Below are 57,671 nucleotides of genomic sequence, written 5' to 3'. Positions count from 1 at the left end.
CGAGGCCTTGATCTGTGGCATGAAGTGGTCGAGCACCTCACGCATGTGCGATCCAGTCTTGATGATCGTCTCCGGACGGATGCCCTCGGCAATCAGGTAACGGCGCGCGTGTTCCGTCAGCACCATATTGATGTCCGAGAGATGATCGATCACCTTGCGGTTCAGCTCTTCGGGCACGCGCTGATCGAAACAACGATTGCCGGCCTCCATATGGAAAACGGGAATCTTGTGGCGTTTGGCCGGAATGACCGCGATGCCCGAATTCGTGTCACCATAAATGAGGATCGCGTCAGGCTTCTCGGCAATCATCACTTCTTCGGACTTGGCAATGACCTGCGCGATCGTCTGCGAGGCGGTCGCACCAGCAGCGCCAAGGAAATAATCCGGCTTCCGGATACCCAGTTCGTCGAAGAATACCTGGTTCAGCTCGAAATCGTAGTTCTGTCCCGTATGCACAATGACATGATTGAACTGCCGGTCGAACTCATCGATTACGCGGCACATCTTGATGAGTTCGGGGCGGGTGCCCACGATTGTCATGACCTTACGCATGAAGCTGCTCTCTGATGAAATTCAGTTCGGTCAGCAAGTCCTTGACCTGCCCGACGTTCAGACGCCTCGTGTTATGCGACGTGTAGTCGTCGAGGTTGGAGACGCGGCTTTCACCCTCGACAAAAAACTTGTTGTAGTTGAGATCGCGGTCGTCCATCGGGACACGAAAGTAGTCGCCCATGTCTTCGGCCTTGCCGATTTCCTCGCGCGACAGCAGCGTCTCGTATAGCTTCTCGCCGTGTCGCGTGCCGATGACCTTGACGGCACTTTCCGCGCTGAAAAGTTGCTGAAGTGCGGTCGCAAGATCCCCAACGGTCGAAGCCGGAGCCTTCTGCACGAAGATGTCGCCATGCCGACCATGCTTGAAGGCGTGAAGCACCAGATCGACCGAGTCCTCAAGCGACATCAGAAAACGAGTCATGTTCGGATCGGTCACGGTCAGCTGCTGGCCGGCCTTGATCTGCTGAACGAAAAGCGGGATGACAGAACCGCGCGACGCCATGACATTGCCATAACGCGTGGCGCAGAGCACCGTCTCACCCTCACCGAGCAGGCGTGACTTCGCGACCATGAGCTTCTCGGCCATGGCCTTTGAAATGCCCATCGCATTGATCGGGTAGACCGCCTTGTCGGTGCTCAACACAACGACGTTCTTAACGCGGTTGGCAATCGCGGCATTCAGCACATTCTCCGTGCCGTAAACATTCGTGCGTACCGCTTCCATCGGATAAAATTCGCAGGACGGGACCTGCTTCAGCGCTGCGGCGTGGAAGACGAAGTCAACATTCGTCATCGCCTGGTTGACACTGCCGGGATCGCGCACATCGCCGATGTAGAACTTCAGCTTGGGGTTGTTCAGCGCGATACGCATATCTTCCTGCTTCTTCTCGTCGCGACTGAAGATGCGAACCTCGCTGATTTCCGTCGGCAGGATGCGCTGCAGGAGGGCGTTGCCGAAGGAGCCGGTACCGCCGGTTATGAGGACCGTCTTGTCTTTGAACATCCTCTCGGTCTTACCTGTTGTCATGCATAGCCTCGATAAGTTCCGGCCACGCTGGCGCGACATAGCCGGTCGATTCCCTGAATTTCGTTCCGTCGAGCGACCGATCTATCCGCACACTATCGTCAGGCGCGATCTCGATTGCCTTGCCGTAGGCTTTCGCCACAAGTTTGAGCAGGTCATACTTGCTAATGGGCGAAGACGCCACATGATAAATTCCAAAAAGTTCCGGACGTGGCAGAACGACATCGCGCACAATACCGGACAGAACGACAGTCGGTAGCCCGGTATAGATTGCATCAGTGAAGCCCTTGATGGCGCCCTCCTGCTTGAGGAACCATTCAATCAGCTCGTGCGATGTTTCCAGTTCGTGCCCGATAAAGGAAGTCCGCAGGGTCAGCGTATGAGGATATGCTACCTCGCCAAGGAACTTCGACTGACCGTAAAGATCCGTCGCGTCCAACGGATCAGTTTCGACATAGTTGCCGCGCGCACCGCTAAACACGCAATCGGTGCTGAAATGGATGAGGCGCGCACTCGAAAGGGCGCAGATGTGCGCCAACCGGTGTGGCAGCATGGCGTTTACCGGGAGGACCAACAACGGATCGTTAGCGAAGGCGAGTTGCTTGACAAGACCGATGCAGTTGATGACCACATCCGGCTTGATCTCCGCAACCACGCGTGAAATGACATCGAGATTTTCGGCATCTATTCCAGCGCGGATCTTCGACGCGATGGCCGGCGCGAAATGGCGGGCCAGCGACGGAGCACGCACGGTACCCCAGACATCGAGCTCTTCGCCTTCCGAGAGCACCTTCAGCATCATGTGCCCGATCGTACCGCTCGCGCCCAATACCAGAACCCGCGTCATTGACGTTTCCCCACGTGTTTCTCGAATACAGCCTCAAGCTTGTCCAGCAGTAGCTCCCGCTCGAACTCGCCGTTGAAATAGTCCAAACCGCTTTCGCCCATCTGACGAAGCTCGTCCGGAGATTTGCGTGACATCGCGAGAACGGCATCCGCGAGCGCACGCGCGTTCTCCGCGGGTACGCCGACCCCTGCTCCCGCTTCCTCGACGATCCGGGCGCCCTCTCCATCGAGGGCGGCAATGATCGGCTTGGCGCATGCAAGATAGGACTGGATCTTTGCAGGGATCGTCATCGCGAATATCGGATCGCGGCTCAACGAGGCGAGCATGACATCTGCCTGTGCGAACCATGAAGGCATGGTGTGGACCGGATGGCGGCCCATGAGATGAATGGCCTCTTGGAGGCCACGCCGCACCACCTCGTTTTGCACCCATTCGCGCTGTCGCCCATCGCCGACAATGATCCATTTGATTGTCTTCTCGTTGCGGAGAATATCCGCCGCTTCGACGATGGTGTCGAGCGATTGAGCAGCCCCCATGTTGCCGGCAAACATCACGCGAAATCCGTCGGGCAGCGCTTGTCCGCTCCACGACGTTCCCCGGGGTACCGGTTTGTAGAATGCCTCGGCGCTGTTTGGAAAATAGACTATGCGTTCGTCAGGAACCTGCATGGTCATAAGCGGCTTGCGGAAGCCTTCCGACTGCGCCAGCACGACCTTGCAGCCCCGGTAGACCCAACGCACGAGCGCCCCTACTGCACCTAGCACCTTTTCATTCTTTACGGCACCCGTGGCGCTCAGGCTCTCAGGCCAGAGATCCTGCACCCAGAAAAAGACAGGCGTCCGCTTGAACCATGACATCACGCGCGCAGGAACGCCCACGGTAATGGGAGAAGGCTCGTAGACGAAGATCGCATCATAGTCCTCTCTGCAGCGCAGCAACCCCACCAGCGATGCCGAGATGGCAAACGAGATGTAGTTCAGCAGCAGCCTTGCGCCTTTGCTGGCTCCCCGTGTGACCAGCGGAGCACGCACAACTTTCACGCCTTCGTAATTCTCGGCATAGGGGCCGTGCCAGCGATATCCGGGGGCAAGCTGCCCCTTCGGATAATTGGGAAGGCCGGTCAGAACCGTTATCTTATGACCGCGTTCAGACAACCCTCTGACAAGATCGTTAATCCGAAAATCCTCAGGCCAGAAATACTGAGAAATTACAAGTATACGCATGCTCAGGGCTTTTCCTCGCAGACCTGCTTGAGGAAATCGCCTGCGGTGACGCTTACGTTCAAGTCGGGTGGGAGCTTCATAAAGCGGCAAACCGCGCGTGCGATTGACCTTGGCGAGCGGGGATCGAAGGTTTCAGCTGGCACAACAAGATCGCGAACATAATCAAGCTCGCTTGCCAATATCGGCATGCCTCTTTCGGCCGCTTCAACGAGTGGAAGGCCGAAGGACTCTCCAAGCGAAGGAAAAATAAGCGCGCCGGAGTTGTTATAGGCCGAGTCGACCTCCGAAGCCGACAGCTGGCCTAGATTAACAATCCTGGTGTGTTTCTGCGAGTTCGTTTTCTCGACTAAAGCGAGAAGATTGGCGTTGTCACTTGTTGAAAGCGTCAATGAGAGACTCGGAGTAACACCGCCCTCTGAAAGGAGCGACCATGCCTCAATAAGTGTCCGATGGTTTTTGTGCGGCTCGCCTGATGAGATGTAGGTGAAATCGTGGAGCTTCTTACTCGCCGCGTAGTCGTTGAGCAGGCTCTCAGGCTGCCTGGAATCGAAACCAGCAACCTCTGCCTTCCTGCCAAATCTTTGTTCGAAAAGGGCAGCCATCGTCTGCGTCTGTACGATTACGCGATCTGCATTGCGAAGACGTCTCTTGAGCCAGACGCGCTCTGCTGACAGGCGTATCCTGGCGCCCGGACGGAATCCGCTTAGCGGCATGGCGGCATCAACTAGGTAACGGTTTTGCAGAAACAGCGCTGTCGCCGCCTTTAGACGATATATGGGCGGTAAGTTACCGAACGATAATACCAAGTCGCTCTCAGTCGCAATATTTCGGATTTCGCGTTCTGCAGCGAGACGACCAAAAACTGTCGGAGCGAAACGACGAGTGATTAAAAAGCTCTGCGCTTCTGGATCGACTTTCATGCGTTGATCGCAGATCAATACGACTTCGCGCGATCCAGCACTGGCGCGTAAAATGGCATTCAACAACACGGCCCCGCCGCCAGAATGAACATTGGGCGCGTGAATAATGAGCCGTCTGGAAGACTCGGCTTCGCCAAAAGCTAACTCAGGGTCAGGGCCCATGCGATAAATCCCGTAAGCAATTGGCCTTTGCCAAAGCGCAGCCGCCCGACGCTTCGGGCAAAAGGCCTTTAGCTTCTCAACTCGCTTATTCCAACCGTTTTCCGCGCCGGACGTCAATTTTGCGTACGCGCGAGGTGATAAGTAGTCAGAGATTGGTCGGTTTGAGGGACCAGTTGATAAGTGGCGGATTCACTCAGTAATGCTTCATAGGGATTAAACTACTGACAGCCTTCTTCTCGATGCTGGAGCACAATTTCTTGCGGCGAACAGGCTGGAAACACCGGGCTATGAAAGCCGATGTCAGTCGCAAATCTTCAGGTAAAGGCTTTGAACTATCCTCAAGCATGGATTCAATTTTAGCGCCAACCATATGAAAGCGAATCGTGACCGGCGGCCCTCTACAAACCTCACTGCCCTCACGCCTCGGAGCTTGACCTAGGGTCGGTGTCAAGCAACGTCGCCCATAGGATGACGTTGGGGTGGGAGTGCCAGTTCACGCACCACTCCGCTATACCCCAGGTGACTGACCAGACTCGACGCCTTGATGCCCATAACCCAATAAGTTTGGCAAGCAGTCACGTTGGTCCATTGGCTTGCGTTGTAATTGTAGATAATGGGACGCAGTGGGATTAGTTCGGATCGGCGCACATTCGCGCGATCAGGATGTGCACGTATGCGCGCGGCCTCACGACGCTTTACGCTGGTTAGATGGCGTCGCTCGCCGCGACCAAATACTAGGTAGCCTCGACCGCATTCTTGATCGTATGGGAGAGCGCACGCTCGGCAACATCGCGGGGATATCCGTTCTCGGATGCCCCGTCTCTAAAGCTTAAGCGGAAGCCATAAGCGGTGGCGATGCGCCCAAGCGTATCGCTTAAGACCTCATTGTATCGCAGAAACTTGGCGAGTGTCATGTCGCTGATCGGGGTACTTTTTCGCGACGGGAATAGCAACCCTTCGTAAGCCCACGGCGAAGGCCGCCTTGTGAGGTGCCGCTGAACGTCGGAAGTCCTAGTGGTAACACTAGGGATAGTCCTATGACGAAGCATCCGATCGAAGTCATCACATCTGTGGAGCGCCGCCGTCGTTGGTCTCGCGAAGAGAAAGAGGGGCTTGTCGCCGCCTGCCTTGAGCCTGAGGTGATCTCGGAGATTGCCCGCACGGCTGGTATCCATGTCAGCCAGTTGTTCCGTTGGCGCAACGAACTGTGCCGGATCGAGGAGCCGCAGACCAAGACGGGAACCACGTTGGTGCCGGTGATCGTGTCAGAGACCGCGCCGGCAGTCTCTCCAGTTCAACCGGAACCGCCCACCACATCCCATCCTCGTCGGAAGCGCAGCGATGTAACGATCGAGCTCGGCCGGGGCCGTCGGGTCCGCGTGGATAGTGATATTGACACGGACGGGCTTGGCCGGATTCTCGATTGCGTATTGGGTCTGCGGTGATCCCGGTTCCTTTTGGGGCGTGAAGGTCTGGCTGGCCACAGGCTATACGGACATGCGCAAGGGCTTCGCCGGTCTGTCGCTGATGGTGCAGGAGGCGCTGAAGCGCGATCCGATGTGTGGGCACCTGTTCGTATTCCGTGGCCGCGGTGGTGGCCTGATCAAGGTGATCTGGCATGACGGCCAGGGAGCTTGCCTGTTTACGAAGAAGCTTGAGCGAGGACGCTTCATCTGGCCATCAGCGGCCGATGGCACGGTGGTGATCACGCCTGCGCAGCTTGGCTATCTGTTGGAAGGTATCGCTTGGCGGATGCCCCAAAAGACCTGGCGGCCGACGTCGGCCGGATGAGCAAAAACACTGGAATGATGGGGTCGAATATGATTCCATCCTGTCATGAGCAATGCGGCTGATGAGCTTCCGGACGACCTTGCCAGTGCCCTTGCACTGCTGGCACAGGAACGCGCTCGACGTGTTGCAGCCGAGGCAGAAGCCGCGACCGCCAAGGCAGAAGCCGCCAGTGTAAAGGCACTCGTATCGCATTCTGAAGCACTGATCGCGCGGCTAAAGCTGGAGATCGACAAGGTTCGCCGTGAACTCTACGGCAGCCGGTGCGAGCGTAAGGCGCGGCTTCTTGAGCAGATGGAGCTGCAACTCGAGGAGTTGGAAGCGGACGCCGGTGAAGATGAACTGGCCGCGGAGATTGCAGCCACAATCTCAGCCGTTAAAGCCTTTCGAGCGCAAGCGTCCTTCACGCAAGCCCTTTCCGGAGCACCTGCCGCGTGAGCGCGTCATCATCGCTGCTCCCGCGAATTGCGCCTGCTGCGCCTCCACCAAACTGTCGAAGCTTGGTGAGGACATCACCGAGACCCTGGAGGTCGTCCCGCGTCAGTGGAAAGTCATCCAGACGGTGCGGGAGAAGTTCACCTGCCGCGAGTGTGAGAAGATCACGCAGCCACCGGCTCCCTTCCATGTGACGCCACGCGGCTTTGCCGGGCCGAACCTGCTGCCGATGATCCTGTTTGAGAAGTTCGCCCAGCACCAGCCGCTTAATCGCGAGAGCGAACGCTATGCCCGCGAGGGCGTCGACCTCAGCTTATCGACATTGGCCGACCAGGTCGGAGCATGCGCCGCTGCGCTGAAGCCCATCAATTCACTGATCGAAGCACATGTTCTGGCCGCTGAGCGACTTCATGGCGACGACACGACAGTGCCGATTCTGGCAAAGGGAAAGACCGATACCGGTCGCATATGGACCTATGTCCGGGACGACCGACCATTCGGCGGGCTCTCACCGCCGGCTGCGCTGTACTACGCATCGCGGGACCGGCGAAAGGAGCATCCGGAACGCCACCTGAAGACCTTCACCGGTATTCTGCAGGCGGACGCCTATGGCGGCTATAATCCGCTGTTCAAGGCTGATCGCGATCCGAATCCGCTAAGGCAGGCGTTTTGTGGGCACACTCGCGGCGCAAGTTCTTCATGCTCGCCGACATTGCCGCAAACGCCAAGCGTGGAAAGAATGCTGCGCCGATCTCGCCTATGGCGCTTGAAGCCGTCAAACGGATCGACGGCCTGTTTGATATATCGAGCGGGAGATCAACGGGCTTGACGCCAATCAACGCCTGGATCGTCGCCGCAAGGGCCTACCGCTCGTCGATGAGTTGCAGGCCTGGCTTCAAACCGAGCGCGCAAAACTCTCGCGCAGTTCCCCGGTCGCCGAGGCGATTGATTACATGCTCAAGCGATGGGACGGCTTCACGTCATTCTTAGACGACGGCCGGATTTGCCTGACGAACAACGCCGCCGAGCGAGCGCTCAGAGGCTGTGCACTCGGCAGAAAATCGTGGCTCTTCGCCGGATCAGACCGCGGTGCAGATCGTGCAGCCTTCATGGCCACATTGATCATGACGGCAAAGCTCAATGACATCGATCCCCAGGCGTGGCTTGCCGACGTTCTTGCCCGCATCGCGGACACGCCGATTACCAGGCTGGAGCAACTGCTTCCGTGGAATAGGATACCGCCGACCGTCAACGCTCAAGCGGCCTGATCTGCGGTCCTCACCTTAGGCTTACAACCCTTCGCCGGTCTCCGATTTCTCAAGCCGGCCCCCAGGATCTGGATGCTCTTTTGTGAGAGCGGCACGCGGTCAATGATCTTCGCTCTCATTCGTGCTGCAGGCACCGTCCAGATCGAGCTGGAAAATCGATCTCGGCAGGCCCTGAGGAACAGCACTTCGGTTTTGGCGGAGTCAGTGGCAATCAACAATCGTGTTTTCTGCGCAAGTGGATGAAACCTCACCTACTCAAACAGAACCCCTCCCACGCCGCCATCATCGCGCGTCGTTGCTCAAGCAGGTCCGTCCGATGATATGCTGCCTCGACGGCATTCTGAACTGTATGAGAAAGCGCACGTTCCGCAAGATCGCGAGCATATCCATTCTCTGACGCCCAGCACCTGAAGCTTGACCGGAAACCGTGAGCTGTGGCCGTGCGGCCAAGTGTGTCGCTCATGATCTTGTTGTCCCGCATGACCTGCGTAAGGACCATGTCGGTGAACGGCTTGTCGCTACGTGAGCGAAAGATCAGTCCCCTTCCGGTCTCCGACTTTGCGAGCTCGGCTTTCAGTATCTCGATGCATCGCGCTGAAAGCGGCACACGGTGAATAACTTTAGTCTTCATACGTGTCGCCGGCACCGTCCATACCGCATTGGTAAAATCGATCTCTTCCCATTCTACGTGGCGCAATTCACCTGAGCGGGCGGCAGTCAGGATGAGCAGCTCCAGCATCTTGCGCCCGGCGCTCGGAGAGGCGGCATGAAGCATGCCGGAGAAGAAGCCCGGCAATTCACGCCAAGGAAGGGCTGGGTGATGCTCCGTGCGTTCTCGTTTGCCAGGCTGTTTCGGAAGGATCTTGTCAACAACGCTGACGGGGCTCGCCATGATGTACCCGTTGGCGGCGGCCCAGTTCATGATGGCATCGCAACGTTGCTTCACGCGTGACGCGGTATCCGGCTTTTTCAGCCAGATCGGTTTTAGGCAAGCGGCGAAGTCCGCGGGCGTAAGCGTGTTGACGGGCAGCCTTCCGATTTTGGGGAAGATGAACCGTTCAAGCGTATTGATCCATTGGTGGATATGTTTTCGGTTGCGGAAGCCCTCGACCTTGTCTGCATAATGTTCGCGCGCGGCTTTCTCAAATGTCGGAATTGCCGCGAGTTGAGTGATCTTCCGTTGGCGCTCTCTGCGAACGTCGAGGGGATCACCTCCATCCTCGATCATGCCACGCGCTTCGGAAGCTCTGTTTCTGGCATCTCGTATGGATGTGCTTGGGTAACTGCCCAAGCCCATTTCGCGACGCTTTCCGTTCGTCGGCGACATGAAGCGTAGGATCCACTTACCACTGCCACCGGTGGCGTTTGGGACGAGATACAAGCCGACGACGCTGCCATCCGCGACAGGTTTTCCGTTCGGCTTGAGTTTTCTGGCCTCTGCATCGCTGAGCATTTTCACCGTCCCGTGGCAGTTGGACGTGCCATTGCTAGCCCGCCACCTGGCCCGCCGCAAGAGCTGAAATTCCGTGTTATTGGATGATGGTGATCGAGCTGTGGACCGCGCTTGTCGTCCCGCGCGCACACAGAACCTCGTCATCTTCGTCAAAACTGCCGGGAGTGAAAAGGCAGCCTACAACTATGATTTCCTTGCGTTACCTGAACTACAGGTCGATAGTTTCGACAGGGCGCACGGCCTGGATCGGCAGGTCCTAGAGTCCGAACTCGCGGTCGAAGTACGTGGTCTTGCCAAGTGATTCGATCAATAGGAGGGGTTTTCACGTATCCAAAGGCACATCGCGAGAATGCGAGACCACGGCGGATAACCGAGAATTCCCATGGCCGAGCGCCTTGGTCGCATCACTGCCGACGGCGATCTGATCGGCATGAAGCGAGCACGATGTCTAACACTACACGAGGCCGTTTTCGGAACGGCGGTTCCCGTGCTGCCATTGACAACCAGCCACGCACTCAGCGTCTACATTGCCGCCTCTTTGGCCCCGCCATCAATCACCGCGCCCCTGTGGCGACGCTCAACCGCAGACTGGAACCGTGGGCGGGCCGGCAAAGCGTAAGTGTCCTCAGTTCGTATGTCCATGGCGACCGATCATCGAGTCAGCGAGGCCGCCGATCGGCGTGCCAGCACGCTCCGCACGATTACTGCAAGCCTTCCAATCTCCTGGCGCAACAAGCACGCCGAACTGCTCACGTATCGCGCACTAAGACGCTGCGCTGTCTCCTCTACGCGTCTATTGGCGCCAACACTCCTCATCCTCACCCGGAAAACCCATCATATGCAAACCTCAACCCTTCTAACGACATCATCCGGCGTTCGGCACAGTGCAAAGAACGTGGCTTGATAGCCAGCGATTTGGTGGAAAGATGGTGGAATTGTCGCTACCTTCCCTCCTCAGCAATATATTTTATGGCATTAAAACAACGGGTTGATCGAGTAAAATCGACCCGTTCGAGTCCCTCCGGGCCCACCAAGTTTCTCAGGAATTCTGAGCCACTTTGTTGCCCCGAGCGCTCAACGAGACGATCTCGGGGCAACATTTCAGTTAACGTCGTGCTTCTTTCACTGACTGATCGGCGCGTCCGTACCAACCGGACGCGGAAACGCAACCGCCCCGATCCTCACTCATTTCTTTTTCTGCTTCCGAAGAAAAGCGGCATGGTATTCATCCGCCATCTTGCGAAGCGAGCGACCGATCGCAGCGTATTCGAACTCGTTCAGGTTCGCGAGCGATGCACGACCGGAGGGGTGCTGGGTTCCAAAACCCCTGCCCGGCAGTAGGACGATCCCCGTCTCGTCGGCGATGCGAAAGAGCAGTTCGTTGGCCGAAAATTCCTTCTTCACCCAGGCCGCGAAGTCCGCGCAGTAAAGCTTCAATGAAATCTTCTCGAGGTCGAGAAGGGTATAGTAGTCGACCGAATTCTCGTTGTCGGGCATCTCGATGCCAAGTTCGGTGTAAAGCGCCGCCTGTCTGCGGCGGATCACGCTTTTCAGCGTGGCCTTGTAACTGTCGTGTTCGTCCATCAGTGCGAACAGCGAAAACAGCACCATCTGAACCTGCTGCGGCGTGGAGACACCGGCGGTGTGGTTCAGAGCGACGGTACGGCTGTCGGCGATGAGGCGATCAATAAACTTGAGAGCGGATACATCCGTGACGATGGACGAATAGCGCTTGTCGAGGGCAGCCGTCGCATCGCTCGGAAGTTTTGATATCGCCTTGTCGATAACGTTGTCGTGGTGGAGCGCGATGGTTCCAAGCCTCCATCCCGTCGCACCGAAATATTTCGAATAGGAATAGACCAGAATGGTGTTGTTCGGGCATGTGGCGAAGAGCGACTTAAAGTCATCCGCGAACGTTCCGTAGACATCGTCCGTGAGGATCATCAAGTCGGGACGGTCGTTTTTCACGATGTCGGCGATCTTCTTGAGGCTTCTTTCATCCAGTTTGACGGACGGCGGGTTGCTAGGGTTGATGCAGAAAAAAATCTTGATTGCCGGGTCCTTGAGCTTGTCGAGTTCGGAGTCCGGGTACTGCCAGCCCGCTTCGGGATCGGCGTTGATAGCCACTTCCTCAAGCGCGTAGGCATCAAGCTCGGGGATTTCGATGTACGGCGTGAAGACCGGCATGCCGATGGCGACCTTGTCACCTTTCTTTACAAGGCGGTTTTTCTTCAAGCTGTCGAACACGTAGGTCATCGCCGCAGTCCCACCCTCGGTCGCGAAGACGTCCACGTCCTTTGCGGAGATATGTCCGCCAACCATCTCCTTCATCAGGTACTGGCGAACGATGTGCTCGCTCAGTCGTAGCATCCGTGGCGGTACGGGATAGTTGCAGCCGAGAATGCCCTCCACCATTTCGTGGAGGAAATCGGATGCCGAGAGCCCGAGCTGGTCGCGGACGTAACTGATGGCGCGGCGCAGGAAGTCCACGCCCTCCTGGTCGCGGTTGTCCGCGATGAAGCGCTCGAACCGCGCTTCGATACCCTCGATGCGCGGCAGGCCGCCTACCCCCTGCTGCATGTATGAAAACGACAGTTCGGACTCGGTCGCGGCGAAGAGCCCAAGCCTGAAGAAGCCCCGACGCGGCAGGGTTGCAAGGAAGTTTGGATTGCCACGCCCAGCGTTCAACATGACCATCTCTGTCTTGGTCGACGCTAGCTTGATGAGTTCGTCCTTCAATTCGAACGGGCTGAGTTTTGCGAACTGGCTGTAATCAGTCATTGCTTTTCTCCACTCTGTTTATACGAACGCGACGATAAGCGGGCCCAGCAGTGTCAGGAACACGTTAGCCAGGGCATAGGTGATGGCGAATGAAGTGGTCGGGACGGAATTTCCCGCTTGGTCGAGGATCTCGCCAAATGCGGGGTTGGCGCTGCGGGAGCCACTTAGCGCGCCGGCGAAGACCGCGACATTCTCATACCGCAGGAAATAGCGGCCAACGAGCATCGTGATAATCAGCGGAAGGATCGTCACGATCACGCCTGCAAAGAAGATCGACAGTCCACTCTGCATGACTGTCGAAACGGCTTGTTGCCCGGATTGAAGACCGACCACGGCGACGAATCCCGCCAGTCCGAGATCGCGAAGCAAGGTGGATGCAGCCGTTGGCATATTTCCAAGTGTCATGTTGCGGCTTCGATACCAGCCGAACACCAGGCCAGCCATCAGGGCGCCGCCTCCCGATCCAAGCGTCAGCGGAATGGAGCCGACCCGCACGACAGCGAGCCCGACGAGCAAGCCAACCGCGACACCAAGGCCGTGAAATACGAAGTCTGTCTTGTCGCTTGGAACAATGGCTGGACCGACACGCGATGCCAGGCGTTGCAGGTCTTCCTGGACGCCGTGGACCGTTACGATATCTCCGGCCCTGATAACGGTGTCGTCGGCTAGCTCCAGCTTGCTGCCGCCCCGTGTGACGCCCAGAACGTAGATCCCATGACGAAGGTCACCGCTGACCGCGAGTATCTGGGCGACCGTCTTACCCACAAACTCCTTTTCGCGCACGGCGATGTCGCGTGTGGTAACGACGAGCTCGAGACCCTCCGCTCCTGATACCTCAGGGCCAATACGGCCTTCCAGTCCGACGATAGCGGATCGGCGTCCCACGACCAGGATGAGATCGCCCGCTTGGAGTGGTGTCCCGGCTTCGATGCCGATGATCTTGCCACCGCGCTTGATGCGCTCGATCGTCACCGCCCCACTCGCAGCGATCGCTTCGACCTCGCTGACCGTCATTCCGGCACTCTCGCCGATCCGGTACACACGCCCGACCAACTCGGGCAAAGCGGGCGCTTCGCCGACGCCGTAGACGCGCGCGCCCTTGAGCATCTCGGCCTCGGCCTTGACGGCGTCGTCACGGATGCTTCGTTTCATGAACCACGGCAGTATGTTGACGCAAACGATGATCGCTCCAAACGATCCGAAAATGTAAGTGACGGCATATCCGATGGCGACGTTGGCTTGCAGATGTTGTGTCTCGTCGGCCGCCAGCCCCAGCTTTTCAATCGCTGAGCCAGCCGTTCCGATGATCGCCGATTGCGTGAGGCCGCCAGCCGCGATCCCTGCGGCAATGCCCTTGTCGAGGCCCATGACCTTCGCGAGAACGACAACGGTAACCAACCCGCTGATCGCAAGCACAACGGCCATGACGATCTCGCGTATCGATTGTCTTCCGAGTGATCGGAAAAACTGGGGACCGCTTTCGAAACCTACGGCATAGATGAAAAGTGCAAACAGGACGGCTTTGATCCCGTTGTCGATCTGAATCCCGACCTGGCTGAACAGCACTGCTGCCAGCAGGGATCCGGCAACGCCGCCAAGTTGAAATTTGCCGAACTGGAACTTACCAACCCAATACCCAAGGGCCAAGGAGAGAAAAAGCGCGATTTCAGGTGACTGGCGAAATACATCAGCTAGGAGGGCCATCCGGGTTACCTTTTGGAAGAAGCATCGCGCAAGGTGCCATTAACGACACCGCTACGACTGTTCAAAGCGCCACGTACGCGAGAAACATGACGGTTTCACCTTTTCGAAATCGCCCGGCTTCCAGCTTCCGTCGAAAGCTGGATTGTCGGGCCTATTGATGCGGAGATACGCGAATGAGCCATGCCGGTTACCACGACGGGGCAACGCTGTCGGCAATAGCAAGCTTGCGTTTCGCCACCCTGTTTCCTCCCTTGGCCTAGCCCGCTCCACCGAGCGCAGTCACCAAGACTGCACCCCACAGCGCAAGAAGCACATTGCCTACGGCATATCCAAGTCCGTATCCCAAAGCCGGCACGCTGCTTTTGGCGACGTCCTGGACCGCAGCCAGTGCAGGGGCCGACGTACCCGCTCCGCAGCAGGTCCCCAACAACACTCCTTCGTTCATCTTGAAAATCCGGGTACCGACGAGGAAGGCAATCCCATGCGATGCAACTACCACCACGATGGTGATCAGCACCAGCACAGGACCCGAAGCGAGTAGGCCACTGACAAAGCTCGGGCCGGCTGAAATGCCGACACATGCGATGAAGGCCGAAAGCCCCACGGAATCGAATAACCAGAGCGTGGCAGCGGGAACGAAGCCGAAGGTCCGTCTGCGGGCACGGAGCCAACCGGCTACCAGCCCACCAAGCAGCGTCCCCACAGCCACGCCAAGCCCTAGTTCCAGAGCGCCGATCCGCAGCGCAGGAATACCGATCACTCCGCCGAAAAATATGAACATGGCAACATACACCATGTCGGTCGCTGTAGTGGGCCGGTCAGCATACCCAACGGCGGCGGCAGCCTCCTCCACATGCTTGCGGCTACCGACGATGGTCATCACGTCACCCCTCTCGATCTTCAAGCCGCCATATGCCGGAAGTTCCTCGCCCAACCTGGTGATCTTGCGTAGAAAGATCGTGCGTGCTTCGGGCTCCTGCCTGAGTTCAAGCAGGGTCCTGCCGATGACCGACTTCTTCGTGACGACGACATCGAGAGTTTCCGTCGGTATGTCGAGCAGTTCCGCATCATCAATTTCAGTCCCGATGCTTGCCCCTTTCTCGACCAGCAAGCCACGCAGTCCGGCCACGGCAGCAACGTCGCCGTCCGAAAATCTGAAATCGGGACGAGCGACGATAATTTCGCTGCCGCGTCGAATTTGCTCGACATAAGCCTTGGCGCCAGAAGGCACTTGCGCTTCTGCTTCGGAAACAGTCACGCCAAACCATCGCGGATCGACGACGAACGCTCGAGCCTCGATCGCGCGTCGAGCTGTTTCCCCGGCTGTTTGACCATTTGATGGTGCGTTGAGTTTTGCCTCCATCTCAGCGCAGACTTCCTGCAATGGCCGTGCCAGCAGCCGCGGCAGAAGTTGCGACAGGACAAGGATCGTTGCGATTACTCCTACGAGGTAGGAAACGGCGAACGCGGTCGCGACGTCTGTTTCAAAAGCCCGCTGCACCGCCTCCTGGGCACCGGTCTTTCGGAAGGTGTCGATTGCCACGCCAACCGTTGCGGACTCGGTCATCGCGCCCGCAAGCAGACCTGCGGCACTTCCAACCTTCAGGCCCAGCAGCCCAGCCAAAGCCCAAACAACACCAAGTCCAACGACACAGACCAGCACGGTGATAGCGATCTGTGGCAGCGCGTCCCGATTGAGGCTCCGAAAGAATTGCGGCCCAGTGCGGTAACCGATCGCAAAGAGAAAAAGCAGGAAGAAGGCCTGCTTCACGTCGTTGGCGACCTCAACGCCGGTCTGACCGACCAGCACGCCAGCGATCAGGCAACCAGCCACCGATCCCAGTGTGAAACTGCCAACCTTGAACTTTCCAACCAAATAGCCGATCGCGAGGGTCAGGAAGAGCGCGAGCTCGGGATGGCTCGTCAGTATCGCGGATAAGGTTTGCATCTTTACCACCGAGGTTTCGTTGCTGGTCAGGCAGGCGAGGCAACAGATGTCGGGCTCAAATCACAACTCCTCCCGGCCCCGCGGGCGAGTTTCACCGGACACGAGTGAACCTATTTCCGCAGGAGCCGCCCGTCCCCCGCGGTGTCCGAGAGGACCTACGGCTTGCTGAATACTCTTGCGCGTTGGAGAAATGGGAAAGTACGTTACGGTAAATGCCCACGTTACAGACACAACCTCGTTGGCGTGAAAACCCATGTTCGAGCCGGGTAGGAGATCGCAAGGCTAGCTCCAACGAGCCTTATCGTGGTTATCTGTATGCAATGCTCGATACCGAGGCCGCCAATAGAAAGCGGCCCGCCAAGCTGGCGTAAATCAACAGATTTCGGTTTGAGCGCGCTTCGGCCTGCCTGGGAAAGCAAGCTCGCGTTCCTCCAGAACGGCATCGAACTACCGAGGGGCAGCGCTTCTCGATGAAATCTATGGCGCGCCGGAGGCGGCCATCTCGCCGACCGGGGGGCAGCCAAAGGCACTGATCGAAGAACTGCGCGAGACGTTTCAGTCGCTTCGCTGAAACATGGGATCGACGTCCGTTCGGACTGATCGAGATCGGCAATAAGAAAAGGCCGGCGCAAAATCGCACGCCGAACTTCCACATCTTCGGAGGGTACGGATCTTATCTTGCTCACACGGCGAAACTGTAGGTTCCACCCTTCGCTAGCGCGCGTTTATAAGCCGGCCGGGCGTGGATGCGTTCGAGCCAAGCGATTGTCGCTGGACGCGACTTGTCGAGGCCAGCCCTCGTCCGGACAGCTTCCATTGGGAAACTCATCATGATGTCTGCGGCAGAAAGGACGTCGCCGGCAAACCACGGCCGCGATGCAAGTTCCGCCTCTATGTAGTCGAGATGAACGTCCAACATCGGGCGGATCTTTTTCGCAGCGAGGCGGCCAAGCAACGGTACTCGTGACACTACGAGCAACGCGAACAGAACCGGCATCACGGAGCCTTCGGCGTAATGTAAAAACTGCTGGTATCGTCGGATTCCGTCAGCACCACCGGGCGGTCCGAGACGACCGCCTGCTCTGTCGACCAGATACTCACATATCGCGCCAGTCTCCACGAAAACGGTCTGGCACCCGTCAACGTCCTCCTCGATCACTGGCGATTTGCCTAGCGGATGAACCTTTTTAAGTTCCGGTGGCGCGCTCATATCGGCCCGGCGCTGATAGCGGCGGAGTTCGTATTCAATGTCCAGTTCTTCGAGCATCCATAGGACACGCTGCGAGCGACTGTTGTTCAGGTGATGAACTGTAAGCACAAACTGCTCCGTGTGATAAACTCTTCAGCTGTTTACGAATCCTGGATCATCGACAACCGGGATACGTCGGCGCCACAAGTCGATCGCGTCTATAGGATTGCCAATCGCGCGACCCGGCCCTGTTCGGGAAGCGAGCAACAAAGTGTGTTGAGGTTAGAATGGTTTTCGATGATCTAAACCATGCCTGTCACGGTCTTCTGATGACCACAACCCAGATTCTGAATGCCGCCAAACTTGACTACGTCATCGCAGGCGGTTGGGTTCCGTTGCTGAGCGCGCAGGACCATCCGAGCCTTGAGCATCCAGGCACGCGTGACGTCGACGTTCTCCTCATGGACGAAAACGCCGCGATACAGCAGGCGGTTCGGGCGTTGCTGAACGCGCAGTTCCGCTGCTCCGCCAAGCACGAATTCCAGTTGCTTCGCGACGCCAAGGTTGGCTCCACCGAATTTGTATTCAATGTCGATCTGATGTTCCCCAAGGAGTCCGAAAAGCATCCAGAGATGTTTAGCGACATATTCGATTTGGGCGTGACCGATTCATATGACCCGCGCGGGACACGATTCATGAAGTCGATCGCATTCAAGTCAGCTGCAATCGTGTACGAACAGCAGCTTTTCTCCGTGGTTTCCGTTCATGGAAAATGTCTCGATGGCCGCGACACTTCCGTTGAAGTACCGATATTGTCCCCCGCTGCGGCGATATTGTCGAAGTGCGAAAGCGTCAGCATCGCCAAGAGAACACGCGATGCGTTTGATATTTACCACATTCTGTCCGGTGCGAACGGTGCCAGTGTTGCGGGTGAGTTGAAGAAGCTGTCGGCCAAATTTCAGGAGGTTGCCGACCAGCTAAAGCATCTCAAGACGTTTCTTTCAAAGAAGTCGGATTGCGATGACGCGAACGTCTCCCGGCACGCCAAGAGAAATATCAATACAGCCGCTAAAGAGAGCCTGAAACTGCTGTCCTGATCGGAAGCAGAGCAGACGGTCGGGGAAGTTTCGTCCGTCCTTGACGGTTATGACGGCGTCTCGACCGGCCGTGGGGTTCACAGTTATGTGATTGTGGCCCGCGAACGACCCTGATTGCCACTCGCGCCTCCCCAAGTTTGCAATCGTTGCGAGAACGCACTATCCAACCGGGCTTCTTCTCCAATATGGAGAATTCGAGTCATATTTCTTTCCGGCCGCTGCAGGCCGCGCCGCATCATCTCGAGTGTCTGAATGCTACGTCGTTTCTTCTCCTACTATCGGCCCTATCGCGGGCTCTTCATCCTTGATTTCAGCTGCGCGATCGTCTCCGGCCTGCTTGAACTCGGCTTTCCGATGGCGGTGAAACTGTTTATCGACCGGCTGCTTCTCAGTCAGGAATGGCTGCTCATCCTTTTCGCCTCTGCGGCGCTGTTCGTGGTCTATGTGGTCAATACCGGGTTGATGGCCGTTGTCACCTACTGGGGGCACATGCTCGGCATCAACATCGAGACCGACATGCGCCGTGCGGCATTCAATCATCTGCAAAAGCTGTCGTTCAGCTTTTTCGACAATCAGAAGACCGGCCACATCGTTGGTCGGCTGACGAAGGATCTCGAGGAAATCGGCGAGGTTGCCCACCACGGTCCTGAGGATCTGTTCATCGCATTGATGACGTTCGCGGGCGCGCTGTTGCTGATGTTCTCGGTCAACTGGCAGCTGGCGTTGATCACCGCCGTCGTCGTTCCCCTGACCGCATGGGTCACCAGCCATTTCGGCAGCCGCATGACCCAGAATTTCCGCCGTCTCTTCGAACGCGTCGGCAATTTCAACACGCGCATCGAAGAGAATGTCGGCGGCATCCGCGTCGTCCAGGCCTTTGCCAACGAGGGCCACGAGCGCGCGCTTTTCGAGAAAGATAATCAGAACTACCGCCGCGTGAAGCTCGACGCCTATAAGCTGATGGCTGCCAGCAGCTCGCTGAGCTACATGAGCATGCGCCTCACCCAGATGGTCGTTATGATCGCCGGCGCCTATTTCGTCCTGTCAGGCGAGCTGACAACCGGCGGCTTCATCGGCTTCCTTCTGCTCGTCGGCGTGTTCTTCCGCCCGGTCGAGAAGATCAACTCGGTCATCGAGACCTATCCGAAGGGGATCGCCGGCTTCCGTCGCTTCACGGAACTGATCGATACCGAGCCGGATATCGCAGACGCCCCGAATGCCGTCGCGGTCAGCCACCTCAAGGGCGAAATCGTCTATGACGATGTTTCCTTCGGATACAGCCCGCAGGCTCCGGTTTTCGAACACGTGAACCTGGCGGTCCGCGCCGGCGAGACAATTGCGTTCGTCGGCCCCTCGGGCGCCGGCAAGACCACCATCTGCTCGCTTCTCCCCCGCTTCTACGAGGTCGGCGACGGCCGCATCACCATCGACGGCATCGACATCCGCGAGATGACCAAGACGTCCCTGCGCCAGCAGATCGGCATTGTTCAACAGGACGTCTTCCTGTTCGGCGGCACGATCCGCGAAAACATCGCCTACGGACGGCTCGGCGCCAATGAAGCCGAGATCGTCGAGGCCGCCCATCGGGCGCGTCTCGAGGGTATGCTGGCGGGCCTGCCCGCTGGGCTGGACACGGTCATCGGCGAGCGTGGCGTCAAGCTCTCCGGCGGCCAGAAGCAACGCGTTGCGATCGCCCGCATGTTCCTGAAGAACCCGCCGATCCTGATCCTCGACGAGGCGACCTCGGCACTCGACACGGAGACCGAACGGGCAATCCAGCGTTCACTCGCGGAACTGTCCGCCGGGCGCACGACCCTCATCATCGCCCATCGCCTCGCGACAATCCAGGGCGCCGACCGGATCGTCGTCATCGACCGCCATGGCATCGCCGAGCAAGGCACGCACCAGGACCTGATCGCCAAGCGGGGCGCCTACAACCGTCTGCACGACGCGCAAATGAGGAACGCCTGATTTAGCAACCCTTGGGCGATTGATGCGACGCAGAAAACTTGATAATTACACACATATTTTATAGTTGCGGAAAAGCGGCATGACATTTCAGCCGCGCATGCAGAACAAGATCGAGGGATTCTCGGTCATCGGCGGGCTGAGACGTCGAAACTGGAACGGCATCACCGCCGACCTGTGGGACGTGGAATGCGGCAGCTACGCCGGTGGCCACTATGTCGCCCGCGATCCCCGCTTGTTTATCCTTCTCGATCATCTCGGTCGCGGCCGTCCTTCGGTGAAGGTTTCGCCAAAGGCCGCGGGCGCTCCGCAAGACCGCAGCCAAAGCCCGATTTCCTATATCCCGGCCGACATGGAACTATGGGTGGACATCCGCGAGGTGCAGTTCATGCGCCACCTCGACATCCATTTCGATGCCAACATCCTCAGCCAGCGGCTGACGGAGGAAATCGATCCGCGGAAGCTGCAGGATCCGCGGCTGCTTTTTTCGGATGAGCGTGTCATGGCGCTGGCGGGCCTGATTGCCGCCGAGCTGGCGAGCCCCTGCCCCCTGCATGATCTCTATGGCGACGGCCTTGCACTATCGCTGGTGATCGACGTGCTGAAAATGGTCAAGACGCCGCCCCGCAAGCGCGGGGCTCTTGTCTCGTGGCAGCTCCGGCGCGCGACTGAGTTCATCGAAACGAATTGCATGCGCGGTATCCGCCTGCAGGAACTGTCCGACCTCACGGGCCTGTCTCAATCCCACTTCAGCCATTCCTTCAAGGCGTCGACCGGGCTGACCCCACACGAATGGCAGATGAATGCCCGCCTGGAACGGGCAAAACAGCTGCTGCAGGGCGACGATCAGAGCCTCACGGCAGTCGCCGCCGAAACGGGCTTTTCCGACCAGGCGCATTTTACGCGCGTGTTCCGCAAGCATGTCGGCACCACGCCGGCACGCTGGAAAAGGGCAACCGCCGGGTGATGCATTTTTGCAAAGATTTGCCCACGATTCTTGAAATTGCCCAAAATCGTTCAACCACCACAGATCGCGCCAATCCCGGCATTTAAATCTGAGTTAATCACTCACCTTATTCGGAGCCGCGGTGCGGCAAGGGGTTGGGGCTTTTAGAGTGGGATTGCCAGGAATGCATCAATTTAAGGGTTTTCGGAGTGTACGGGCGGCTTTGAGCGCCAGCGTCGCGTTTGTAGGTATTTGCGCTGCCTGGACGGCGCAGGCCCAGAACGCAGACACCACGCTTGCGCCAATCGTCGTCGAAGGCAAAGCGTCGAGCAACAGCGCAACCGGGCCGGTAAAGGGCTACGTTGCGAAGGATACGACGGCGGGCTCGAAGACCGACACGCCGATCAAGGAAATCCCGCAGGCCGTCTCCGTCGTCGGCACGCAGGAAATGAACGATCGCGGCGTGGTCAACAAGGTCGATGAGGCCTTGCGCTATACGCCGGGCGTGATCGCCGCTCCCTACGGCACCGATCCGGATACCGACTGGTATTACATCCGCGGCTTCGATGCCACGCAGACCGGCGTCTATCTCGATGGCCTCAACCTGTTCAGCTACGGCTTCGGCGGTTTTCAGATCGATCCGTTCATGCTCGAACGCGTCGACGTTCTGAAGGGACCGGCTTCCGTTCTCTATGGCGGCGCCAACCCGGGCGGGATCGTCGACATGGTGCGCAAGCGTCCGACCGACGAGCCGTATTACTACACGGAAACCGGCATCAACAGTAATGGCAACGGTTTCGGAGGCTTCGACTTTTCCGACAGGGTCGGCAGCAGCGATACGATGACCTACCGCCTCACCGGCAAGATCGCCGGCGGCGACAACTATTCGGACTACTCCCACGACCTGCGCGGCTTCATCATGCCGCAGCTCACCGTCTCGCCGGATGAGGCCACCAAGCTCACCGTCTGGGCCTATGCCGGCGGTCTCGATCAGGTGCACACCGGCAACGGCTTCCTTCCCTACGAGGGCACAGTGATCGACCGCGCCGGGGTCGGAAAGATTCGCCGCGACTTCTTCCCCGGCGAACCCGATCTCGACACCGGCCGCTACAATCAGGAAATGATCGGCTACGAATTCGAACATGAGTTCGATGACGGTTGGAAAGTCACGTCGAACTTCCGCTATGGCCATCTCAATAAATACGAGTTCGGTCCTTACCCGTATCTGTGGGCGTCGCAAACAGCGCTGAACCGGATCGGCTTTGAGGGCGACACCAGCGCGGATAGCGTCGCCTGGGACAACCGCGTCGAAAACGAATTCGATCTTGGCGGCTCGACGCACAAGATCATGGCCGGGGTCGATTATCGCTACTACCGCATCGACAACGTCCAGAACTTCGTCTTCGGCTCGGGCTCGATCGATGTGCTGAACCCGGTATACGGCTTGCCGCAGGCTGCCAACGGGCCGCTCTACAACGAAATCGTGGCGATGAACCAGGTGGGCTTCTACGCCCAGGATCAGGTTCACTTCGGCGACGGCTGGCTGATGACCCTCAATGGACGGTATGACTACGTCTATACCGACTTCGACAACAGGCTGACGCCCGCCAGCAGCTTCAACAGTTCGGAAGGCGCCTGGAGCGGCAGGGCCGGTCTGGCCTACGAATTCGACAACGGCATAACCCCATATGCAAGCGCGGCGACCTTCTTCAACCCGCTGATCGGAACGGGTAACGCTGGTCCCCTGAAGCCGGAAGAAGGCGAGCAGTTCGAAGCCGGTGTGAAATACGAGCCCACCTTCTTCGACGGCTCGCTGACCGCGTCCGTATTCCAGATCAACAAGCGCAACTACACCGTTTCGATGCCGGCAGCACCCTACACGAAGCTTCAGCTCGGTGAGGCGGAGTCCAAGGGCTTCGAACTGGAAGGCAAGGTCAACCTCAATGAGAACTGGAAGGTTCTCGCCTCGCTCGCCTATACCGACGTCGAGATCACCAAGAATCCGCTGAACACTGCGTTGATCGGCAAGACGCCTTACATCGTCCCCGACTACACAGCGTCGCTTTGGCTCGACTACACCGTCACGACGGGCACGCTCGAAGGTCTGAGCCTTGGAGGCGGCCTGCGCTACAAGGGCCAATCCTGGGCCGACGACGTCAATACGCTCAAGGTACCGGAATCGACGGTGTTCGACGCCGCCGTCCGCTATAAGAAGAACGACTGGGTTGCCTCGCTTAACGTTACGAACGTATTCGACAAGGTCTATGTGGAAAGTTGCGGCGGCTTGGGTGCATGTGGCTATGGCGACGCCCGCACGTTCACCTTCAAGCTCAGCAAGGTCTGGTAACACCAGCTCTATAGGGAATGAAGAAGGCTCCCCGGAGCCTTTTTCGTGTGACTGGAGATCAATTTGAACAGTTCGTGGCTCACGCGCAGGGCGGTGTTGGCGGGGAGCGCCGCTCTTTTCGCCGGCACCGCAATGGCACAATCGGCGCGGCCAAAGGTGGCGACGCTGGATTGGGCGTTGCTGGAGACGCTGCTGGCCATCGGCGCCAACGTCGTCGCCGCAACGGAACTGCGCCAATTCCAGCAGGTCGCCGTGGCACCGGCCGTGCCGTCCAGCGTTGCGGATCTCGGCCTGCGCGGAACGCCGAACCTCGAAGCCCTGCGCCTTGCCCGCCCGGATCTGATCTTCAACTCGAATTTCTACGCGTGGGCGGACCCGCTGATGAGCCGCATCGCACCGGTCATCGATCACGCGATCTACATGCCGGGAGAAAGCCCTTACGTTTTGGCCGAACGCGCAACCCTCGCAATCGGCGATCGTCTCCAGCTTCCCGCAGCCCGGCGGTTCGTCGAAGACCTCACGGCAAAGCTCGACCGTCAAAAGTCCGACTTCTCCCGCATGGCAGAAGGCCGGCCGGTATTGCCGATCAATCTCGGCGACGCACGCCATTACCGCGTGTTCGGATCGGACAGCATCTTTGGAGAGGTGTTGGCACGACTTGGCCTGGCCAACGCCTGGGCGGGTGCCACCAGCTACTCGGCAACAGCCCCCGTCGGCATCGAGACCCTGGTGACGATGCCCGACGCCTGGATCGTCTTTATCCCACCCCATCCCCAGGACGCCTTTGACGCTCTCCTCGCCAGCCCGTTCTGGAAGGCGCTGCCCCAGGTCCGCGAAGGGCGTTTCATGACAATCGGCTCGATCAATCCGTATGGGGCGTTGCCCGCCGCAAGCCGGTTCGCCGATCGCCTCGCAGAAGGATTTGCGCGTGTCCGAAACGGCTGACATCGACACGCCCGTCCTGCCGCCGCGTCATCCGGCAATACCGGCGATCGCGCTCGGCGTCGCCTGTATCGCGGCCTTTGCAGCGCTTCTGGCGCTGCGCCCGCACATTCCCGGCGACGCGATCCAAGCCACGGAATTGAACAGCCTCCTTCTTTGGCAAAGCCTCCTGCCGCGAGCGGTCGTGGCGCTTCTGGCGGGGGCGGCGCTCGGCCTTGCGGGGGCCCTGCTGCAACGCGTCCTCAGAAACCCGATCGCCGATGCCTCGACGCTTGGGATAGCCTCCGGTGCCAAGCTGGCATTGACGCTCGGCCTGAGCTTCTCGCCGCTTCTGACCGGCATATCGCGGGAAACCATGGCTTTCGCAGGTGGGTTGTCGGCCGTCATGCTCGTGCTCGCTCTCAGTTGGCGGCGCGGTCTCGATCCCGTGACCGTGGCGATTTCGGGCATGGTCGTCAGCATGATCGCCGCATCCGCCAGCGTCACCCTCGTCCTTGCGCGCGGCGAATATGCGCTGTCGATCGACATCTGGGGCGCCGGCGCCCTGAACCAGCAGAATTGGGGCGTGGTGACCTCGCTGGCGCCGCAGATAGCCATCGGCACGATGGCTGCGTTTCTGCTCCTGCGGCCGCTCGATCTTCTCGCCTTGGATGACGCAGGCGCCAAAAGTCTTGGCCTTGCCCTGCATTCGGTCCGTTTCACGATCCTTGTGCTCGCTGTCTGGCTCTCGACATCAGTCACCGCCTCGGTCGGCATCATCGGCTTCCTCGGGCTCGCAGCGCCGTCGATCGCCAGACTTTGCGGCGCCCGCAGCAGCCGCCAGGTCATCACCACGGCTCCACTTGCCGGAGCCGCTGTGCTTTTCCTCACGGATTGCCTCACCCAGCTGCTTGGACCGGGCTTTTCCGACCTCGCACCGACGGGCGCCGCGACCGCTCTGATCGGCGGCCCTTTGCTGTTGTGGCTGTTGCCGCGCGTTCACGGCCGCGCCTCGCCCGCAACGGCAACTACTCACGCGGCCCGAAAAAGGTTGAAGAGGTTCCGCGCCTTCGCAGCCCTTGTTGCGATATTGCTGGTCCTGCTGCTGCTCGCAATCAGCGTCGGTCCTTCCGACGGAGGCTGGATCATTGCGACCGGCTCGCTCCTCTCCGACCTGCTGCCGTTCCGGCTGCCGCGGATCGCAGTCGCCGTCGGCGCCGGGGCGATGCTCGGCGCAACAGGCTTCATCATGCAGCGGATGACGGCCAATCCCCTCGCCAGCCCCGAAGTCCTCGGCGTCTCCTCCGGCGCCGGCGCCGGCCTTGCGGCCACCCTTCTATTGTTCGGCTTCCCATCGCCGCTGGTAACACTCGCGGGCATGGCCATAGGCGCCCTCGCCTCCTTCATGGTGACGATTGGAGTGACCCGCAAATCCGGCATTTCAGACGAGGCTTTTCTTCTCGCCGGTGTCGCGGTGAGCGCGCTGTGCATGGCCGTTATCGGCATGCTGCTCGCCCAGGGAGACATGCGAAGCTACGCCATGCTCACCTGGCTGTCGGGCTCCACCAATCGCGCCGGCGCATTCGATGCCTGGACCGCACTGGCCGCCGCCGTGTTGCTTATCGCACCGCTGCCGATGGTGAAGCGTTGGTTCGCGATCCTGCCGCTCGGCTCCGGCGTTGCGAGAAGCATCGGCATGAGGGTGTCAATGGTCCGGGTCTGCTTGGCGGCATTGGCCGCGCTGATGACCGCCATCTCATCCTATCTGGTCGGGCCTCTCAGCCTGACGGGTTTGATCGCGCCACACCTTGCTAGGCTTTTGGGCTTCCGCGGCGGTCGCGACCATCTGTTTGCGGCGGTACTGATCGGGGCTGGCCTGATGGTTGCAGCGGACTGGCTGTCGCGGACGGTGATCTATCCGTATCAAGTGCCGGTCGGGCTTTTCGCTGCGCTCATTGGTGGTCCTTACCTCCTGTGGCTGCTCGGCAAACGCGAGGCGGATCGGTAACTGTGCCAAAAGTCCACATCCCCTGAGAACCAAGGGAAGGCAGTAGTTATCCACAGCCAAAATATTAGCATTGCCTTAAATGAAAACACAAGGTAGCGTCCTTGAAGACCTGCTATTGGGGAAGCAGAACCCCGTCGCTGTTTATCCTTGACCTCCTGTGGAAACAGCATTGTATCCACCGATTTCAGGTTGCGTAACGCGTATTTGAGCCCGGGCGTACCGCCCGGGCTCTTTCTTGCCCGAACTTGCTTGGGTACCGTCCGCGACACACCGTATCTGCGCTACCACTAAAATATGAGCCTAACTCACATTGACGCAATCCAGCTTCGGTTGGATAGTACATGTACAGCGTGCTATGGGAGTTTGCGGCTGTGAAGGACTTTGTAAAAATTGGCAGGGCTACCCTGCTGCTTAAACAGCCGCATTTGCGTTCGCAATGGCGTAACAGTCTCGTGGGACCCCTAACTGTCGATCTGCTGCGTGCTTTCGGCGAGGCGACGGATTATCGCGATCACCTGCAACGCAAATCGGAAGCACCGGAGATGATCCGCTGCTACGACCAGATCTGCTGGGAGATAGAGCTGGAGCTGCTCATGACGTTGCGGCGCCTGAGGCGCCGCCAGACCGTTCACTGAGCTCGAGGGTGAACCCCGGTTCCGCTATGCAGCGGCGCCGGTATTCTTGACACCATCGCGCTTGAAGCCGAGGTTGGTCATCACGGCCGAAACAAGCGGTGCGCGGTTCATCGTGTAAAGATGGAACTCCGCGAGGCCACGACGGGCGAGATCTTCGATCTGCTCGGCGGCGACTTCGGCCGCAACCTTTGCCCGTTCCTCGGGCTTGTCGTCGTAACCGGCAAAACGCTCATCCAGGAACGCCGGGATGCTGGTGCCGCAGGCGCCAGCGAAACGCTTGAGCTGCGTCAGGTTCAGGATCGGCATGATACCTGGCACGACCGGAATATTGATTCCGGCAGCGCGCACCTTTTCCAGGTAGCGCTCGAAGCTGTCGTTGTCGAAGAAGAACTGCGTCAGTGCCCGGTCGGCACCATTGTCCGCCTTCTGCTTCAGCATATCGATGTCGGCGGCAATGTCGCGGCTTTCCGGATGCTTCTCGGGATAGGCAGACACGGAAATCTCGAAATCGCCAAGCTCGCGCAGGCCCGCAACCAGCGCCGCCGCGTTCGCATAGCCGCCGGGATGCGGCTGATAGGGAGCACCCACGCCACCTGGCGCGTCTCCGCGCAGCGCCACGAAATGCTTGACGCCGGCCTTTCGGAAAGTCTCGATGACGCCGTGCGTCTCCTCCTTCGTCGCGCCGACGCAGGTCAGATGCGACGCCGTGGCAAGCGGCGTATCCGCGAGGAACCGCGAGACCGTGGCAAGCGTCGGCGCCTTGGTGGTGCCGCCCGCGCCATAGGTCACGGACACGAAATCCGGGTTCCAGTCCTGCAGCTCGCTGACCGTGTTCCACAGCTGGCCTTCCATCTCTTCCGACTTCGGCGGAAAGAACTCGAAGGAAATGCCGATCTTGCGGCGCGCGTCGCTGTTCAAAGCCATGTCATTCTCTCCCGGCAAATGTGGGTTCGGCGCCTTCGCTCCCGGCTGAAGCCATGAGACGCCGTGGGTCGCGCGCAAGCCAGACAGTGACCGTGAGGCCCTGCCCGCTTTGATGACCCGGATGAAGATCGACGACCTGCTCGACGTCCAGCCCGGTCTTTCGCAGCCAGTCGGACATCGACTGATGCGAGAAGCCAAGGCGAACATGCGCATGCTCGTCGCGTAGATATTCCAGCCCGTGCGGAGCCAGATCGATAATGACAAGCCGTCCGCCCGGCCGCAGCATGCGTGCCGCCTCGCCGATCGCGATCTCGGGCTGGTCGAAGAAGTGCAACACCTGGTGGATGGTGACGACGTCGAAATCCTGCGCCTCGAACGGCAGATTGAGGATATCGGCGTGGCGCACGGATGCCTTGGTAATCCCCGACTTGTCGAGATTGGAGCGCGCCACGCTCAGCATGTCGCGGCTCGCATCGACGCCGATGGCCCGGCGATAAAGGCCGGACAGAAGCTCAAGGATACGCCCCGTCCCGGTTCCGAGGTCGAGAAGCGAGTCGATCGGCTGGCTGCCAAGCAGCCGGATGACGGCAGCGTCGACTTCGTCGTCAGCGGCATGCAGGCGACGAAGCTCGTCCCATTCGGCCGCATTGCGGCTGAAGTAGGCCTGCGCACGCTCGGCACGCTGATGCTTGACGGCGGCCAGACGCTCATTGTCCCTGAGAACAACGGGATCGTTCTCGGATGCATGTGCAAGTAGGTTCCGAACGAAGATGGCTGCCTTGCCGTCCTGCCGAAGCCTGAAATAGGCCCATGCGCCTTCCTGATAGCGATCGATTAGATCCGCCTCGCCGAGCAGCTTCAGATGCCGCGAAATGCGCGGTTGGGACTGGCCAAGAATTTCGGTAAGATCGGAGACCGTCAGATCGCCCGCCGCCAGGAGCGCCAGTAGACGCAGACGCGTAGGCTCACCGGCCGCCCTGAGGACGTCCACCAACGCATCCAATCCAAGTCTGACGGGCTCACGCATATCCGATCCAATCAACATATAAAGATATCTTTATGTGAATTGAATGTGGCTGGCAAGCCGGAATTCGACCATTCACGAAATTACCTGCGCAATTAGCGACATAGCATCCCACAAAAAAACCCCGGCGAACCGGGGCTTTCTGGTGTTACCGTTAAAACGCAGGAACTAGCGCGTCAGGCGCTTGTAGGCCTGGCTGCCTGGGTTCAGCGCATCGGGGCCGAGGCGACGAACCTTGTCTTCTTCATAGTCTTCGAAGTTGCCTTCGAACCACTCGACATGACCATCGCCTTCGAAGGCCAGGATGTGTGTCGCCAGGCGGTCGAGGAACATGCGATCGTGGCTGATGATGATGGCGCAGCCGGCAAACGCTTCGAGCGCGCTTTCAAGCGCACCGAGCGTTTCCGTATCGAGGTCGTTGGTCGGTTCGTCGAGGAGGAGAACGTTGCCGCCGGCCTTCAGCATCTTGGCGAGGTGAACGCGGTTGCGCTGACCACCCGAGAGGTTGCCGACCTTCTGCTGCTGGTCGCCACCCTTGAAGTTGAAGGCGCCACAATATGCGCGGGAGTTCATGTCGAACTTGCCGAGCTTGATGACTTCGGCGCCGCCCGAGATTTCTTCCCAGACGGTCTTGTCGGCCGCCAGCGCATCACGGCTCTGGTCAACATAGCCGAGATGCACGGTTTCGCCGATGCGGATCGAGCCGGCATCCGGCTTTTCCTGGCCGGTGATCATCTTGAACAGCGTCGACTTGCCGGCGCCGTTCGGGCCGATGATGCCGACGATACCACCAGGAGGCAGCTTGATCGTGAGATCGTTGATCAGCGTGCGGCCTTCGAAGCCCTTGTTGATGCCTTCGAGCTCGATGACCACCTGGCCGAGACGCTCGGAAACCGGGATGATGATCTGCGCGTCGCCGGGCCGGATGTTTTCGGCCGCATCAACCAGCTGTTCGTAGGCCTTGATACGGGCCTTCGACTTGGCCTGGCGAGCCTTGGGGCTGGATGCGATCCATTCCTGTTCACGCGACAGCGCCTTCTGGCGGCCGGCTTCTTCGCGGCTTTCCTGCTGCATGCGCTTGGCTTTCGCCTGCAGATAGGCGGAATAGTTGCCTTCGTATGGAATGCCGCGGCCGCGGTCGAGCTCGAGAATCCAGCCGGTAACGTTGTCGAGGAAGTAGCGATCGTGGGTAATCATCATCACGGCGCCCGGATAATCGCGCAGGTGCTTTTCCAGCCAGGCAATGGTTTCGGCGTCGAGGTGGTTGGTCGGTTCGTCGAGCAGCAGCAGATCCGGCTGCGACAAGAGCAGGCGGCAGAGCGCGATACGGCGGCGTTCACCACCCGAAAGCAACGTGACGTCGGCATCCTTCGGCGGGCAGCGCAGCGCTTCCATCGCCATCTCGACCTGCTGTTCGAGGTCCCAGAGGTTCTGGCTGTCGATGATGTCCTGGAGCTTCGCGCCTTCATCAGCGGTCTCGTCGGAATAGTTCATCATCAGTTCGTTGTAGCGGTCGAGCACGGCCTGTTTGTCGGCAACGCCGACCATGACGTTCTCGAAAGCCGTCTTCGCCGGATCGAGGTGCGGCTCCTGCTCGAGATAGCCAACAGTCGCGCCTTCGGCGAGCCAGGCTTCACCGGTGAATTCCTTATCCTGGCCGGCGATGATGCGCAGCACGGTCGACTTACCGGCGCCGTTCGGGCCAAGGATACCGATCTTGGCGTCGGGGTAGAACGACAGGTTGACGTTCTCAAGGATTTTCTTGGCGCCGTAGGACTTGTTAAGTCCCGACATGTGGTAGATGAACTGACGTGCCATTGATGAGTTGCTCCGGCGGGGAATTTTGAAGTTGCCGCTATGTAGGCGAATTGGGACCAAGGAGCAACGCGCAGCCGCCAAAAACCGGAGGCTTTTGCAGCCATACGGTCAAATTTGAGCGATGGAGCCGTACTTACTGGAGCTTCGCGTGATCAATACGGAAGAGCTGAAAGTCGCTCGGCTTCGGATTGGGCACCTTCTCCAGCCCCGGCCAACCGTCGCCGCCAGCCAAAGCCGCATAGAGCGGAGCCTGCTTCGGATCGACCGGCAGCGGAAACCGGCAGACGGCGACGTAGTCGAAGGGCGCCAGTGCCGCGCGGCGGATCGAAGGATCCAACGAGGTAAAGGCGTCAAACATGCGTCGCATCCCCGGCGATGCACGGTGAAACGGGACAGAGCCGACTGAAAACCCTTCGGGCCGCGCCAAGAGTACGGGCAGTGCCATGCGCTGCGGGATGGCGATGCGCCCGGCTGGAACCGCGCCGAGAGCACCGAAGTCCTGGCCGCTGCAGTCACTGGCGGTCATGTAGTCGACAGCATCGAACGAGTGCGCCGGCGAGGGCAGGATAAAGCGAAGGCCTTCAAGCGCAACGGCGGACACGACGGCGCACCCGGCAGCAATCCCAAGGCCTCTCCTCGACCGCGAGGAACCAATATAATAGGCGATCGCCGGCGGCAAAAACGGCGGCATGAGGGCGATCGGGAAGCGGATATTGCGCGTTACGGCGAAGGTCAGAAGCAACGCGGTCAGCGCCATGGCGAACGCGATAGCGACACCGATTTTTCCCAACCTGATTTGAGCAAGTACAAACGGAACTGCCAGGAAGGCGCTGGCAACGCAAAGCGCCAGCAACGCCACGACAAAATACTGACCGTTCTCATACAGGTAGAGGAAACTCTTCTCCTGCCAGATGCGCGAGAACCAGAGAGCCCGCGACACCGGATCGATCATGTCGTAGGGGCCGTTAAGGCAGCGCGGAAACAGCCAGGCAGCCAGACCAAGGACGACCAATCCCGGCAAACCCAACCACAAAAGCCGCCCGATCGCGGATGCGCACTCAGGCAGCGCCCACGCCGCGCAAGCAAGCGATCCCGATATTCCGATGATGAGAAACAGGTAAGGCGCCGAGAAGGCATCGCATTGCGTCGACAGGGCGCCTACCGGACCAATGAAGGCCAGCGCGGCGAAGACCGCAACGACACTCATGCCGGCGCCAGCAGCGACCACCATGATGCGCGAACCCCGAACACCCGCAACATGGCTGAGGACCAGCAAGCCATAGGCGACGACAACCAATGGCAGGCACTCCAGTCCGATAACGATGGAGAGAGCGCCCGCGGCACCGACCAACGCTCCCCCCACGCGATCCCAGCGAACAAATCCGGCCATCATCAGCATCATCGAGACAAGCTGCGCATTGTGATGATCGATCCGGCCTGGCACGAACTCGAAAACCGCGACCGCCATCAGGACCGTCATCAACATCAATGTCAGCACCCACGATGTCGGCGACAGCGGGATACTACCGATCAACCGCCGCACGATGAAAGCGACCGTCAGGCAGAACAGCGCCAGCATCACGGGAGGCCAGATATGAAAGGCGAGCCCGAGGGCGTGATCGAGAGACATGAACGGCCGAAGCACGGTCGCAATCGCGACGTAGGGCATGTCGATCAATCTCGACCACGGCGAAACGTAAGCTTCCGGCATCGAGATAGAAGGCAGCGTGAGATCGAACCATCGCCCCGCCGGCGACATCAGATATCGGATCTGCAATTCACGCATCTGGTCATCGACATCGCCGACGAACAGCACGCCGTCTGCAAGGTCGAACAACACGACGGCGAGTGCGGTAGCGTAGATCGCTAAAAACGTGCCGAAGAACGGTCTGCGACCGGCGGCGTCATTGAGATCGGGCCGCGATAAAGCTGCATCCATGTCCACGTCCGTCGGGCGAGTGATCGGAAGAGCTTGCTTGGATCCGATTAATATTCCGCTACATCAGGACATCGCGCCCCGACTCCCGCGATCTAAAACCCGGCAGCGTCGACGATACCCTCGTTGCAGCCGAACGAGGTCCGGCCCGCGCCCTGGATCAGATCGCTCAGGCTCTCCTTGTCGCCCGCCGTCGCCTCCTGGGATAACCCGATCGTCAACTCGCTGATGACCCGATTCTGGCCGGAGCGGTGACAGCTCATCTTCACCCGGTCACCCGCGCCCTGCCCGAAACTCTTGTCGAACGCCGCCTTGATTTGCTCCGCAGTCACCAACTTGCCGATGTTGGCAGCGAAGAGATCGCGAACGGCGGATGCGTTCAGCTCGTCGACCAACTGGACCGCAGCCGAAAAATAGGCATCGGCGCTGAGACCGGTGCAGGTCCCGTGCTTCAGCCACTCGTGCCGATCGAGCCCGGACTGCGTGCCCGGCATCGCCTTGTCCAGCGCGGTCTTCGACGCCGCCGAGAGCGAAACCTCGGGCAATTCGTTCCAGTCGCCATCCTTGTCGGCGGCGCGCAGGCTTTCCTTGACGCCACAGTAGTTCTGGCGCATCGGCCATAGCCCGTGCAGCGAGAAATTGGTGGCGTCGAACCGCTCCGCCGTCTGGCTGCGGCATTCCGCCTTGCGCTGGTTGGTCTCGCAGAACGAAGGCTGCCAGCTGGCAGCCAGGATGAAACGGGTCTTTCCTCCCATCTGCTGCGCCATCGCCCCGCTTGCGACGGCAGCCGATATAGTCAGCACGAAGAGATGCTTCACCAACCCACGCATGCAACCTCCCAAGGAACAACCCATGAACATGGAAGCATGCGACTTCATGCTTCGCAAGGGCAATTGCGCCCTGTCGCAAAATTCCAACGGGAGGCCGATCCCAGCCGTTGCATTTGCCGGCTGTTCTGTTCTTCTCCGCGACGGAGGGACTCAATGTTCGATACCACGGAAAGGCTCGCCTCGGCGGGCGCGTCGCTTGCATTTCATCATCAGGAAGCAGTCGGCAAGCCGCGCGGCATTCTTCTGGTCTGCCACGGCCTGGCTGAGCATTCAAAGCGTTATCGCGGCTTTGCGCATGCCATGGCGGCCTGCGGCTACCACGTCTACGCGCACGATCATCGCGGTCACGGCGAGACAACCGCCGCCGATGCACCCCTCGGCCGCTTTGCCCGCCGCAACGGCGTCGACCGCGTCATCGACGACGTGGTCGCGATGCGCGACTTCGCAATCAGCCGTCACGGTACCCTCCCCGTTGTCCTTTTCGGTCATTCGATGGGCGGGCTGATCGCGCTCAACGCAACCATCTCCCACGTCAGCAAGTTCGACGCGGTGGCCGTCTGGAACTCGAATTTCCATCCCGGCATCGCCGGTCGGGCCGCGCAAGCGATCCTGCTGGCCGAGCGAGCACTGAAAGGCTCGGATGTGCCGAGCGGCCTGTTGCCGAGACTGACCTTCGGCACCTGGGCCCAGTCGGTTACGCCCCGACGAACGGATTTCGATTGGCTCTCGCGAGATCCGGATGAGGTGGACAAATACATCGCCGATCCTCTGTGCGGCTTCGACGCCTCCGTTTCCATGTGGCTCGACGTCTTCCAGTTGACGTTTCGCGCGCCCCGACGCGAATGGCTGTCCAGGCTGCCGCCCGATATCCCACTCCACCTTGTTGGAGGAAATCATGACCCGGCGACGGAAAACGGCAACGCCGTCCTGTGGCTGTCAAACCATTTGAAAGCCTCGGGCTTCTCCCGTATCACCACGCAAATATATCAGGGTATGCGCCACGAGACGTTGAACGAGATCGGCGCCGATGAAGCGATCGCAGCGTTTGCCGATTGGTGCGACGATGCCGTGGCTCGGTCCTGAACAAAAGGACTGAAAGATGAGCAACCGCCGACCATCGCCGCCCGTATCTGCTTCGTCCGAAATCATGATGGGCCTCGTGCTGATGTCCCTTTCGGTGCTGGTCTCGCCGATTATCGACATCTTCTCGAAGCTCGCGATCGCCACCGTGCCATCAGCCGAGATTACAGCTGCCCGCTTCGCGGTTCAGGCACTCTGCATGTTGCCGATCGTGCTATGGCGGCGAAACCTGATGGACACGACCTGGAAGCAGAGCTTTTTCCACGCGATCCGCGGCGCCATCATCACCGTCTCGATGATCTCCTTCGTCACGACACTGAAATACATGCCGGTTGCCGACGCGATCGCGATCTTTTTCGTGGAGCCGATCATCCTGACGATCCTCAGCAGCCTGTTCCTCAAGGAGACGATCGGCTGGCGGCGCTACACGGCCTGCGCCGTCGGCTTTGCCGGCGCGATCCTGATCATCCAGCCGAGCTTCCAGGAAGTCGGCTACGTCGCGCTGCTTCCGGTCGTCAGCGCCGTCTGCATCGCAATCTCGGCAATGATGAACCGGGCGCTCGCGCAGCGCGAAGATCCTTGGGTGATGCAGTTTCACATGGGCCTTTGGGGGCTTCTGATCTGCGCGATCATTCTTGTGCTCGGTCATGGCAGCGGCTCGGATGTGTTCGATCCTGTTAGGCCTGACACGCGCGCGTCTCTTTATCTGCTCGGAGTGGGCGTTACCGCGGCAATCGCCGGCATCCTTGGCGTCTATGCCTATCGGTCGGCACCCGCATCGACGCTGGCACCGTTGCAGTATTTCGAGATCGTCTCGGCGACCCTGTTTGCGTGGCTGGTATTCGGCGACTTCCCGGATGCGATCAAGTGGCTCGGCATCTTCATCATCATGGGATCCGGCTTCTACATCATCTGGCGAGAACGCCGCTTTGCATCCAAGCCCGTATCCGATACATCTCAATCCACGCGGGCACCCTGACCTGATCTTGGGAGGAACATGACGGAGACCCTGCTTGAGGCGCCGCCGCTAAGCGGCATCCGTGTGATCGAACTTGCCCGCGTGCTTGCCGGCCCATGGGCCGGACAGATGCTCGCCGATCTCGGCGCCGACGTCATCAAGATCGAGAATCCGGAAGGCGGAGACGATACGCGCCATTGGGGCCCACCCTTTGTCGAGGGCGCTGACGGCGAAAACCTGTCGGCCGCCTACTACCATTCCACCAATCGCGGAAAACGCTCCATCATCGCCGACTTCAGGACACCTGAGGGGCAGGAACTCGTGCGGCGCCTCGTCGCGACCGCCGATGTCGTCATTGAGAATTTCAAGCTCGGCGGGCTGGCCAAGTACGGCCTCAACTACGAGAGCCTGCGGGCGATCAATCCGAAGCTTGTCTATTGCTCGATCACCGGCTTCGGCCAGACGGGTCCCTACGCCAACCTCGCCGGCTACGACTATATCGTACAGGGCATGTCCGGTTTCATGTCGATCACCGGAGAAACCGACGGCCAGCCGATGAAAGCCGGCGTTGCGATCGCCGACATCTTCACCGGCATCTACGCCGTTGCCGCGATTGAGGCGGCCCTGATCCACGCCCTCAAGAGCGGCCATGGCCAGCATATCGACATGGCACTCCTCGACGTGCAGGCAGCCGTGCTCGCCAACCAGAACATGAACTACCTGATCTCAGGACAGGCCCCGACCCGGCTCGGCAACGCCCATCCGAACATCTCTCCATACGAGGTTGTCCCGACCGCCGACGGCTACCTTATCCTTGCCGTCGGCAACGACGGTCAGTTCAAGCGTCTATGCACGATCCTCGGACTGCCGGACATGGCTGACGATGCGCGGTTCTCGACCAACAGGGCGCGTGTCGCAAATCGCAACGAGGTTCGTAGTCGCGTTTCGGCCGAGACCCTGAAGCTACTGAAGGCTGACCTGCTTGCGGCATGCGAGGCCAACGCGGTGCCCGCCGGTGCGATCAACAGTATCGAGGAAATGTTTGCCGATCCGCAGGTCAAGGCACGCGACCTGCGCGTCGATCTCGCCGACGGCGCGGGAACGATGATACCGGGCGTCAGGACGCCGGTCGTGCTGTCGCGAACGCCGCTGCGCTATGAACGGCCAAGCCCGCGTCTCGGCGAACACCAGGAGGAAGTTCTGGCGGAACTCGCCGAACTGGAGAGGAAAAGACCGACATGAAAAGAACCGGCGGAGAGCTGATCGTCGAGGCGCTGAAAGCGAATGGTGTGAAACGCCTCTCCTGCGTCCCCGGCGAGAGCTTTCTCGCGGTTCTGGACGCGCTCTACGACAGCGACATCGAGATCGTCGTCTGCCGCCAGGAAGGTGGCGCCGCGATGATGGCCGACGCCTGGGGCCGCCTGACGGGCGAACCAGGGATCTGCATGGTGACCCGTGGACCGGGCGCGGCGAATGCAACGGCGGGATTGCATATAGCGCGGCAGGACTCCATTCCGATGATCCTCTTCATCGGCCAGGTCCAACGCGACGCACGCGAACGCGAGGCGTTCCAGGAGGTGGAGTTCCGCCGTGCTCTGACCGAGTTCGCAAAGTGGGTCGGCGAGATCGACGATGCCTCCCGTATTCCGGAATTCGTAACGCGCGCCTTTGCCATCGCGACGTCGGGCCGCCCCGGCCCTGTCGTCTTGTCACTACCCGAGGACATGCTGCGCGACGCGGTGGAGGCGCCGCGGGCGAAACGCTACGCACGCGTTGAAGCCCATCCCGGCACGCGTCAGATCGACGACCTCTACCTCCGGCTCCTGCGCGCCGAGCGGCCGATGGTCATTCTCGGTGGAACGCGTTGGGATGCTGACGCCGTCGCCGAGATCCAGGCCTTCGCCGAGCGCTTCAAGCTCCCCGTCGGGTGTTCGTTCCGCCGCCAGATGCTGTTCGACCATCTGCATCCGAGCTACAGCGGCGACGTCGGGATCGGCATCAACCCGGATCTCGCCAAGGAAATCCATGAAAGCGATCTGCTGATCCTGATCGGCGGGCGTCTTTCCGAGATGCCGTCCTCGGGCTACACCCTGCTCGACATCCCCTACCCGCAGCAATCCCTCGTCCATGTCCATCCGGATCCGTCCGAACTCGGCCGCGTCTATCGTCCCGATCTTGCAATTTGCGCAAGCCCGGAAGACTTCGTTGCCGCCCTTGCCGATCTGGAAGCACCGCCGCTCGCTGGCTGGAGCGAGCGCACCGAGCGGATGCACGACGCCTATCTCGCATGGTCGACACCGCCGATGCAGGGGCCAGGCGCGGTGCAGATGGGGCCGATCATGGCCTGGATCGAGGAAAATACGCGGCCCGACACGATCTTCACGAATGGCGCCGGCAACTATGCGACCTGGCTTCATCGCTTTCATCGCTTTCGGCGCTTCGAGACGCAAGCCGCCCCGACCTCGGGCTCGATGGGGTATGGCCTGCCCGCGGCCGTCGCAGCCAAGAAGCTGTTTCCGGGGCGTGAGGTCATCTGCTTTGCGGGAGACGGCTGCTTCCTGATGCACGGACAGGAGTTTGCGACCGCCGTCCGCTATGGACTACCCCTGATTGCACTGGTCATCAACAATGGCATTTACGGCACGATCCGCATGCATCAGGAACGCGAATATCCCGGCCGTGTCAGCGGCACCGATCTCACCAACCCGGACTTCGCTGCGCTGGCGCGCGCCTATGGCGGCCATGGCGAGACGGTTGAGCGAACCGAGGAATTTGCTGCCGCGTTCGAGCGTGCGCGTGTCAGCGGAAAGCCTTCGATCATCGAGATCAAACTGGACCCGGAAGCGATCACGCCGACCCGCACCCTGTCGGAAATCGCGCAAACAAAAAGCCGGTGAGACCGTGAGCTATCCCCGGCGCTGGAGATATCCAGCATCCGGGTAGTTCACATGACCACCGGCTTCAGAATTCGACCTGTAGCCGATATCAGTCGATCGCAGCCGTAACGGTGAACTCGACCTTGTACTTCGGCGCGGCAAGCTTGGCTTCGCTGGTTGCGCGTGCCGGGGTGTTTGCCGGATCGACCCAAGCTTCCCAGGCAGCGTTCATTTCCGCGAAGTAGGACATGTCGGAGAGGTAGATCAGCGTCTGCAGGATCTTCGACTTGTTCGAACCGGCAGCTGCGAGCAGACGATCAACTTCGGCCAGAGCGAACTTGCACTGTTCGGTAACGGTTTCGCCTTCGCCAACCTGACCTGCGAGATAGACCGTGTGGCCGTGAACGACTGCACCGCTCATGCGGGCGCCGGCGTCGATGCGCTTGATGCTCATGATGTTCTCCTTGTTTTGTAAATGAAAGGCGCCGCTCGGTAAGCGACGCCGCGGTATTGTCTTGGAAGCCGGATCAGGTGCGAATGTGATGCGTCTTCTGATAGATCGCAGTCGAGCGGGCGCCCGAACGGCAATAGCCGAGCATTGGACGCGGAAACTCGTCGAGCGCGTCCACCATGCCGGCGACGGCTTCCTCGGTCACACCCATCGGGCCAACCGGAACGTGGCTGATTTCGAGACCGAGTTCTTTCGCGCGCGCTTCAATCACGGCGAACGGCGTCTGGTCCATGCTTTCCTGGTCCGGACGATGGCAGACGATGGACTTGAAGCCCAAAGCCTTGATCTGGTCGAGCTCGTCGACCGTGATCTGGCCCGATACCGAATATTCGTCATCGATTTGGCGAATGTCCATCGCTAATCCTCCTGAAATTACGGGCTGAATGACTACGCCGCCGATAGTCCAGCGTCAACCGCAGATCACTCACACGAAGGCGAAGCTCAAGCCGTATTCCCGGCTTTCGCCCGGCGCCAGCATCACGAACTCTCCGGCAGCCTCAAGCTCTCCGCGAGACACCCACCGATGCGATACCGGCTCGATGCCGAGGACATCCGCGGGCGCCTTCTGGTTTCGCCAGACTTGCAGATGCGGAAGCGTCTCCGCCAGCACCCTGACGCGCAGCGTCTTGCCGCCGACGGCCGCCATCGGGCCAAGCCGAACTTCCGCGAATTGTCCCTGCGTCGCCGGCGCCTCGACGCAGAAGATGTCGCCGAGTTCTTCGCCGAATCGCCAATTGAAGCCGCCGTTCTCGAGCATCGCTCCCTCGAGGCGAGTCCCCTCGTCGAACCATTTTCCGCCGATGTTCATGTGGTACATGAGAAAGGCAGGCGTGGTGCGGTCGCTGGTATTGGTGACCTTGTCTCTGAGATGGGTTTCGCCGGTGTTTCCATCGATGAACCAATGCCGTTCGATGCGCGCGGTCAGCCCTTCGACTGTCGTTACCTCGATCTCTGCTCGGCACTCGGCATTACCATCCTCGAACGTCGTCGAGACTGTCTTTGCCGGATGCCCCGCAGCCGATCCGTGCAGCGGAAACACCCCGCCTTCGACGCCAGGAATAGGCTCGCGATGGCGGATATGGTCGGGGCCGCAGGTGAACAGAAAGCCCTGAACGGAGTGCAATATGCGCGCATCGCCATCGTCAGGCACCGCCGCCTTGGGCGCGATATCGACGCCTTCCACGATACAGCCGCCGATATCCATCAGCGATGTTTCATCGAGCATCAGGCGTGGCCCTTTGGCCGCAGCAAATTCCATGGCGACGTTTCTCCCCTTCACGTTGCGGTAGGGTTAGGGCGCGCGCCGCTCCCCGTCAATCAGAAGCGTTCTTGAAGAAGCAACAAGCCCCACGGAACTGTCTAGCGGTTTCAAATGTTTATGAGTAAAGGGAAAATCACGAGTTTTTTATCTTTTGTTCAGCACGATTTCATAAATTCCACACTAGCGTCAAAATTCGCGGGTGTGTGTCGGCCAGTCACTGAAGGATACGAAGACGTGAATCGCTTTCTGAAATTGGCATCGATTGGAGCCCTTGTTGCGCTGGCCGTCTCGGCTGCAGCGCCCGGCGCCGATGCGCAGCAATACCGTCGCCAGGGCAGTGTCGTGTTCGTGACTCCGAATGGCGAGATTCTCGACTACGTGCCTTCAGGCACCGGCTATGCGCGCGACCGCCGCGGAAACCGCGTGCTCGTCGATCCCTACGGCAACATCATCGCCACCGAGGCGCGCGCCACCGGCTACTATCCGCGCCCGCCCGCCCGCGAGGTCTACAACAATGACCCATACGGCGACGACACCTATGGCGATACCCGATATTCCGAACGTGGCGCCGTTACCGGCTCGATACCGCGCGACGCCGCGATCGATCGGCAACCGCTCGACGAGCAGCCTTATCCGCAAGCCAATGACGACTATGCGTCGATCGATCAGGATCAGCAGCGGCCGGAAGTAATCCAACCGAAGCAGCCTGAGCCGGTAATCTCGCTCAAGAACAAGTCGAAGACCGAGATCGTCGCCTTGCAGGTGTTCCTCGACCGCGCGGGCGTCTCGCCGGGCGCGATCGACGGCCACATGGGCGCCAATGTCACGAAGGCGATCTACGCCTACCAACAGATGACCGGCGAGACGCTCGATCCGAACAATACGGATGCGATTCTCGAACAGCTTCGGATGTCGGGCGGCATGCCGCTGGTCAGCTATACCATCACCCCCGCCGATGCTGCCGGTCCCTATGTCGCGGAAATTCCCGAGGACTACGCCCACAAGGCGCTGTTGACCTCGCTCGCCTTCACCTCGACCACCGAGGCCCTGGCCGAACGCTTCCATATGGATGAGGGCTTCCTCAAGGAAATCAACCCCGGTGCCGACTTCACCGTCCCCGGCACCATCGTCAAGGTCGTCAATCCCGGTGAGATCAAGGGTGGCGCCGTCGCCCGCATCATTGCCGACAAGGGCAAGAAGCAGGTCTTCGCCTATGACACATCGGGCAACCTGATTTCCGCCTATCCGGCCTCGATCGGCTCGACGGACACGCCCTCGCCGTCAGGCACGGTCACGGTCGAGCGCGTCGCCTTCAATCCGGGCTACACCTACAATCCGAAGATCAACTTCCAGCAGGGCGCGAACGACAAGATCCTGAACATCCCGCCGGGCCCGAACGGTCCTGTTGGCACTGTCTGGATGGCCCTCTCCAAGCCCACTTACGGCATCCACGGCACGCCGGAACCGTCGAAGATCGGCCGGACGCAAAGCCATGGCTGCATTCGTCTGACCAACTGGGACGCCACCGAACTGGCGAAGATGGTGAAACCCGGCGTCACGGTCGAATTCGTCGACTGATAAGCCTAGCGGCCGGATAGCCGGCCGCTTCCGCCCACCTTTCGCTATATATCGGTACGTCCGGAACCAAACCGCCCCTTCCCTCGTTAGAGCGAAATTGAGGTGGATTGGGTCGGGAGAGTGAGTAATGGCGCGTCAGACATACTGGAAGGGCTATCTCAAGCTCTCGCTGGTCACGGCAGCCGTGTCCCTGACCCCCGCCACGACGGATAGCAACCAGCTACGCTTCCACGTCCTCAACAGAAAGACCAAGAACCGCGTCGAAAGCCGCTATGTCGATAACGTGACGCATAAGCCGGTCTCCGATAAGGATCAGGTCAAGGGATACCCGCGCAGCGAAGACGACTACGTCATCCTTGAAGACGAGGAGTTGGACGGTGTCGCGCTCGAAAGCACGCGCACCATCGATATCGATACCTTCGTGCCGCGCGGCTCCATCGACTGGATTTGGTACGACAAGCCGCATTTTCTGGCACCTGAAGATAAGGTCGGCGTTGAAGCCTTCTGCGTCATCCGCGAAGCCATGCGCGCGAGCAATGTCGTCGGCATCGCGCGCCTCGTCCTTTACCGGCGCGAGCGTGCCGTTCTGCTCGAACCGCAGGGCAAGGGCATCGTGCTCTGGACGCTGCATTTCGGCGACGAGGTGCGTGCCCCTGCCGCCACGCTGGAGATCGACGGAAAGATGGATGCCACCGTGCTGTCGCTCATGACCAAGCTCGTCAAGGACCGAACGGAAGAGTGGAAGACGACGATGGTCCAGGACCCGGTCCAGAAGCGCCTGAAGGCCATGATCCGCGCGAAGCAGAAAAGCATGGCGAAGGCAGCGCCCATCTCCACCAAGCGTCCGGCCGCCAAACCGACCGGCAACGTGGTCAACATCATGGACGCCCTGAAGAAAAGCCTTTCCAAGGAAAACCAGCGTCCGAAACCACACTAGGAGAGCGCGATCTACTTCAGCTTCTCCAACGGCGATGCCGCATCGAAGAACTTCGCCCACGGATCGGCCCGCAGGGTCTGTAACCGGATGGGCGCATTGGCAATCGTGAAATAGGCCGGCCCGATATCGTCGGTCAGTTCTTCCCAACCGAGCGGCATCGAAACGGGCGCGCCTTTTCGGGCGCGCGGCGAATAGGCCGCGACCGCGGTATTGCCCCGTCCGTTGCGCAGATAGTCGATGAAGATCTTTCCGTTGCGTTTGGCCTTGGTCGCAGTCGCGAGGTACTTGTCGGGACTGTCCTTGGACATGGAATCCGCCAGCGCCTTCGCGAACGCCTTGACCTGCACCCAATTGGCCTTCGGGGTCAGAGGCGATACCACATGCAGCCCCTTGCCGCCCGAGGTCTTGACGAAGGCAGCGAGGCCACTGGCTTCCAGGCGCTGCTTCAGCTCCTGCGCGGCCGCAATCACCTCACCCCAGGAAACATCGTCAGCAGGATCGAGATCCATCGTGATGATGTCGGGCTTCTCCCAGTTGGCGGTCGTCGAGCCCCAGGGGTGGATCTCCAGCACGGCCGATTGGACGAGAGCGACAAGCCCATCGAAATCGGCAATCCGAAGCAGCTTTTCGCCGCCGCGATCCTTCGGATCGACGATCTGCTCGATATGAGCGTTCATGCCCTTCCAAGCGTGCTTCTGGAAGAATCGCTGCCCGCCGATCCCATCGGGACACCGCAACAATGCCAGAGGCCTCTGAACGACGAACGGCCGGATGAACTCCCAAACCTGCGCATAGTAATCCGCCAGTCCCTGCTTGGTGACACCCTCGTCGGGCCAGTAGATCCGATCCGGATGCGTGAGCGACACGTCCGATTGAGGCGTTTCGATCGTTGGCTTTGTGTCTGCTTCCAATGTGACCTCTCCCGCCGCCTTGTCGTCGCGCAATCCGCGAAAAGCCGCGTGGCGCAGCTTACGGTCCGATGACCATGCCTGAAACTCGATTTCTGCCACCAGCTTCGGCTTGACGTAAACAAGACCACGCCGCTCGTCCGCGCTCAGCGCATTATCGAACGGGCTCTTCTTCTGTTCGATTTTCGACAGCTCTTCATGGAGAGACTGCGCAAGCGTTACGGTGTAGCCCGTTCCGACCCGGCCGGCATGCATCAGCTTGCCGCCTTCGTAATAACCCATGGCCAGAGAGCCGATCGCATTTCGGGTTGCGGTCGACGGCACATAGCCGCCGATCACCAATTCCTGCCGCTTCGAACACTTGGACTTCACCCAATCGCCGGAGCGGCCTGACGTGTAGGCGCTGTCCTCTTGCTTGGAGATGATACCCTCCAGGGCGAGGCTGCGGGCGTGGTCGAGCACGACGCTGCCCTTCTCCGAGAAGTGGATGCTGAACCGCAAGAGCTCGTCGTCCTCGGCAATCAGCGTCTCAAGCAGACGTTTGCGGTTCAGCAGCTTGGCTTCGCGGAGGTCGTGGCCATCCAGAAACAGGAGGTCGAAAGCATAGAACTTGAAGCGCTCGGAGCGGCCTTCGCTGAGATCGCTTTGCAAGGCGGAAAAGTCCGACGCCCCGTTCGCCTGCTCCACCACAAGCTCGCCGTCGAGTATCGCCGTTTTGAGCGGCAGATTCGCAAAGGCCTTGAGGATCGCCCCGCCGAACTTCTCTGTCCAGTCGAGCCCGTTGCGTGTCAGCATAACGACGTGGCCGTTCTCTATCCTGATCTGTAGTCGGTACCCGTCGAACTTGATCTCGTGGATCCACCCCTCGCCGCCAGGCGGCGACGCCTTGAGCTTCGCCAGTTCCGGTTCGACGAAATCCGGCATTTCGGCCTTCTGCGCCCCATCCGGCCATACGCGCTTTACCGATGACGTCCGCTTGGCGGCCGGTTTGGCAACAGTATCCGCCTTGCCTTTTGCTCGCGAATCCCATGTCGCGTCGGGATTCTTGGCAACCTGCTCGATCTTCCGACCTGTCTTGGCCGACTCTGGCCGCTGCTTCAGGATGTCTCCCTTGTGGCGGGCCTCGTCGTCCTCAGCCTTTATCAACAGCCAGTTCTCCTGGCTTTCGCCCGGTTTGCCGTGCATTCGCACGAGGTGCCAGCGCCCCTTCAGCTTTTCGCCGTCGAGATCGAATTCGATGTGGCCTTTCTTGTAAGCCTTGTGAAGGTCGCCCTGCGGCGCCCATGTGCCGCGATCCCAGACGATGACGGTGCCGCCGCCATACTGGCCCTTCGGGATGATCCCTTCGAAATCTCCGTATTCGAGCGGATGATCCTCGACATGGACGGCCAATCGCTTCTCGTCGGGGTTGAGGCTGGGGCCGCGCGTAACCGCCCAGCTTTTCAGAACGCCATCCATTTCCAGCCGGAAATCATAGTGGAGCCGCGTCGCATCGTGCTTCTGCACGACGAAGCTTAATGCGTTGTCCTTGGCCGCCGCCGATTTGCGCGTCCCGCGGGGCTCGGGACTGACCTTGAAGTTGCGCTTCGCCTGATAGGTCTGGAGCGGCATGATCAGCTGGCTTTCTTCGACCGGCTACCGCCACCGCCGCGCGACGACGCCTTTCCAGATGCCTTGCCCTCGCCAAGCTTGGCGCTCTGGCGCAGCGCCTCCATGAGATCGATGACCTTGCCTTGTGGCCGAGGTTTTTGTTTCGGCGGGGCCCGTCCTTCGATCTTGGCCTTGACCAGCTCGCCCAATGCTGCCTCGTAGCGATCCTCGTAACTCTCGGGTTTGAACTCACCCTTCTTCGTCCCGATGATGTGGCCGGCGAGTTCCAGCATTTCCTTGTCGAACTTCATCTCGGGAATGTCCTTGAAGACGGAGTCGGCGGTGCGGACTTCATAGTCGTAGCTCAGCGTGGTGGCGACAATGCAATCGTCCTGCGGGCGGATCAGTACGGTGCGGTTCTTCCGAAACAGGACCGCCTCGGCGATCGCGGCAACCTTCTGATCCCGCATCGTCCGCATCATCAGCGTCAGCGCCTCGCTGTCGTCGTCGCTGACAGGGGCGAGATAATACGCCCGATCGAAATAGAGCTTGTTAATCTCCTCGTAGGGCACGAAACTCTGAACGCTCAGGACCTTGTCGCTCTCGGGCGCGAGATCGGAAATCTCGCTGCCCTCGATCATGATGTAGTCGCCATTGTCGAGCTTGTAGCCTTTGACCTGGTCATCCTTCTCGAGGGGCTTGCCGGTTTCGCTGTCCACGAACTGGCGCTCGACGCGATGGCCGGTCTTTCGATTGACAATATTGAACGAGATGCGTTCCGACACCGATACGGCGGTGTAGAGACCGACCGCGCACACGAGGTCGCCGACCTTCAGATGGCCTTTCCAACTTGCACGCGCTGCCATGACGAAATCCCTCTCATTTTCCGCCTTGCTGCTTGCCCTTGCGCCGTTCATCGAGCGCGATGATCTTTTCGACGGAAGCGATGTCGTCGCTGGTGACGACGGGAACCGGATCCGCCGCGATCGCTTCGAGAACCTCTGGGGAAAGAGCGCCCTGCCGGATGACCCATTCCAGCGTCTCGCGCGTCTGTCGTTCGGCTTTCAGCTGGGCATAGAGCGCGATGATCAATCGATCACGTGCATCCGGTTGGCTGCCTCTCTGATCGAACCTTCGCACGTTTCTCATTGGAAAATACCCCACTGGTGCCGAAGCATATAAATCGCTGAGGAGCAAAAAAGTTCCATCGCCTCTCCGTGCCGGCGCGGATGTCCTCCGTCGCGTGAGGGCTGTGTCCGAGTTGTCGCAATTTTGCGACACCCACATCGATCGCGACCGAACAGCATCCACGGCAGCCGAGCAGCACCGGTTGCTAAAATGCCTGTCGTCCCGCACACTGCGGCCCAGTTCGGTGGGAGGAGCCACGATGCAGGAGCAGTCCGCTCATGCAGAGCATGTCTATACGAGCACACAACGCGATTCCGCGGCTGCCAGTTCGTCCGTCGTGGCATCTTGGCGGCGATGCATCGCCATGCACAGGCTGGCACCGGAAGAAAACCGCTCTCCTCTTCGCCTGACGGATCATGAATTCGGCGTCGCCCGCGAGGAAGCTGAGCTACTGATCGCGAACGCCTCTGATGAACTCGACCGCCTTTTTACCACGGCGGGCCGGGCTGGCTGCTGCCTCCTGCTCACCGATCGCAACGGCATTGCGCTTGAACGACGCGGAGCCGCCGGCGACGACAAGGAATTCCACGATCTCGGTCTCTGGACCGGCTCGGTCTGGACCGAGGCAAGCGTCGGGACCAACGGCATCGGCACGGCGATCGCCGACGAGCGTGCGGTGTCGATCTTCCGAGACCAGCACTTTTTCAGTTCGAACATCAAGCTGAGCTGCACGACCGCGCCGATCCGCGATCATCGCGGACAACTGGCGGCCGCACTCGACGTTTCCACCTGCCGCGACGATGTCAACGAGATGACCCTCGCCCTCATCTCCCAGATGGTCCGCGATGCCGCCATGCGCATCGAGATCAACCTCTTCCGGAGCGCGTTTGCCGGCTCCCGTTTCGTCATGGTGCCATCAGGCGTCAACTCTTCGTCGGCGCTGCTGGCCGTGGATCGCCATGATCTGGTCCTCGGCGCCACCCGTGCGGCCCGGCTCGCCCTGAAGCTGGACGACCGGCGTATCGCAGCCGGTCTGCCCGCCACCGACGCCCTTAACGAAACCCGGCTTTCCGACGAGGAAGAGCTTGCCTCCTCCGAACGCGCGGCGCTGATGCGCGTGCTATCGAGAGCCAACGGCAACGTCTCGCAAGCGGCGATCGCCCTTGGCATCAGCCGCGCGACGCTTCACAGGAAGATGAAGAAACTCGACCTTCACTGACTGCCTGGCAGTCGGGCGGCGTGTCGCAGCCCTGCGACACTGTGCGGTGCGGTATGGCCGGGCCGGCCTGTTTCTTCCCGATAAAGACGAGCAGATTTCCTCTCACGGGTTCGTTCCTGGACCTGGGCTCATCTCAAGGGAGGATGACATGCTGCATCAGAAAATCGTCGAATCTCCATTCAAGCTGAAATACGGCAACTTCATCGGCGGCGAATGGCGCGAACCGATCGAAGGCAAATACTTCGACAACATCACACCGGTCACCGGCGGCAAGCTTTGCGAAATCCCGCGCTCGAGCGAGAAGGACATCAACGCCGCGCTCGATGCCGCGCACGCCGCGAAGGAGAAATGGGGCCGCACCCCTGTCGCCGAGCGCTCCAATATCCTGATGAAGATCGCCCAGCGCATGGAAGACAAGCTGGAGCTGCTTGCGCAGGCGGAGACCTGGGATAACGGCAAGCCGATCCGCGAAACGATGGCCGCCGACATTCCGCTGGCGATCGACCATTTCCGCTACTTCGCCTCGTGCATTCGCTCGCAGGAAGGCTCGATCGGCGAGATCGATCACGACACGGTGGCATATCACTTCCATGAACCGCTCGGCGTCGTCGGCCAGATCATCCCCTGGAACTTCCCGATCCTCATGGCCGCCTGGAAGCTTGCACCGGCTCTGGCAGCCGGTAACTGCGTGGTCATCAAGCCTGCCGAACAAACCCCGGCATCGCTGCTCGTCTGGGCCGAACTGATCGGCGACCTCCTGCCGCCTGGCGTTCTCAACATCGTCAACGGTTTTGGCCTCGAAGCCGGCAAGCCGCTTGCATCAAGTCCTCGGATCGCCAAGATCGCCTTCACCGGCGAAACGACGACCGGCCGGCTGATCATGCAGTATGCCAGCCAGAACCTGATCCCGGTGACGCTGGAACTCGGCGGCAAGTCCCCGAACATCTTCTTCGCCGACGTCATGGCCGAGGACGACGCCTTCCTCGACAAGGCGCTCGAAGGCTTCGCGATGTTCGCTTTGAACCAGGGCGAAGTCTGCACATGCCCCAGCCGCGCCCTCGTTCAGGAATCGATCTACGATCGCTTCATGGAAAAGGCGGTCAAGCGCGTCGAGGCGATCAAGCAGGGCAACCCGCTGGATAGCGCGACGATGATCGGTGCCCAGGCCTCCAACGAGCAGCTCGAAAAGATTCTCGCCTATCTCGACATCGGCCGCCAGGAAGGCGCCGAAGTGCTGGCCGGCGGCTCGCGCAACGACCTCGGCGGCGATCTCGCCGGCGGCTATTACGTCAAGCCGACGATCTTCAAGGGTCACAACAAGATGCGCGTCTTCCAGGAGGAAATCTTCGGGCCGGTGGTGTCGGTAACGACCTTCAAGGACGAGAAGGAAGCCCTGGAGATCGCCAACGACACGCTCTACGGTCTCGGCGCCGGCGTCTGGACTCGCGACGGCAATCGCGCCTACCGCTTCGGCCGAGAAATCCAGGCCGGACGCGTCTGGACCAATTGCTACCATGCCTATCCAGCCCATGCCGCCTTCGGTGGCTACAAGCAATCGGGTATCGGTCGTGAAACACACAAGATGATGCTTGACCACTATCAGCAGACGAAGAACCTGCTCGTCAGCTACAGCCCGAACGCCCTCGGTTTCTTCTGAGAAAAGCCCGAAGGTACATGAAAAGGAGCCGCCTCTCACTCGCGAGGGGCGGCAACGTCACTGGGAGGAGGCATCAATGGAAGACATGGTCAACGGGGAGCCGAGGGTTCTGGCGACAGACGCGGCGGTCGCGCTGATCGACGAGATTCGCCGCGATTATCCGGATATCCTGTTCCACCAGTCCGGCGGATGCTGCGATGGGTCTTCGCCCATGTGCTATCCTACAGACGATTTCATCGTCGGCGATCTGGATGTGAAGCTGGGCGAAATATCAGGCGTGCCCGTCTACATCAGTGCCAGCCAATTCGAGGTGTGGAAACACACGCAACTCATCATTGATGTGGTGCCCGGACGCGGAGGAATGTTCTCGCTGGACAACGGCCGGGAGAAGCGCTTCCTGACGCGCTCCCGCCTGTTTAGCGGTGGCGAAGCCTGCCTGCTTCCGGAAACCAACCGACAGGCATAACCGTTCAATGCTTGCGCGTTTTCCCGCCTGATATCGTCGAGCCCGTTACCGAGATCGGATCGCTCGCCGGGAAGGAATCCTCGAGCCCCTCGTCGAGTTGCTCCTCCATCGCTTCCGTATCTCCTGCCTTGCGCGCACTCGGCTGCGCCACACCCTTCGAAAGATCGCCATCCGCCTGGAACGATGCCAACTCCTTCATGACCGCCTTGGCGCGGTCGAGCGCGTTGTGCGAATTGAGGGTCGCATCGCTGTCTCTGCGCAGCTGGACGGACACCACTTCGCCGCCCGCTCCCACGAACTCGACCGTGAAACCACGCTTTCCGCCTTGTTCCGGAATAACCTGTGTACCGACGACCTGCATCTGAACTCTCCTCTTCAGCATCCGTTTCGACAACGACTGCCTTTCGACAAAGTTCCGGCAGGCTTAGCCCGGCATGCGCGCAAAAAAAAGCCACCGTCAAGCGGTGGCTAGGAGTGAGGTCAAAACCTCCAGAGGGAACAGCTGCCTCATCGATCGGGAGGAATGATCGACATGCACGAGACAGCTGTCATCAAATATGACGATCGAAGCCAGTGATCTCAATCAACCACGCGCTCAAATACGTCAGGAATGGAAATCATCTTTCCGCAATCGCCCCGTATGGCGCGAAATTTTCCCGATCGCCCTTTATCGGGGCGATGGCGCCGCACCCGTGGATTCGCGCAGGATTAGTTCGACTGGCCAGAGTTCGTGAATTTCCGTCAGCGAACGTCCCGCGAGCAGCTGGATCACCAGATCGGCGCAGCGTGTGCCCGCCGCGCGCATCGAGGACCGTGTCGCCGATAGCGAGGGAGCCATGTTATCCGCCGTCAGATAAGGGAACACGTCGTCATGCGCGATAACCGAAACGTCGCGCCCGACCTGCAGCCCAAGGGAGCGCGCAGCCCGATAAACCCCAAGCGCCGTCATCATGGATCCGGCGACAATTGCGGTCGGAGGATTGGGTTGCTCGAGAAATGAGCGCGCGAATCGAAAGCCGAGTTCGTCGGTGAAATTTCCGCTCGCCTGCAGTTGTGGATCGGGCTCGATGCCGCCGCTTTGCAACGCGCCGCGAAAACCATTGTCACGGTGGATCGCATAGGTCGCTCCGGGCCTGCCGTTGATCATCGCGATCCGCCGATGGCCGAGATCGATCAGATGCGACGTCGCCCTGCGGATGGCGCCTTCATTGTCGATGTCGAGCCACGCATGCGGCACATCGATATCCGAGCGTCCGTGGACGAGAAACGGCATTCCGAGCTCGTGCAGAAGCGAAATGCGCGGATCGCTGGGCTTCGGCGAATGCACGATGATCGCGTCGACACGCCGGCTCTCTACCAGACGACGGTAGAGCTCCATCTCGTCGTCCTGGTCCGGGTCGGACATCGGAATGACGAGAATATCAGTCTCCTCGGCAACGAGCCGCTCGGCCATGCCGGCCATGAACTCCGCGAAGTGAAACTCGCCCGCGCGCCCCATGACGACGCCGATCGCGCCTGCCCGTCCGGTCTTCAGCCGCACCGCATTGACATTCGGCCGATATCCGAGCCTCGCCGCCTCCTCCGTGACCCGCGCACGCGTGACCTCGCTGACCTCCGGATACCCGCTCAGCGCCCGGCTGACGGTGGTCGGCGACAAGCCCACATGTTTGGCGAAGTCTTTAAGTTTCATGTAGCTGGCAGGTCTCTTCTGATCGATTTCGGAGCATCTGTTTCAACGTCACTTATGGCCCAACCGCGCCAAAGCGCAAAACAGCCAAACCGTTTTCAAATCTAAATATTGTCTGCATCTGGCGCAAGACCGTTTGCCCACAGTCTAAAAATCAACCATCACGTTGATATAAAACATACAATTCAAATATCTTGGCGTGCGACACACCTCGTTCGCTTACCCGCTTGACTTGATATCGACCTTCTGACAGTTTTTTCCAGCCAAACCGATTTCAATTTTTCCGGCGTTTGGTTCTTTTGGGAGGAAGATTATGAAGTTTCGTTTTACAGCGGTCGCCGTCGTAGCCGCATTGATCGGCGTCGCACAGCCCTCGTTTGCCGCCAACATCAGCATTTCCGCAAGCTCGACCGGCAAGAACCTTGACCTGTTCCGCAAGCAGCTCGACGAGTTCGAGAAGGCAACCGGCAACAAGGTCAGCATCGTGACCATGCCGTCATCGTCGACGGAGCAGTTCTCGCAGTACCGCCTGTGGCTCGCCGCCGGCAATAAGGACGTCGACGTCTACCAGACCGACGTCATTTGGGCGCCACAGCTCGCCGACCAGTTCGTCGACCTCAAGGATGCCGCAAAGGATGTCGTCGGCGATTTCTTCCCGTCGATCATCGCCTCGCAGACCGTCAACGGTCGCTTGGTCGCCATGCCGCTCTATACGGACGCGCCAGCGCTCTTCTATCGCAAGGACCTGCTCGAAAAGTACGGCAAGCAGCCGCCGAAGACCTGGGACGAAATGGCGGCAACCGCCAAGGAAATCCAGGACAAGGAACGCGCAGCCGGCCAGAAGGATCTCTGGGGCTATGTCTTCCAGGGCAATGCCTATGAAGGCCTGACCTGCAACGCACTCGAATGGGTCAAATCATCCGGTGGCGGCCAGATCATCGAAGCCGACGGCACGATCTCGATCAACAACGAGAAGGCAGCGGCGGCGATCGACCGCGCCAAGGGTTGGGTCGGAACGATTTCGCCCGGCGGCGTGCTGGCCTACCAGGAAGAAGAATCCCGTGGCGTCTGGCAGACCGGCAATGCCGTCTTCATGCGCAACTGGCCCTACGCCTATGCTCTCGGCAATGGCGGCGACAGCGCCGTCAAGGGCAAGTTCGACGTCACGACGCTTCCGGTTGCCAAGGAAGGCGATACGCCGTCCTCGACACTCGGCGGCTGGAACCTTGCCGTATCGAAGTATTCGCAGAACCCTGAAGTCGCGATCGAACTCGTCAAGTTCCTGACCTCGAAGGAACGCCAGAAGCAGCGCGCCATCGAGCTCTCCAACCTGCCGACGCTGTCTGCGCTCTACGACGACAAGGACATCGCTGCCGCGGCACCCTTCATGCCGAACTGGAAGCCGATCTTCCAGAACGCCGTTCCGCGTCCGTCGGCATCCGCCAAGGTCAAGTATAACGAGGTTTCCTCGAAGTTCTGGACCGCCGTTCACAACTCGCTTTCGGGCAACGGCACCTCCGCAGAAAACCTCGAGCTTCTCGAGGCCGACCTGACATCGCTGAAGGGCGATAACTGGTAATCGACGGCATCGGCAGCGGCGGGCCTCCCGCCGCTGCCTTTCCCTGAAGACGCCACCGTCAATCGCCTCAAGAAGCGGGTACCTCATGACTGAAGCCGCAGTTTCCTCAAGCGTCGGATCGCGAGCGCGCGCCACCAATACCTCGTCGGACCTGCGCTCCGAGCGCATCCGTTCCGCCTGGCTGTTCCTGGCCCCCACCCTGTTCATTCTGGCCGTCGTTGCCGGATGGCCTCTTTTCAGAACGATCTATTTCAGCTTCACGAACGCATCGCTCACGAGCCTCGGCGACGCCCAGTTCGTCGGCTTCAAAAACTATCTCTCATGGATGACGCTGAAGAGCGGGCGCACCGTCTATAGCGGCCTGCTTGCGGATCCGAACTGGTGGCGCGCCGTCTGGAACACGATGAAGTTCGCGTTCCTATCGGTGACCATCGAAACCATTCTCGGCCTTATCGTCGCCCTGGTGCTGAACGCTAATTTCCCCGGCCGCGGCATCGTTCGCGCCGCCATCCTCATTCCCTGGGCGATCCCGACAATCGTCTCCGCCAAGATGTGGGCCTGGATGCTCAACGACCAGTTCGGCATCCTGAACGACATCCTGCTCGGCATGGGCCTGATCACGCAGAAGATCGCCTGGACCGCAAATCCCGACACGGCGATGATCGCGGTACTGATCGTCGACGTCTGGAAGACGACGCCTTTCATGGCGCTGCTCATCCTCGCCGGCCTGCAGATGGTCCCGGCCGATATCTACGAAGCCGCGAAGATCGACGGCATCAACCCGATCAAGGTGTTCTGGCGCCTGACCCTGCCGCTGGTGCGTCCCGCGATCATGGTTGCCGTGATTTTCCGAATGCTCGACGCCCTGCGTATCTTCGACCTGATCTACGTGCTGACGCCGAACAATGCGCAGACCAAGACCATGTCGGTCATGGCGCGTGAAAACCTCTTCGACTTCGACAAGTTCGCCTATGGGGCCACAGCCTCGACGGTGCTCTTCCTGATCATCGCGACGATCACCGTGCTCTACATGTGGCTCGGTCGCGTCAAACTCGGTGGGAGCGACCGCTGATGCTGCTGACCCTGACCAAGAACACGCTCTTCTACCTGCTCGTCACGATCATCGTCATCATCGCGGTCTTCCCGTTCTACTATGCGATCCTGACGAGCTTCAAAGCCGGCACCGCCCTCTTCGAGGTCAACTACTGGCCGACCTCGATCTCGCTGACCAACTACACCAACGTCCTGACGACAGGCAGCTTCATCCGCAGCCTCGGCAACTCCCTGCTCGTCGCATGCCTCGTGGTCGCGGCATCGTTGTTGCTCGCGGTGACAGCATCCTATGCGCTTGCCCGCGTCAATTTCCGCGGCCGCGCGCTGTTGATGCTGACGATCCTGTCGGTCTCGATGTTCCCGCAGATCGCCGTGCTCGCCGGCCTGTTCGAGCTGATCCGCTGGATCGGCATCTTCAACACGCCCTTTGCACTGATCTTCTCCTACATGATCTTTACCCTGCCCTTCACGGTCTGGGTTCTGACCACCTTCATGCGCGATCTGCCCATCGAAATCGAGGAAGCGGCGATCGTCGACGGCGCCTCGCCGTGGGTCATCATCACCCAGGTTTTCATGCCGCTGATGTGGCCGGCTCTGGTCACGACAGGCCTGCTTGCCTTCATTACGGCCTGGAATGAATTCCTCTTCGCCCTAACATTTACCTCATCGGACGCTCAGCGAACGGTGCCGGTTGCCATCGCCCTGCTTTCGGGCGGCAGCCAGTTCGAAATCCCGTGGGGCAACATCATGGCAGCATCCGTCATCGTTACGGTCCCTGTCGTTGTCCTGGTCCTGATATTCCAGCGGCGCATCATTTCCGGCCTGACCGCCGGCGGCGTCAAAGGTTGAAGAAAGCACGATATGGCACAGATTCGACTCGACAATATAAGAAAGAGCTTCGGTGCGCTTGAAGTCATCAAGGGCGTCTCGCTCGATATCCGCAAGGGCGAATTCATGGTCTTCGTCGGCCCGTCCGGCTGCGGCAAGTCCACCCTGTTGCGGCTGATCTCCGGACTGGAGGACATCACCGCGGGCACGCTTTCCTTCGATGGCGAGGCGGTCAACCGCTATGCGCCGTCGAAGCGCGGCATCGCCATGGTGTTCCAATCCTATGCGCTCTATCCGCATATGACCGTATTCGAGAACATGGCCTTCGGAATGAAACTGTCAGGGCGCACGAAAGAAGAGTGCAAGGCCCGCGTCGAGCAGGCCGCCGGCATGCTGCAGCTGTCGCCCTACCTCGAACGCCTGCCCCGTCAGCTATCGGGCGGCCAGCGCCAGCGTGTAGCGATCGGTCGCGCCATCGTCCGCGACCCCAAGGTTTTCCTGTTCGACGAGCCGCTGTCGAACCTCGATGCGGCGCTGCGCGTCGCAACGCGTCTAGAGATCGCCAAGCTTCACCGCAGCATGCACGGCACGACGATGATCTACGTCACCCACGACCAGGTCGAGGCGATGACGCTCGCCGACCGCATCTGCGTGTTGCGGGATGGCGTCGTCGAACAGGTCGGCACCCCGCTCGAACTCTACGAGACGCCGAATTCCGTTTTCGTCGCCGGCTTCATCGGTTCCCCGAAAATGAACTTCCTGACCGATGAGTTCTCTGTGCCCTATAACGCCCACACGATCGGCGTTCGTGCCGAGCACATGGAGATCGTCCAGCAGTCACCCGCCTGGGCGGGCACCGTCATTCATTCCGAAATCCTCGGCTCGGACAGCTTCGTCTACCTCGACATCGGCTCCTCGGAGCCGCTCGTCGTTCGCGAAACCGGCGTATCGAGCCATCAACCCGGCCAGAAACTGGGCGTCGCCCCGGTTCAGGGCTCAATTCACCGTTTCGACCAATCCGGACGCGCGCTCGAGAGGTTTCCCCTCAAGGGCGCGGCCTGACGCCACCCAAAACCACAGGATCACGCCGCTTCCCATCGGTTCCGGTCCACCATTCGCATGAAGGAGCAATCACTTGGCTATTCGCACCATTGTCTGGGGTGAAAACATCCACGAAACCACCAATGCCATCGTTCGGGGCATCTATCCGGAAGGCATGCACACCACCATCGCCAACGCGCTGAACACCGATCCGGCGATCCAGGCGACGACGGCCACGCTGCAGGAGCCCGAGCACGGCCTGACGGAAGCCCGCCTTGCCGAAACCGACGTCCTCACCTGGTGGGGCCACAAGGACCACGGTGCGGTCTCCGACGTCGTCGTCGAGCGCGTCGCCAAGCGCGTCTGGGAAGGCATGGGCCTGCTGGTCCTGCACTCCGGCCACTTCTCGAAGATCTTCAAGCGCCTGATGGGCACGCCCTGCGCGCTGAAGTGGCGCGAAGCCGGCGAGCGCGAGCGCCTGTGGACGATCAACCCGCGTCACCCGATCGCCGCTGGCCTCGACGAGAACTTCGTTCTCGAAAACGAGGAAATGTACGGCGAGCAGTTCTCCGTGCCGGAGCCGCTGGAAACCGTGTTCATCTCCTGGTTCCAGGGTGGCGAAGTCTTCCGTTCGGGCCTTACCTGGCGTCGCGGCGCCGGTAACATTTTCTACTTCCGCCCTGGCCACGAAACCTATCCGACCTATCATGATGCCAACGTTCAGAAGGTCCTCATCAACGGCGTGAAATGGGCCTATAACCCGCAGGGCGATCTGAAGAGCATCACCGATGCCCCGAATGTGCCGGTCGAAAAGGCTCTCGAGCCGATCGTCGAACGCGGCCCGCGACTGCATCAGGCCGGCGAAGCCGGTTATCGCTGAGGAGCACACTATGCGTCTACTCGTTCTTGGCACAGGCTCGATGGCCAGAAACCAGGTTGCCAATTTCCTCGCCATCGACGGCGTGGAAGTTGTCGGCGCAGTCGATACCGACCCGGCGCGCCTTGCCGAATTTGCCGATCACTTCCGCATCGAGAAACGCTTCCTGACACTGGAGGAAGCGATCGCATGGGGTGACTTCGACGCGGCCACCAACGTCACGCCCGATCGTATCCACCACGCGACCAGCCTTGCGCTCATCGCCGCCGGCAAGCACGTCTTCTGCGAAAAGCCGCTGGCCGAGCATTACGACCACGCGCTGGAGATGACGGAAGCCGCTGAATCTGCCGGCGTCATCAACATGGTCAACCTCACCTATCGCAACGTCGCGCCTCTGCAGCGCGCCCGCGAGATGGTCTTGGCTGGCGAGCTCGGTACCATCAGACACGTCGAGGCCTCCTACCTGCAAAGTTGGCTGGTCTCGCGCGCCTGGGGTGACTGGCGCACGGAATCGCGCTGGCTGTGGCGCCTGTCGACCGGTCACGGTTCGAACGGCGTGCTCGGCGATGTCGGCATCCATATCCTCGACTTCGCCGCTTATGGCGCGGCGACCGATATCGACCACGTCTTTGCCCGCCTCAAGACCTTCAACAAGGCCCCGGGCGGTCAGATCGGCGAATATCTACTGG

The 57,671-nt window shown here is 60.0% G+C and carries 48 protein-coding genes and 1 pseudogene (2 of these 49 only partly in view); 26 read left to right on the top strand and 23 right to left on the bottom strand.

The features are described from left to right. The 5 genes in view from wecB to ASE04_RS24275 are tightly spaced (at most 10 nt apart) and all read right to left on the bottom strand, a layout consistent with a single transcriptional unit that may run on beyond the window. Positions 1 to 552 carry the 5' portion of a non-hydrolyzing UDP-N-acetylglucosamine 2-epimerase gene (gene wecB, locus ASE04_RS24295; protein WP_056823920.1) on the bottom strand. The gene continues 576 nt to the left of window position 1, outside the view, so only the first 552 of its 1,128 coding nucleotides appear in the window; its start codon is at positions 550 to 552; its stop codon lies beyond the left edge, outside the window. After that, a complete protein-coding gene (locus ASE04_RS24290; protein ID WP_056823918.1) occupies positions 545 to 1,555 on the bottom strand; it encodes a polysaccharide biosynthesis protein in 1,011 nt (336 codons plus the stop codon). Before ASE04_RS24290 ends, wecB begins: the two co-directional genes overlap by 8 nt. Positions 1,556 to 1,565: 10 nt before the next feature. Next, a complete protein-coding gene (locus ASE04_RS24285) occupies positions 1,566 to 2,423 on the bottom strand; it encodes a dTDP-4-dehydrorhamnose reductase family protein (RefSeq protein ID WP_056823914.1) in 858 nt (285 codons plus the stop codon). Continuing rightward, positions 2,420 to 3,646, bottom strand: coding sequence for a glycosyltransferase family 4 protein (locus ASE04_RS24280; RefSeq protein WP_056823911.1), 1,227 nt, complete (start codon positions 3,644 to 3,646; stop codon positions 2,420 to 2,422). Before ASE04_RS24280 ends, ASE04_RS24285 begins: the two co-directional genes overlap by 4 nt. A 2-nt stretch (positions 3,647 to 3,648) precedes the next feature. Then, complete coding sequence (locus tag ASE04_RS24275; protein ID WP_056823907.1) at positions 3,649 to 4,728, bottom strand: glycosyltransferase; 1,080 nt, start codon at positions 4,726 to 4,728, stop codon at positions 3,649 to 3,651. Between the two features lie 1,037 nt (positions 4,729 to 5,765). Here ASE04_RS24275 and tnpA point away from each other — a divergent pair. The 3 genes and pseudogenes from tnpA to tnpC all read left to right on the top strand — a co-directional run bounded on the left by tnpA (position 5,766) and on the right by tnpC (position 8,219). Continuing rightward, entirely contained in the window at positions 5,766 to 6,173 is a 408-nt protein-coding gene (gene tnpA / locus ASE04_RS24265) for an IS66-like element accessory protein TnpA (protein WP_056823903.1), read from the top strand. A gap of 52 nt (positions 6,174 to 6,225) precedes the next feature. Next, complete coding sequence (tnpB, locus tag ASE04_RS24260) at positions 6,226 to 6,519, top strand: IS66 family insertion sequence element accessory protein TnpB (protein WP_056824090.1); 294 nt, start codon at positions 6,226 to 6,228, stop codon at positions 6,517 to 6,519. A gap of 45 nt (positions 6,520 to 6,564) precedes the next feature. Beyond that, positions 6,565 to 8,219, top strand: a pseudogene (tnpC, locus tag ASE04_RS32290) (IS66 family transposase). A gap of 247 nt (positions 8,220 to 8,466) precedes the next feature. On the opposite strand, the gene ASE04_RS24245 reads toward tnpC, so the two are convergent. Next, positions 8,467 to 9,672 (bottom strand): tyrosine-type recombinase/integrase, encoded by a 1,206-nt coding sequence (locus tag ASE04_RS24245; RefSeq protein WP_056823897.1) that lies wholly within the window; start codon positions 9,670 to 9,672, stop codon positions 8,467 to 8,469. A 100-nt stretch (positions 9,673 to 9,772) separates the two neighbouring features. Between ASE04_RS24245 and ASE04_RS24240 the strand changes: the two genes are divergently transcribed. Then, a complete protein-coding gene (locus ASE04_RS24240; RefSeq protein WP_156408879.1) occupies positions 9,773 to 9,973 on the top strand; it encodes a hypothetical protein in 201 nt (66 codons plus the stop codon). A gap of 884 nt (positions 9,974 to 10,857) precedes the next feature. Here ASE04_RS24240 and ASE04_RS24230 read toward each other — a convergent pair. From ASE04_RS24230 to ASE04_RS24215, 4 genes are all read right to left on the bottom strand, one after another. Then, entirely contained in the window at positions 10,858 to 12,453 is a 1,596-nt protein-coding gene (locus ASE04_RS24230; RefSeq protein ID WP_056823889.1) for a bifunctional aspartate transaminase/aspartate 4-decarboxylase, read from the bottom strand. A gap of 18 nt (positions 12,454 to 12,471) precedes the next feature. After that, entirely contained in the window at positions 12,472 to 14,157 is a 1,686-nt protein-coding gene (gene aspT, locus ASE04_RS24225; protein ID WP_056823886.1) for an aspartate-alanine antiporter, read from the bottom strand. A gap of 256 nt (positions 14,158 to 14,413) precedes the next feature. Next, complete coding sequence (aspT, locus tag ASE04_RS24220) at positions 14,414 to 16,105, bottom strand: aspartate-alanine antiporter (RefSeq protein ID WP_056823883.1); 1,692 nt, start codon at positions 16,103 to 16,105, stop codon at positions 14,414 to 14,416. Between the two features lie 682 nt (positions 16,106 to 16,787). Further along, positions 16,788 to 17,423 carry a glutathione S-transferase family protein gene (locus ASE04_RS24215; RefSeq protein WP_082597461.1) on the bottom strand — a complete coding sequence of 212 codons (636 nt, stop codon included), beginning with the start codon at positions 17,421 to 17,423 and terminating at the stop codon, positions 16,788 to 16,790. A gap of 158 nt (positions 17,424 to 17,581) precedes the next feature. Between ASE04_RS24215 and ASE04_RS24210 the strand changes: the two genes are divergently transcribed. From ASE04_RS24210 to ASE04_RS24180, 7 genes are all read left to right on the top strand, one after another. After that, entirely contained in the window at positions 17,582 to 18,391 is an 810-nt protein-coding gene (locus ASE04_RS24210) for a hypothetical protein (protein WP_056823876.1), read from the top strand. Positions 18,392 to 18,643: 252 nt separating this feature from the next. Beyond that, on the top strand, positions 18,644 to 20,362 hold the full coding sequence (locus tag ASE04_RS24205) for an ABC transporter ATP-binding protein (RefSeq protein WP_056823873.1): 1,719 nt from the start codon (positions 18,644 to 18,646) through the stop codon (positions 20,360 to 20,362). 79 nt (positions 20,363 to 20,441) lie between these two features. Then, on the top strand, positions 20,442 to 21,326 hold the full coding sequence (locus ASE04_RS24200) for a helix-turn-helix domain-containing protein (protein ID WP_056823871.1): 885 nt from the start codon (positions 20,442 to 20,444) through the stop codon (positions 21,324 to 21,326). A gap of 163 nt (positions 21,327 to 21,489) precedes the next feature. After that, a complete protein-coding gene (locus ASE04_RS24195) occupies positions 21,490 to 23,652 on the top strand; it encodes a TonB-dependent siderophore receptor (protein ID WP_056823869.1) in 2,163 nt (720 codons plus the stop codon). A 63-nt stretch (positions 23,653 to 23,715) separates the two neighbouring features. Continuing rightward, positions 23,716 to 24,597 carry an ABC transporter substrate-binding protein gene (locus ASE04_RS24190; protein WP_056823866.1) on the top strand — a complete coding sequence of 294 codons (882 nt, stop codon included), beginning with the start codon at positions 23,716 to 23,718 and terminating at the stop codon, positions 24,595 to 24,597. Next, positions 24,524 to 26,581 carry a Fe(3+)-hydroxamate ABC transporter permease FhuB gene (fhuB, locus tag ASE04_RS24185; protein ID WP_082597460.1) on the top strand — a complete coding sequence of 686 codons (2,058 nt, stop codon included), beginning with the start codon at positions 24,524 to 24,526 and terminating at the stop codon, positions 26,579 to 26,581. The genes ASE04_RS24190 and fhuB overlap by 74 nt, the downstream gene beginning before the upstream one ends. Positions 26,582 to 26,922: 341 nt before the next feature. Further along, positions 26,923 to 27,216 carry a hypothetical protein gene (locus tag ASE04_RS24180; RefSeq protein ID WP_056823863.1) on the top strand — a complete coding sequence of 98 codons (294 nt, stop codon included), beginning with the start codon at positions 26,923 to 26,925 and terminating at the stop codon, positions 27,214 to 27,216. A 24-nt stretch (positions 27,217 to 27,240) separates the two neighbouring features. Here ASE04_RS24180 and metF read toward each other — a convergent pair whose 3' ends face one another. From metF to ASE04_RS24155, 5 genes are all read right to left on the bottom strand, one after another. After that, the gene (gene metF / locus ASE04_RS24175) at positions 27,241 to 28,140 is read right to left on the bottom strand and encodes a methylenetetrahydrofolate reductase [NAD(P)H] (RefSeq protein ID WP_056823860.1); all 900 of its coding nucleotides are present in this window, start codon (positions 28,138 to 28,140) and stop codon (positions 27,241 to 27,243) included. Position 28,141: 1 nt separating this feature from the next. Next, positions 28,142 to 29,167, bottom strand: coding sequence for an ArsR/SmtB family transcription factor (locus tag ASE04_RS24170; protein ID WP_056823857.1), 1,026 nt, complete (start codon positions 29,165 to 29,167; stop codon positions 28,142 to 28,144). Positions 29,168 to 29,332: 165 nt separating this feature from the next. Beyond that, positions 29,333 to 30,982 (bottom strand): energy-dependent translational throttle protein EttA, encoded by a 1,650-nt coding sequence (gene ettA / locus ASE04_RS24165; protein WP_056823855.1) that lies wholly within the window; start codon positions 30,980 to 30,982, stop codon positions 29,333 to 29,335. A 133-nt stretch (positions 30,983 to 31,115) separates the two neighbouring features. Then, entirely contained in the window at positions 31,116 to 32,921 is a 1,806-nt protein-coding gene (locus ASE04_RS24160; protein WP_056823851.1) for a hypothetical protein, read from the bottom strand. Between the two features lie 92 nt (positions 32,922 to 33,013). Next, on the bottom strand, positions 33,014 to 33,748 hold the full coding sequence (locus ASE04_RS24155; protein WP_056823847.1) for a ribonuclease T2 family protein: 735 nt from the start codon (positions 33,746 to 33,748) through the stop codon (positions 33,014 to 33,016). A 153-nt stretch (positions 33,749 to 33,901) separates the two neighbouring features. On the opposite strand from ASE04_RS24155, the gene ASE04_RS24150 reads away from it, so the two are divergent. The 4 genes from ASE04_RS24150 to ASE04_RS24135 are packed head-to-tail and all read left to right on the top strand — an operon-like array spanning position 33,902 to position 38,683. Further along, a complete protein-coding gene (locus ASE04_RS24150) occupies positions 33,902 to 34,831 on the top strand; it encodes an alpha/beta fold hydrolase (protein WP_056823844.1) in 930 nt (309 codons plus the stop codon). A gap of 16 nt (positions 34,832 to 34,847) precedes the next feature. Further along, positions 34,848 to 35,807, top strand: a complete 960-nt coding sequence (locus ASE04_RS24145) for a DMT family transporter (protein WP_056823840.1) — start codon at positions 34,848 to 34,850, stop codon at positions 35,805 to 35,807. Between the two features lie 18 nt (positions 35,808 to 35,825). Next, entirely contained in the window at positions 35,826 to 37,028 is a 1,203-nt protein-coding gene (locus tag ASE04_RS24140) for a CaiB/BaiF CoA transferase family protein (RefSeq protein ID WP_056823835.1), read from the top strand. Continuing rightward, on the top strand, positions 37,025 to 38,683 hold the full coding sequence (locus ASE04_RS24135; protein WP_056823833.1) for a thiamine pyrophosphate-binding protein: 1,659 nt from the start codon (positions 37,025 to 37,027) through the stop codon (positions 38,681 to 38,683). Before ASE04_RS24140 ends, ASE04_RS24135 begins: the two co-directional genes overlap by 4 nt. A gap of 88 nt (positions 38,684 to 38,771) precedes the next feature. Here the strand turns inward: ASE04_RS24135 and ASE04_RS24130 are convergent, their stop codons facing one another. The 3 genes from ASE04_RS24130 to ASE04_RS24120 all read right to left on the bottom strand — a co-directional run bounded on the left by ASE04_RS24130 (position 38,772) and on the right by ASE04_RS24120 (position 40,431). Further along, entirely contained in the window at positions 38,772 to 39,116 is a 345-nt protein-coding gene (locus ASE04_RS24130; RefSeq protein ID WP_056823830.1) for a RidA family protein, read from the bottom strand. Positions 39,117 to 39,189: 73 nt separating this feature from the next. Beyond that, a complete protein-coding gene (locus ASE04_RS24125) occupies positions 39,190 to 39,528 on the bottom strand; it encodes a TIGR01244 family sulfur transferase (RefSeq protein WP_056823828.1) in 339 nt (112 codons plus the stop codon). Between the two features lie 69 nt (positions 39,529 to 39,597). Next, on the bottom strand, positions 39,598 to 40,431 hold the full coding sequence (locus ASE04_RS24120; RefSeq protein WP_056823825.1) for a DUF4432 family protein: 834 nt from the start codon (positions 40,429 to 40,431) through the stop codon (positions 39,598 to 39,600). Positions 40,432 to 40,668: 237 nt separating this feature from the next. On the opposite strand from ASE04_RS24120, the gene ASE04_RS24115 reads away from it, so the two are divergent. Both ASE04_RS24115 and ku (ASE04_RS24110) read left to right on the top strand, forming a co-directional pair. Beyond that, positions 40,669 to 42,012 carry a L,D-transpeptidase family protein gene (locus ASE04_RS24115; RefSeq protein WP_056823821.1) on the top strand — a complete coding sequence of 448 codons (1,344 nt, stop codon included), beginning with the start codon at positions 40,669 to 40,671 and terminating at the stop codon, positions 42,010 to 42,012. Between the two features lie 127 nt (positions 42,013 to 42,139). Further along, a complete protein-coding gene (ku, locus tag ASE04_RS24110) occupies positions 42,140 to 42,949 on the top strand; it encodes a non-homologous end joining protein Ku (RefSeq protein ID WP_056823819.1) in 810 nt (269 codons plus the stop codon). 11 nt (positions 42,950 to 42,960) lie between these two features. Here the strand turns inward: ku (ASE04_RS24110) and ligD are convergent, their stop codons facing one another. From ligD to ASE04_RS24095, 3 genes are read right to left on the bottom strand one after another with little or no spacing between them, the layout of a single operon-like run. Further along, positions 42,961 to 45,468, bottom strand: a complete 2,508-nt coding sequence (gene ligD, locus ASE04_RS24105) for a DNA ligase D (protein ID WP_056823817.1) — start codon at positions 45,466 to 45,468, stop codon at positions 42,961 to 42,963. Between the two features lie 2 nt (positions 45,469 to 45,470). Continuing rightward, on the bottom strand, positions 45,471 to 46,313 hold the full coding sequence (ku, locus tag ASE04_RS24100; protein ID WP_056823815.1) for a non-homologous end joining protein Ku: 843 nt from the start codon (positions 46,311 to 46,313) through the stop codon (positions 45,471 to 45,473). A gap of 13 nt (positions 46,314 to 46,326) precedes the next feature. Further along, positions 46,327 to 46,596, bottom strand: coding sequence for a hypothetical protein (locus ASE04_RS24095; protein ID WP_056823812.1), 270 nt, complete (start codon positions 46,594 to 46,596; stop codon positions 46,327 to 46,329). A 238-nt stretch (positions 46,597 to 46,834) separates the two neighbouring features. Between ASE04_RS24095 and ASE04_RS24090 the strand changes: the two genes are divergently transcribed. From ASE04_RS24090 to ASE04_RS24080, 3 genes are all read left to right on the top strand, one after another. Next, positions 46,835 to 47,794, top strand: coding sequence for a helix-turn-helix domain-containing protein (locus ASE04_RS24090; protein ID WP_056823810.1), 960 nt, complete (start codon positions 46,835 to 46,837; stop codon positions 47,792 to 47,794). Between the two features lie 148 nt (positions 47,795 to 47,942). Beyond that, on the top strand, positions 47,943 to 49,451 hold the full coding sequence (gene adh / locus ASE04_RS24085; RefSeq protein ID WP_056823807.1) for an aldehyde dehydrogenase: 1,509 nt from the start codon (positions 47,943 to 47,945) through the stop codon (positions 49,449 to 49,451). A 76-nt stretch (positions 49,452 to 49,527) separates the two neighbouring features. Beyond that, positions 49,528 to 49,917, top strand: a complete 390-nt coding sequence (locus tag ASE04_RS24080; protein ID WP_056823804.1) for a DUF779 domain-containing protein — start codon at positions 49,528 to 49,530, stop codon at positions 49,915 to 49,917. Positions 49,918 to 49,921: 4 nt separating this feature from the next. Here ASE04_RS24080 and ASE04_RS24075 read toward each other — a convergent pair whose 3' ends face one another. Together ASE04_RS24075 and ASE04_RS24070 are read right to left on the bottom strand one after the other, a co-directional pair. Continuing rightward, positions 49,922 to 50,278, bottom strand: coding sequence for a hypothetical protein (locus tag ASE04_RS24075; RefSeq protein ID WP_056823801.1), 357 nt, complete (start codon positions 50,276 to 50,278; stop codon positions 49,922 to 49,924). 306 nt (positions 50,279 to 50,584) lie between these two features. Then, on the bottom strand, positions 50,585 to 51,607 hold the full coding sequence (locus ASE04_RS24070) for a substrate-binding domain-containing protein (RefSeq protein ID WP_056823797.1): 1,023 nt from the start codon (positions 51,605 to 51,607) through the stop codon (positions 50,585 to 50,587). Between the two features lie 310 nt (positions 51,608 to 51,917). Between ASE04_RS24070 and ASE04_RS24065 the strand changes: the two genes are divergently transcribed. The 6 genes from ASE04_RS24065 to ASE04_RS24040 all read left to right on the top strand — a co-directional run. Beyond that, entirely contained in the window at positions 51,918 to 53,183 is a 1,266-nt protein-coding gene (locus ASE04_RS24065; RefSeq protein WP_056823794.1) for an ABC transporter substrate-binding protein, read from the top strand. Between the two features lie 85 nt (positions 53,184 to 53,268). Next, entirely contained in the window at positions 53,269 to 54,255 is a 987-nt protein-coding gene (locus tag ASE04_RS24060) for a carbohydrate ABC transporter permease (protein ID WP_056823791.1), read from the top strand. Next, the gene (locus tag ASE04_RS24055) at positions 54,255 to 55,085 is read left to right on the top strand and encodes a carbohydrate ABC transporter permease (RefSeq protein WP_056823788.1); all 831 of its coding nucleotides are present in this window, start codon (positions 54,255 to 54,257) and stop codon (positions 55,083 to 55,085) included. Before ASE04_RS24060 ends, ASE04_RS24055 begins: the two co-directional genes overlap by 1 nt. Before the next feature lie 12 nt (positions 55,086 to 55,097). Next, positions 55,098 to 56,126 (top strand): ABC transporter ATP-binding protein, encoded by a 1,029-nt coding sequence (locus tag ASE04_RS24050; protein ID WP_056823785.1) that lies wholly within the window; start codon positions 55,098 to 55,100, stop codon positions 56,124 to 56,126. Between the two features lie 73 nt (positions 56,127 to 56,199). Next, positions 56,200 to 56,985 (top strand): ThuA domain-containing protein, encoded by a 786-nt coding sequence (locus tag ASE04_RS24045; protein WP_016554600.1) that lies wholly within the window; start codon positions 56,200 to 56,202, stop codon positions 56,983 to 56,985. Positions 56,986 to 56,995: 10 nt separating this feature from the next. Continuing rightward, positions 56,996 to 57,671, top strand: partial view of a Gfo/Idh/MocA family protein gene (locus ASE04_RS24040; RefSeq protein ID WP_056823782.1) — the 5' portion only. The gene runs 431 nt beyond the window's last position; the window shows 676 of its 1,107 coding nt (coding positions 1-676); it begins with the start codon at positions 56,996 to 56,998; its stop codon lies beyond the right edge, outside the window.

The sequence above is a fragment of the Rhizobium sp. Root708 genome, from assembly GCF_001429725.1.
Classification (GTDB): domain Bacteria; phylum Pseudomonadota; class Alphaproteobacteria; order Rhizobiales; family Rhizobiaceae; genus Rhizobium.
Note: the sequence above shows the minus strand (reverse complement) of the source record. Positions and strands in the feature narration are given on the sequence as shown.

Excerpts from the sequence above, each read along its gene's own strand:
- ASE04_RS24290 (WP_056823918.1), bottom strand. The coding sequence starts at position 1,555 with ATGTTCAAAGACAAGACGGTCCTCATAACCGGCGGTACCGGCTCCTTC.
- ASE04_RS24285 (WP_056823914.1), bottom strand. The coding sequence starts at position 2,423 with ATGACGCGGGTTCTGGTATTGGGCGCGAGCGGTACGATCGGGCACATG.
- ASE04_RS24280 (WP_056823911.1), bottom strand. The coding sequence starts at position 3,646 with ATGCGTATACTTGTAATTTCTCAGTATTTCTGGCCTGAGGATTTTCGG.
- ASE04_RS24275 (WP_056823907.1), bottom strand. The coding sequence starts at position 4,728 with ATGGGCCCTGACCCTGAGTTAGCTTTTGGCGAAGCCGAGTCTTCCAGA.
- tnpA (WP_056823903.1), top strand. The coding sequence starts at position 5,766 with ATGACGAAGCATCCGATCGAAGTCATCACATCTGTGGAGCGCCGCCGT.
- tnpB (WP_056824090.1), top strand. The coding sequence starts at position 6,226 with ATGCGCAAGGGCTTCGCCGGTCTGTCGCTGATGGTGCAGGAGGCGCTG.
- ASE04_RS24245 (WP_056823897.1), bottom strand. The coding sequence starts at position 9,672 with ATGCTCAGCGATGCAGAGGCCAGAAAACTCAAGCCGAACGGAAAACCT.
- ASE04_RS24230 (WP_056823889.1), bottom strand. The coding sequence starts at position 12,453 with ATGACTGATTACAGCCAGTTCGCAAAACTCAGCCCGTTCGAATTGAAG.
- aspT (WP_056823886.1), bottom strand. The coding sequence starts at position 14,157 with ATGGCCCTCCTAGCTGATGTATTTCGCCAGTCACCTGAAATCGCGCTT.
- aspT (WP_056823883.1), bottom strand. The coding sequence starts at position 16,105 with ATGCAAACCTTATCCGCGATACTGACGAGCCATCCCGAGCTCGCGCTC.
- ASE04_RS24210 (WP_056823876.1), top strand. The coding sequence starts at position 17,582 with ATGGTTTTCGATGATCTAAACCATGCCTGTCACGGTCTTCTGATGACC.
- ASE04_RS24205 (WP_056823873.1), top strand. The coding sequence starts at position 18,644 with ATGCTACGTCGTTTCTTCTCCTACTATCGGCCCTATCGCGGGCTCTTC.
- ASE04_RS24200 (WP_056823871.1), top strand. The coding sequence starts at position 20,442 with ATGACATTTCAGCCGCGCATGCAGAACAAGATCGAGGGATTCTCGGTC.
- ASE04_RS24195 (WP_056823869.1), top strand. The coding sequence starts at position 21,490 with ATGCATCAATTTAAGGGTTTTCGGAGTGTACGGGCGGCTTTGAGCGCC.
- fhuB (WP_082597460.1), top strand. The coding sequence starts at position 24,524 with ATGGGGCGTTGCCCGCCGCAAGCCGGTTCGCCGATCGCCTCGCAGAAG.
- ASE04_RS24180 (WP_056823863.1), top strand. The coding sequence starts at position 26,923 with ATGTACAGCGTGCTATGGGAGTTTGCGGCTGTGAAGGACTTTGTAAAA.
- metF (WP_056823860.1), bottom strand. The coding sequence starts at position 28,140 with ATGGCTTTGAACAGCGACGCGCGCCGCAAGATCGGCATTTCCTTCGAG.
- ASE04_RS24170 (WP_056823857.1), bottom strand. The coding sequence starts at position 29,167 with ATGCGTGAGCCCGTCAGACTTGGATTGGATGCGTTGGTGGACGTCCTC.
- ettA (WP_056823855.1), bottom strand. The coding sequence starts at position 30,982 with ATGGCACGTCAGTTCATCTACCACATGTCGGGACTTAACAAGTCCTAC.
- ASE04_RS24160 (WP_056823851.1), bottom strand. The coding sequence starts at position 32,921 with ATGGATGCAGCTTTATCGCGGCCCGATCTCAATGACGCCGCCGGTCGC.
- ASE04_RS24155 (WP_056823847.1), bottom strand. The coding sequence starts at position 33,748 with ATGCGTGGGTTGGTGAAGCATCTCTTCGTGCTGACTATATCGGCTGCC.
- ASE04_RS24150 (WP_056823844.1), top strand. The coding sequence starts at position 33,902 with ATGTTCGATACCACGGAAAGGCTCGCCTCGGCGGGCGCGTCGCTTGCA.
- ASE04_RS24145 (WP_056823840.1), top strand. The coding sequence starts at position 34,848 with ATGAGCAACCGCCGACCATCGCCGCCCGTATCTGCTTCGTCCGAAATC.
- ASE04_RS24140 (WP_056823835.1), top strand. The coding sequence starts at position 35,826 with ATGACGGAGACCCTGCTTGAGGCGCCGCCGCTAAGCGGCATCCGTGTG.
- ASE04_RS24135 (WP_056823833.1), top strand. The coding sequence starts at position 37,025 with ATGAAAAGAACCGGCGGAGAGCTGATCGTCGAGGCGCTGAAAGCGAAT.
- ASE04_RS24130 (WP_056823830.1), bottom strand. The coding sequence starts at position 39,116 with ATGAGCATCAAGCGCATCGACGCCGGCGCCCGCATGAGCGGTGCAGTC.
- ASE04_RS24125 (WP_056823828.1), bottom strand. The coding sequence starts at position 39,528 with ATGGACATTCGCCAAATCGATGACGAATATTCGGTATCGGGCCAGATC.
- ASE04_RS24120 (WP_056823825.1), bottom strand. The coding sequence starts at position 40,431 with ATGGAATTTGCTGCGGCCAAAGGGCCACGCCTGATGCTCGATGAAACA.
- ku (WP_056823819.1), top strand. The coding sequence starts at position 42,140 with ATGGCGCGTCAGACATACTGGAAGGGCTATCTCAAGCTCTCGCTGGTC.
- ligD (WP_056823817.1), bottom strand. The coding sequence starts at position 45,468 with ATGCCGCTCCAGACCTATCAGGCGAAGCGCAACTTCAAGGTCAGTCCC.
- ku (WP_056823815.1), bottom strand. The coding sequence starts at position 46,313 with ATGGCAGCGCGTGCAAGTTGGAAAGGCCATCTGAAGGTCGGCGACCTC.
- ASE04_RS24095 (WP_056823812.1), bottom strand. The coding sequence starts at position 46,596 with ATGAGAAACGTGCGAAGGTTCGATCAGAGAGGCAGCCAACCGGATGCA.
- ASE04_RS24090 (WP_056823810.1), top strand. The coding sequence starts at position 46,835 with ATGCAGGAGCAGTCCGCTCATGCAGAGCATGTCTATACGAGCACACAA.
- adh (WP_056823807.1), top strand. The coding sequence starts at position 47,943 with ATGCTGCATCAGAAAATCGTCGAATCTCCATTCAAGCTGAAATACGGC.
- ASE04_RS24080 (WP_056823804.1), top strand. The coding sequence starts at position 49,528 with ATGGAAGACATGGTCAACGGGGAGCCGAGGGTTCTGGCGACAGACGCG.
- ASE04_RS24075 (WP_056823801.1), bottom strand. The coding sequence starts at position 50,278 with ATGCAGGTCGTCGGTACACAGGTTATTCCGGAACAAGGCGGAAAGCGT.
- ASE04_RS24070 (WP_056823797.1), bottom strand. The coding sequence starts at position 51,607 with ATGAAACTTAAAGACTTCGCCAAACATGTGGGCTTGTCGCCGACCACC.
- ASE04_RS24065 (WP_056823794.1), top strand. The coding sequence starts at position 51,918 with ATGAAGTTTCGTTTTACAGCGGTCGCCGTCGTAGCCGCATTGATCGGC.
- ASE04_RS24060 (WP_056823791.1), top strand. The coding sequence starts at position 53,269 with ATGACTGAAGCCGCAGTTTCCTCAAGCGTCGGATCGCGAGCGCGCGCC.
- ASE04_RS24055 (WP_056823788.1), top strand. The coding sequence starts at position 54,255 with ATGCTGCTGACCCTGACCAAGAACACGCTCTTCTACCTGCTCGTCACG.
- ASE04_RS24050 (WP_056823785.1), top strand. The coding sequence starts at position 55,098 with ATGGCACAGATTCGACTCGACAATATAAGAAAGAGCTTCGGTGCGCTT.